Here is a 57671-nt window from a genome sequence, read left to right as displayed (position 1 = left end):
AGGTTACATAATCATCTCCTGCAACAACATTGGTAGAGGTAGTTGATTTTTCGTTCCCAGAATCCATTTTTGCTTTTGGATTTGCGGTCTCAGCAACACTATCAGTATGTGTGTTATTATTGGATGTTTTTATTTTAATGGTTTCACCAGGTTTAAGTCCTTTTTCTTCCAATCCTGGATTTAAAGCAAAAAGATCCTGCTGGCTGATTCCAAATTGTTTTGTAATTCTGTAATAATTATCTTTAGACTGAATCAAATAGGATTCTCCCTCTACAGAAGTAGTAACAACTGTAGGTGTAATCGTTGTTATTGTTTTTTCTACAGGAGCTTCAGCATGTTTTTCTACTGTCACAGCTTGTTGAGTACCACCATACTTTTTAATGCTTGCAAGAGGTAAGGTGATTTCATCTCCGATTTTCATGTGGGAATCCAGGTCAGGATTCAGTTTTCTCAAATCAGTTTCAGAAATTCTGTATTGTTTTGTGATGCCATAGATCGTTTGCTTTGGCTGCAAAACAATTTTACCCATGGAAGAAGTACTTGTATTTGAAGTTACTTTTTCTACTGGAGCTGTTTTTGTGACAACCGGAGTGGCTGCTTTCTCTGATTTTATAGTTAAAACATCTCCGATAGCCAGCTTGCCATCTTTATGTTTTGGGTTTAGCTTCAGCAATTCATCTACAGTCATTCCATACTTTTTGGCAATGTTGTAAGGATTATCACCTTGCACAACCGTATGTGATTTCTGGGCTGAAACTCCCAAAACCATACATAAACTGGATAGAATAAAAAACCTCTTTATCATATTCGATAATTATAATTTACAAAAATACTTCTTTAAAATTAAATGGCAACAATTATTAATTTGGAATCTTGAACCACCATTTCTTCCAAACAATTTTCAAGCCACGAATAACCATAATCTGAAAAGAATACACTAAAATTATAGACTCTCTCTTGCCATGTTTTAGCTGGATGAACATCTAAAAACAGATTTTCAAGTCTTTCCAGTAACTCATTTTGTTTTATTTTCTCAGCATGGAGCAGACGTTTTTTCATTCTTTTGAAAGACTTCAATTGTCTCACTTCTTCTGCCTTCACCATATTTCCAAATGACTTCTCAGTGGTTTCTGCCGAAGTTCTCAACGCTGAAAAACTGCTGATCAGCAACTCCTCTTTCTCGTTGAGTAATTGTAAAATCGGATTGTCTTTTAAAATTTTATGATTGGTGAGTACGGTAAAATTCTGGAAAAAGTCTTCTATTTTAAGATCCAGTTTCTCAATTTTCCCTAATGTTTTTTCTTTCAGGAAGAGCATCGAGTTTCTTGGAATAAGTATAGGGAACGGAATATTAATTTTTGAAAAATAATCTTTAAGTTCAAGCCAGTACATAATTTCAGCATTTCCTCCAATATAAGCCAGATTCGGTAATACATTTTCCTGATACACGGGACGCATTAAAGCATTGGGACTGAATTTTTCCGGATGATTTTCCAATTCAGCAAGTATTTCTTCTTCTGTAAACTGAATCGTTTTATCTACGATAATGTATTTCTGTCCGTTAAATTCAATTCTGTCTCTGGTTTCAGAAAAATAGAAAAGGTTTATTTCACGGGGATTTACCTGAACTTTCCCATATTTTTCCGTCAGAACATCTACTTTACTCTTAGATGTTTTCTGTAAACTGAAATGAAGAAGTTCATCTTTAAAGATCTCCTTCATCTGATTTTTAAGTTCTTTAGAATCTCCATCCAGAATCAAAAGTCCGAATTCTGAAAAAAGACGGTTGACAAGAATCTTAATCGCGTCCGTTAAAGTGTTTCCTGTTTTATAAGCTTCCTTCATCATTAAGATCAGCTCGGTTCCAAAAATGGAATCTTTGAATTCTTTTTCAAATTCAGAAATAAAATAGGTATCACTGATCTCAATTCTTCCTACCGGACCACCGGATTTCTCATTGGTCTCATAATAATTATTATCGGTTTTAAAATGATTGATCTCAGCAAAATCATGATCTTCTGAAGCCATCCAATATACCGGAACAAAATTAAAATCCGGAAAATTTTCTTTCAGATAGGTACATGTCTTTATGGTCTGCAGAATTTTATAAACAAAGAAAACAGGTCCCGAAAACAGGTTCAGCTGATGTCCCGTTGTAATAGTAAATGTATTGGGCAGTTTAAGATTCTCAAGATTTTCCTTCTGTTTTGAAGAAAGGGAAAGACTTGAAAGCTGGCCTTCAAATACCTCTGATAAAATTTCTCTCTTCCTTAATGAAAAAAAGTCTTTTTTCAAATGAATCTGTTGTTTAAAATGATCTAAAGAAAATGTATTATTTTCAAAACCCTCAATTTTCTGATTTAAAAAATCTTTTACCAATTGAGGAATGCTTTCTATATCGTTGAATGATATTTTATTTATTGTTTTCAACCTGTACAGTTTTTAGTTGAACAAATACCACACAATTCCGATGTTCAATCTGAAATCATATACCGGATAATGTGGAAATGCATATGCTTTGTTATTGGAAATAACAGTTCCTATCTGCTGACCTTCTATGAAAAAGAACATTTTTTTCACCTTCATATTGATATAGATATCGGCGATAGGCTGCCCTCCAATTGAAAATGAATCTGCTCTGGGAAGGATATATTCATTAAGAACAGGGAAATAATCTCTTGAAGCAAATTTAGAGAAGTAATAAACTTTAATACCTGCCTGAATTTCCGCTGCTTTTTTGAATGCCTGTGTCTGATAGAAGAAGTTGGCTCTACCAATAAAGCTTGGCATAGGAAGCAATTCTTTATTCGTTAAAGTATTTTGGAAATGCACTCTGGTATTCAGATGGAATTTGTTGAAACTGAATGTAGCATCACCTCCGATCTGAGAGATATTCACAGAATTATCACTTTGTTTCGGGCTTCCATTGCTGTCAAAATAAGTATAGTTATCTATTCTGAAATAATTGGCAAAAATCTCTGTTTTAAACCATTTCAAATTGATACTTCCCCCCACTTCCATTACAGACTGGTTCTTTGCATTTTCAAGATAATAATTGAAATTATTGTAAACAGAAGTATTCAATAAGTAATTGAATGATGGATAGGCACTTTGGAAATTTACTTTAGCATTAACGAAATAATCTTTAATAGGTTCGAACTTCAGATTATTGGTTGTTTTCAGGTAGCTTTTAAACTGGTTTCCGTTTGAAAATTCCAGGAATGAGTTCAATTGAATTTTATCCCAAAGTTTTACCTGTAGATTTCCTACAGCTCCGATTCTGTTTTCTTTAAGCTCACCAGGAAAAGGAACGCCATTAAGGGCAACAACATCTCTTATTCCCAATTTGATCATCTGATAACGCACACCAGCATCCAGTTTGAATTTTTCATTATTAAAAATCAAGCTAACTGTATTGCTGAAGTTTTCAGAATATTTTTTTGTGGTGAGTGGAAAGCCGTTAACCAACTCAGTAGGAGCATCATACCAATAAGGCTCCAAAGCTGTTTGATTATAGTAATATTTATTCCCCTGATGAGAAATAATATGTCTTATACTGAATGGAAATTTCCCGGAATTGAATGGGCTGAACTGATGACTCAGGTAGTATCTTCTGTAAGAAAACTGTGAGCTGCTTGATGCCAGGTTTACCTGAGCATTTTGTCTGTTGCTGTAATTACTGTCACCATTCATAAACAGATTATCTTCTGTAATACCTCCACTTTCCTGATTGTTTACATTCTGGTGAAGATAGTGAGCGAAAATTTCATAGTTTCCACTTTTTGAAGTATAATGACCTGAAAATAAGGTATTGTTATTTGCCGCTAATGAGTTTCTGTAAAGTCCCTGAGAGCGAAGTCCCATATATTCAAGAGCAAAATTGAATCTTTTCCCAATATTTTGAGTGTAAGTAGAGGTTAGCGCCGCCCCGTTTCGCATTGCATTATGGTATAAAAATGTAGCGGTAGGTGTTTTTACATCATAGTATTTCACATCATTTGCTCCAATAATCATATAAGATTTATTGGATGGCAGTAAGGAAAGATTCTGTTCATCATTCACCTCAAATACCAGAGGATTGAATCCCGATCCTATATTGGCAGTCTGTACTCTACCGAAGTTATCTTTATTATTTTGTTGTGAAAAGATGTAGGTTTTATCAAAAGTCATTACGGTATCAAAAACTTTCTTTTCAGAAAACTGAGTCTGATACTGGTAATCATTAATAGTAGGCTTAAAGATTTTCAGGGAATCTTTCTTCCCGGAATCTATCACAAGAGTGTCTTCTTTTTTGGGTTGAGGCTTGGTCTCAGCTTTATTAACGACCTGAGCCCTTGCTACAAAACTTAAAGAGAAGAGTATGAAAAGGATGTACTTCATTATTCATTATTGTACAGCAAAAATAAGAAATAAAAGGAAAGTAATAAGTAAAAGCAACTTACACTTTATTTGGAACTCGACTAATTTTTTCTAAAAACCCAGTAAACTAATTCACTTAACTCTTTATTTAGTTAATTTTAAACTTGCAATTGTTTTTATAAAATGACTTTAAATCAAGTCAAAAATACTCATTTTCTTAAAATTATTTTGTACATTCACAAACAAAACTAACCATTATTTTATGAAGACCGTTCCAATTTTGTTATTTTTATTCATCTGTTCAAATTATAATTCACAGACATTACTATCCCTATATGGTACTGGGCTTGTACCCAGTAATAACTCAGTAATAGGTAGTAAAAAATCTGACAAATTGACTTACGATGAAATAGAAGGAAGCGCCTATTTTGATAAGCAATTTTCAATGGCATCAGTATCTACGAGTTATGAAGATGTTTTAGTAAGATATAATATCTATAAGGACGAAGTAGAATTCAAGAAAAATGAAGAGATAATGGTCTTACCTAAAACGGATACCTTTTCAAAAATTGTATTTAAAAATTCAAAAAATGTACTCGTTTTGTTAGACTCAACAGGATATTATTTTGAGATTGTAAAAGGTAAATATGCTCTTTACAAAAAACTTAAAACAAAGTTTATAGATTTTGTTCCTGCACCTACACCTTATCAAGCAGATCAACCAGCGAAGTTTAGAAACATGGAACCGGCATATTATATTAAAACCAATGATCGGCTTATTGGAAATTTTAAATCAACAAAAGATTTAGCGTCTCAACTTCCAGATAAAAAAGATGTTTTGAACAGCTTTCTAAAATCAAATAAAATAAAAGTTGATAAAGAAGAAGATTTAATAAAATTAGTTAATTTTCTGAACCAACAGTAATATTATTTCCTACTTCTAAAAAAGAACTTTATAAATAGTTATACTAAAACAAAGACCAGCTGTTAAACAGCATGGTCTTTTTATTTTTTAATTTTGTAAAATCACACATCAAAAAATGAAGTAGATCATAAACAAATTCTCTATATCATCAGTTGTCTAATTTTGAGTCTTTAACTTTTTCTTCTATAGCATGTAAATACATCTTTTAAAAGCTATAAAAAAACAACCACTCCTAAGGAATGGTTGTTTTTTTTATTTCAGATGACTATAATATTTCTATAATCAAATATAAATATTAGTGGGGTTTAAAAATACATCTTGCAGTAAATGGATTACTAAATAATGATTGCCCTACTACAATATCTATAATTCCTGTATTTGGATCATATGTACCTGTACCACCTTTACCATATGACACATCACTTTTAAATGTAGCAGTCCTACAGTTGATAGTAATTACCCCTGGGTGAAGATATTGGTTATTGTAACTTGGATCTTCAGTAGCCCAAGCAACAAATGTTGGACCCCATGATGAATTAACTTTAAACTGATTATCTGTGCCTGCTACAGGAGTGAACACCTGCTGATGAGAAGGAGCATTATCTCCAAATGCGATAACATCTACATCATAAGTCAAAGGGAAGTTTGTTAATGGACAAGACATTTTAAAATTAACGACTACCTCCTGATTGAATATAGCATTACCAAGAGTACCCGATTTAAGTTTAAAAACAGCAACTTTTCCAGCCTCAGCTGCAGTTTCTGTTACTTTAATTTTAAAATCACCCAATATGCTTCCTGATTTTAGAACGTCAGTTCCCTCAACAATCGTGAAGTCAGTTCCTAAAACAGCAGTAGATTTACTAGCATCAAATACTAGCTCAACATTGTGATCTCCATCTACAGCTTTAAGAACACCATAAGTAACCAAATAATCAGCACTATTTTTATTCAGAACAACAAATGCCGTTTGTTCTGTTTTGTCAAACTCCAATAAAGAGTTTCCTTCATATGTCGGCTCATCGTCGTATTTACATGCCACTACTGTAAGGCCAAAAACAATTAAAACCGAAAGAAATTTAAATATATTTTTCATTTTCTATAACTTTGATAAAATTAATAACCAGGATTTTGAACAATAGACGGGTTACCTAATACTTCAGATTGTGGGATAGGAAATGTCCATCTGTAATCCGTAATACTTAAAGTAAGAGGTGTGCTTACAATATCATCTGTATGACTTCTATCAATGCTTATATCTGCTTTATTAGCTTTACCTAATCTTCTTAAGTCAACATACCTAAAGCCTTCAAAACAAAACTCAACTCGTCTCTCTTTTAATATATCACGGTAAGCTTCTTTTTGAGAGGAATAAGATAATGCAGGTGCTGTACCAGCAAATCTTCTTGCATCCCTTACTTTCTTAACATTCAGAGCTGCATCAGTTAAATTATTTTCTGCAACTGCAGCCTCAGCAAGGATTAAGTACATTTCAGAAAGTCTGAATATTTTCAAATCATTTCTAAGCGGTGTATTACCTTTACCCGGGTATTTATCGATAACCAAGACATCCGTAAATCTGTAGTCTGCATCTGTATCATATGTTGCACTAACTAAAGAAGTAGGATCAATAAATGCCCATCTTCTAACATCATAAGCAGGATCCATTAAATTAAATAAGTTCCGTCCCATATCTAATAAAGGAGAACCATTAAGATCCGTGGTATTAGTAGTAAAAAGATTTGCCACATTGCTCCAAGAGCCTGCTGAAGGTCTACTAAGTGCAAAAATAGTTTCTCCTTGAGCTGCATCTACCCACATTTTTCTATATGGGTTTGCAGTTGAAGCTGAATAGAAAGCTGAATTGAATGCAGTACTTCCCGGATTTGCAGGCATAGGGGTTGCTATAGTTAATGCTCCACCTGCATTAATAACAGCTTGTGCATACTGTTTTGCTAGTGTATACTTTTCTCTGTATGAATACATTCTAGCTCTAATAGCATTAATTAGATTATTTGTTACAAAAAAGTATGAATTTCCAGGTTTAAGATTCGTTTCAGCAAAATTTAGATCACTCTCAATCTTAGCATAAATTTCTCCATTAGTTACTCTTGGAAGTTGAGAATCAATTTCAGGAACTCCTTCTACCCAAATTACACCTAATGCACTATCATCAGCCATATTTGTAGTAAAATAAGATTCTAATCTTAAATACGCGAGTGCTCTCATAGTCCTTGCTTCAGCTAAAATAGAGTTATACTCTGCTTCTTCACCTGATTTTGGAGTTATCGTAGTGGCAGCTCTCAACAGCCTGTTAACACGGTTAATTGTAAGATAGCTGTTTACCCAAACGCCTGTTACCTGTGCAGTAGCACTATTTAAAATATATCTGTGCTCAGCAAAATACCAACCTGAGTTTCCTGGTGTAATACCTACTTCATCAGTAAATGCCGATGTTAATTGTATTTCATTGCCAGTGTCATATGAAGTATATATATTTCCATTTAAAAAAGATCTTAAATCGGAAACCCTTTGAAGTGCTACCTGTTCCGTCAATTCTCCATCTTGTACGATATCAATTGCATCCTTACAAGATGACAGAGAGAAAGCTATCGCAACACCATATATTAAATATTTGATTTTTTTCATTTTATAACTTTTTTTTAAAATTCAATATTTGCACCTAAACTCACTGTTTTCATATTTGGATAAACCGATAAAGAATATGCAAAATTTGGTTCTGGATCATATCCTCTCCATTTTGTCCATGTAAGTAAGTTTTCAGCTTGAACAAATACCTTCATACCTCTAACAAAGGTATTTTGAAGAACTGATTTTGGTAAACTATATCCAACGGAAAGATTCTTTAATCTTACGAATGATGCGTCTTTTAAAAATCTATCTGAATAATCAGCTAACTGAAGATTGGTTGCTGTTAAAGAAGGAATATCTCCGTTCAAGTTAGTAGGAGACCAGGCATTAAGCATATCTGCTGACTGGTTCCAAGTACCAATACTTGATGGATCATATAACCATGCCATCGCATTATCATATTTCCAAACATCTGCTTGATAGGTAAAGTGAGCATCAACAAAAACACCTTTATACTCAAAGTTGAAACCAAATCCTCCACTCCACACAGGGAACATATTCTTACCTGTAGCTCTTGCATCTGTTGTGTTATTAATAGTTTCAGTTGGATTACCATTAATATCTTCATAAAGAGCCTGCCCATTCGCGGGATTAACTCCTAAATAAGGGGCAAGAAACCACTGATCAATAGGCCCACCAACAACATTTCTATTTGTTCCGGCATTATCATCCTTAACTAAAGATAAAATCTTGTTCTTATTATAGGCAGTATTACCATATATTGAAAGTTTTGTACTCTCACTCTGAATAATGTTATATCTTAATAAGACTTCAATACCTCTGTTTTGAAGCTTACCATTATTACCTTTAATAGAAGTTGTTCCTGTAACCGCAGATAAGTTAATATCATTGTATAGATCTTTTGTTGTTTTATCATAAACATCAATATTACCTTCCAGTTTCCTATTCAGCATTCTGAAATCTAAACCAATGTTAGTCTGTGCAAGCCTTTCCCATTTTACATCAGGATTAGCAAATACTCCTACTCCTAAGGCCCCTGCGATATTATTATAACCAGTACCTGCTAAGTAAGTATCTCTAACAAGGTTAGTCCCCACTAGCATTGGGTTACTACCTGCAGATACAGCAATAATGTTTTGGTTACCTTGCTCACCATAAGAAACTCTTAATTTCAACATATCGAATATAGATCCTTGCATAAAGTTTTCTTTATCGATGTTCCATCTACCTGCAACTGACCAAAATGTAGCCCACTTGTTATCAGAAACAAATCTGTATGATCCATCTCTTCTCACCAATGCACTTACCCCATATTTACTATCATAGTCATAATCTACAGTTGCAAAATAAGCTAAAGCGCCTGCTTTAATTTTATTTGCTGAAGCAGTTGGTACATAATAAACAATAGGTGAACCACCACTTGGGTTAGCATAGTATACAGGGTCAACATAACCTGTCCCTGCTCCAAAGACCCAGTTTATAGGGTTCAAACCTGTTCTTCTTTGAGATGTACCGTTATAAATAATTTTAAGATAATCTAAATAAACACCTCCATTAATAGTATGTTTATCTCCAAAAGTTTTGTTAAAGTTTAAACTAGTAATAGCGTTATAGTTAAACTCTCTTGTTTTTGCAAAATCTTCAATACCACCAAATGGATTCGGATTTACAGTAGTATTCGCTGTAGATGCAGCTGTTGCTATCGCTAAATAGTTCCAAGGAGCTCTCGCAAAATTAGTTTCTTGATATTTATAATCTACCCCTGATTTATGGTTAAGTGTTAAATAATCAGTTAATTTATATCCTAAATTAATATTCGCAATAATACCTGTTTCGGTTCTTTCATTTGGCATTGAACCTTTTCTTAGTACATCTTCAAGAGAATAAATATTTTTTCCTCCATCAAAATTAGTCCCTATAGCATTATATAGTTGCTGTCCATTTTGATAAAGTCCGGATTGCAAATATGGTAATCCTGCATTAGCACCATGCAATGGGTTTTGAATAGAGTTGTTGCTTATATTAGCATTAGTTTCTTCATCAAGCTGATGTCTTTTTGAAAATGATAATGCAACTTGGGCTCCATAAGTAAATTTACCATTATCTGACTTACCATTTAAATTATTTCTAAAAGTAAATCTCTTAAAATCAGAAACATTAGATACAATACCTGTTTGATCAAAATATCCTAGGGATGAATATAAATTTACATTTTGTCCCCCTACTGTCATTGCTACGTCATGCTTTTGTGTAAAACCTGCATTAAAGAAAACTTTTCTCCAATCAGTATTCACTGCATAGCTGTTTATCTGTGCATCGGTAAGTGTAGCCCCTAATCCAGCACCTGCTCTTTTCTCTAATGTCAGCGCTTGCTGGGTATTAGACATGTTATAGTCTGTCTTTGGTAAAAAGCTCACTCCTGTAAATCCATTATATGAGAATCTCATTGGTGAGTTATACTTACCTCTTTTAGTATTAATAACAATCACCCCATTTGCAGCTCTGTTACCATAGATAGAAGTTGCAGCAGCATCTTTAAGAATAGAAGCAGATTCTATGTCACTATCATTTAAGTTTCTGTATTGGGTCGCATTAGAAATAATACCATCAATAACATATAATGGTTCAGATCCTGCGCTTAAAGACCCTACCCCTCTAATGATTACATCAATTTTCCCAGATCCAGGTTGACCTGATGTTGAGTTAATTGTCAAACCAGGCGCTTCACCTTGCAAAGAGTTCAAAAATGACGTTGTAGGACGATTTTCAAATTTTTCTGCAGTAACAGTTGTAGAAGCTGTTACGTCTTTTGCTTTTGTAGATACTTTACTATATCCAAGTACAACTACCTCTTCAATTTTTGTTTCTTTTGCCGCTTTTGGCTTAATAGTGTCGCTTGCCTTTTTTTGAGCAAACGCAGCCTGGCCTGTAAAAAACAGCACACCAGCTGTCAATACACGTAATTTAACATTCATATTAACAAATTTTAATATATTTAATGGGCAAATATGTTAATAAATATTAACATCCACAAATTAAACCACTGTTTAAACAGTGGTTTTTTTTAATATTTTATTTGAAAATAACGCAAATTAAATAGGATTCAATAATAATAGATGGTTTTTATTCAATAAAAAATAATTTTTTTACAGACCAAATTCATTTTAACAAATTATTAATAATTCAAAAAAAATTATTTAGAATCATTATAAATTAATTGAGTATAAAAAATAAAAAAACCACTTTATAAAAAAGTGGTTTTCACATATTTAGGATATATTTATTTCAGTTTCTTCTTAACAGCTACTTCTTCGTAAACTTCAAGAATATCTCCGATTTCGATATCATTATAACCTTTCAGGTTCAGACCACATTCGTAGCCTTTTGTGACTTCTTTAACATCGTCTTTGAAACGCTTCAAGCTTTCAAGTTCACCGTCAAATTTAACAATACCATCTCTTAACAGACGTACTTTCGATTGTCTTGTAACTTTTCCGGTAAGAACCATACATCCGGCAATTGAACCAACCTTAGAAATCTTGAATACCTCACGGATTTCAACATTACCAATTACCTGCTCCTGAATTTCCGGAGAAAGCATTCCTTCCATTGCTTCTTTTACCTCATCTATTGCTTTATAGATTACAGAGTATGTTCTGATTTCAATTTCCTCACGGTCTGCAAGCTCTTTGGCATTAGCACCTGCTCTTACATTAAATCCAATGATAATCGCATCTGATGCTGCTGCTAAATTGATATCAGATTCCGTAATCTGTCCTACACCTGAGTGAAGGATTTTTACGCTGATCTCCTCTGTTGACAATCTTTGTAACTGATCAGAAAGTGCTTCCACAGAACCATCCACGTCACCTTTAAGAATAATATTCAATTCTTTGAATTCTCCTAAAGCAATACGTCTACCTAATTCTTCAAGCGTTGTATGTTTTTTCGTTCTGATAGAAAGTTCTCTCTGAAGCTGTTCTCTCTTGTTGGCAATAGCCTTACCTTCACTTTCGTCAGCATATACACGGAATTTATCACCAGCAGTTGGCGCTCCATCTAAACCTAAGATTGTTGCAGGAATTGAAGGTCCAGCTTCATTAAGGTTTTTACCTCTTTCATCAAGTAACGCTTTTACTTTACCATGATTTTTACCAGCTACTACATAGTCTCCTACTCTTAATGTTCCGGTTTGTACTAACATGGTAGCAACATATCCTCTACCTTTATCTAAAGATGCTTCAATAACAACACCATTTGCAGAACGATCAGGATTCGCTTTTAGTTCAAGCATTTCAGCCTGTAATAAAACTTTTTCCAATAATACGTCTACATTATTACCAAACTTAGCTGAAATTTCCTGCGCCTGAACATTTCCACCCCATTCTTCAACTAAAACCGGAGGGTTTAAGCCTGAAAGCTGTTGACGAATGTTATCAGGGTTTGCATTTGGCTTATCAACTTTATTGATTGCAATAATCATTGGTACCTGTGCAGCCTGGGCGTGAGCAATTGCTTCTTTCGTTTGTGGCATTACATCATCATCAGCAGCAATTACAATAATTGCAATATCCGTGATTTGTGCACCTCTCGCTCTCATTGCTGTAAAGGCTTCGTGACCAGGAGTATCTAAGAATGTAATTCTCTGACCGTTTTCCAGTTTCACGTTATAAGCACCGATGTGCTGAGTAATACCTCCAGATTCACCTGCAATTACGTTAGTTTTTCTAACATAATCCAATAATGAAGTTTTACCGTGGTCAACGTGTCCCATTACAGTAACTACTGGCGCTCTTGATACTAAGCTTTCTTCACTGTCGATTTCATCTTCGCTGTCACTTTCTTCAAGGTCAGCATCCGAGAATTCAATTTTATAACCAAACTCATCTGCTACCAATAATAAAGTATCAGCTTCAAGTCTTTGGTTCATGGTAACCATTACACCTAGTGAGAAACAAGCAGAAATTACTTCAGTTGGAGAAACATTCATCAAACTTGCCAATTCACCTACAGTGATGAATTCTGTTACTTTAAGAGTTCTGTCTTGTGCCTCAAGCTCCTGCTGACGCTCATCCTGCTCTCTACGGAAAGTTCTTTTGTCTTTTCTGTGTTTTGCAGATTTAGATTTACCTCCTTTATTAGTAAGTTTTTCTAGTGTTTCTTTGATCTGGTTCTTAACTTGCTCGTCAGTCAGCTCAACTGGCATAACTCTTTGTCCAGGTCTATTGTTCTGGCCTCCTTTCTTGAAGCCACCACCACCTTGACCTTGAGGACGGTTTCCTCCACCTTGGTTGTTTCCAAAACGGTTTCCTCCTTGACCACCTTGACCTTGTGGACGGTTTCCTTGGCCACCTTGACCCTGACGGTTTCCACCTTGGCCACCCTGTCCACCATTGTTGTTATGCGGACGGTTTCCACCTTGGCCTTGACCACCTTGGTTGTTGTTATTATTTCCTGAGTTTTGATTATTCCCCTGACCTTGTTGGTTGTTTTGGCCACCAGGTTTTTCAATTCTCTTTCTTTTCTTTTTTGCTCCAGAACCTGGTTTTGGTGCAAATTGAGTCAAGTCGATCTTTTCTCCAACGATCTTAGGACCGTCAAGTTTCTGATATACTGTCTCAATTTTCTGAGGCTCCTGAGATTCAGGTTCAGCCTCAGCCGCTTTTGGAGTTTCCACTTTTTTCTCCTCCACAACAGCTGGTTTTGGAGTTTCTTTTACTGTTTCCACAGGTTTCACTTCTTCTTTTTTCTCCTCCATTTTTGGCTTGTCTTTTTTCACAGGTCTGTTTCTAGATTCTATTTGAGACAAATCAATCTTATCCAAAACTTTGAATTCCTGTTTTTCAGGAGCTGCTTTTACTTCCGGCTGTTCTTCTTTCACGATTTCTTCTTTCTTTTCTTCAACCGGTGTTGCAACAGGAGCCACAGGAGCTGCAGGAGCTTCCTCAACTTCAGGCTTCTTAGGTTCTAGATCTATTTTACCTAAAATTCTAGTTTCTGGTTTATTTGCTTTAGCTCTTATCACTTCAGGGGTTTTCTTCTCTTCAATTTCCAGTTTTTCTTCCGGAACTTTAGTGATCACCACCTCATGGGAAGCCTTTCGTTGTTCGCCGTCTTTAGCAAACTCAGCCTCCAATGCAGAATATGCCGATTCTTCCAATTGAGCGTTAGGATTGCTTTCAACTTCAATACCCTTTGATTGTAAAAACTCTACTAATCTGGACATCGAAATGTTGAATTCCTTAACCGCTTTATTTAATCTAATTTTTGGCATCTATATTATTTACTGTTTTTTAATTTTTAAAATTAAAGTATTTCCTTTTTACTGTTTATTAAAATTTATTTAAATCTTAATCTTCAAATTCTTCTCTCAAAATACGTTTTACCTCTTCGATTGTTTCTTCTTCAAGGTCTACCATATTTAAAAGACTTTCAGTTTCTTTATCTAATACTGATTTTGCAGTTGTAAGTCCTACTTTCTTAAACTCATCCAAAATCCACTGCTCGATATCGTCATTAAATTCTCTCAATTCAACATCGTCATCCTCGCTGGACTCTCTGTATACATCAATTTCATATCCTGACAACCAAGAAGCCAGTCTAATATTCTGTCCTTGTTTTCCAATTACTTTAGAAATCTCTTCAACAGGAGTATATACTAATGCATAGTTTTGATCCTCATTGATGTCAATTTTATTGACAGTAACATTTCCTAAAGCTCTCTTCACCAAAATTTCAGGGTTTTTAGACCACTGAATAACATCGATGTTCTCATTTCTCAACTCTCTTACAACCCCATGAATTCTGGATCCTTTAACACCTACACAGGCACCTACCGGATCAATTCTGTCATCATAAGCATCTACTGCAATCTTCGCCTTTTCACCAGGAATTCTTACTACCTTTTTCAGCATAATTGTTCCGTCCTGGATCTCAGGAATTTCCAGCTCTAATAATTTCTCAAGGAATTTAGGTGCAGTTCTGGAAATAATAATCTGTGGTTTAGAACCTTTAAAGTCTACTGTTTCAACAATAGCTCTGATATTCTCACCCTTTTTAAAGAAATCGGATGGGATCTGGTTTTCTTTTGGTAAAATAAATTCATTTCCTTCATCATCCAGCAAAATCACGTGCTTATGACGGATATGGTGGATTTCTCCTACAACTATTTCCCCAATTTTATCTCTAAACTGCTCGTACAGCATTGCATTATTGTGCTCCTGAAGTTTTGTAGCCAGAATCTGCTTAAGGGTAAGAATATTTCTTCTTCCCAACTGTGCAACAGGAATTTCCATTGTAAAGTCCTCACCTACTTCAAAGGTAGGATCAATCTTCTTTGCTTCAGAAATTTCAATTTCCAAATCATCATCTTCAGACATTTCGTCCTCTACAATTGTTTTATTTAAAAATATCTGAAAATCTCCTTTATCTGGGTTTACAATCACATCAAAATGATCATCCGAATCAAATCTTTTTCTCAAAAGAGTCTTCAGTGAATCTTCAATAATTGCCATAAGATCAATTTTACTGATCCCCTTTTCGTCTTTAAAATCACCAAAGGATTCAATCAACGCTATATTATCCATCTATTCTTTTTTCTTTTTAAAATTTAATTACTACTAATGCTTTCTTGATTTCGGAGTAAGGAATCTCCTTCTCCTCTTCTACATCTACTTTTCCTTTTCCGATATCTTTCGGCTTACGATAACGCAAAGTAAGCGTGATCTTTTCATCATCTACTTTTGACAATTCTCCTTCTATTTTGGAAGAATCTTCCAGCATTACCTCAATCTCTCTTCCAATGTTTTTACCGAACTGTCTTGGTGTGGATAATGGTTCGCTCAATCCCGCAGACATCACCTGAAGACTGAAGTCATGCTCTTCACGATCCATATTGAATTCTATTGCACGGCTTGCATCAAGGCAGTCCTGCAGCGAAACTCCGTTATCACCATCTAAAATCACTGTAATATCATCCCCTGCAGAAATTTTAAGATCAATAAGAAACAGATCTTTTCTGGTCTCAAGGAATTCATTTAACAATTCGTCAATTCTTTTTCTAAACTCCATATAATTTTATCTTGATTTACAGTACGAAAAAAGGCTTTCTTCCGAAGCCTTCCCATTTTTTCCCGTAAATCCATTGCAAATATACGCATTTTTTCCAAAAACACAAAATTATCTTAAGTATCAAGCAAATAGCGCCAGATCCATTTACAATAAATTAAAAGAATATGTCACAGGATTTTTATTACTTTTGTCTTTAGAATTTAAAAACAAACATTTTGAATATAACGATTGTAGGAACAGGTTATGTGGGGCTAGTTACAGGAACTACTCTGGCAGAACTTGGCAATTCAGTATACTGTGTTGATATTGATGAAAAAAAAGTAGAAGGTTTGAAAAACGGCATTGTTCCCATCTATGAGCCTAACCTTGAAGAGATGTTTTTAAGAAACATTCAGTCTGAAAGATTATTTTTCACCACCGATCTTAAAGAAGCCTTAGATAAAAGCGAAGTCATATATCTGGCATTACCAACTCCTCCGGGAGAAGACGGTTCTGCAGATTTATCTTATGTACTTCAGGTAGCCAACAACATTGGTGAGATGATGACAGAATACAAAGTTGTTGTCAATAAAAGTACTGTTCCCGTAGGAACAGCGGACAGGGTAAGAGAAACAATCGCTTCCAAAACAAACCTCCCTTTTGATGTAGTTTCAAATCCTGAATTTTTAAGAGAAGGTTTTGCCGTTGAAGACTCTATGAATCCCTCAAGAGTAGTTGTAGGTGCCAGCTCAGAAAAAGCAAAAGACATCATGTCTAAAATCTACCAGCCTTTTACCAATACGGGAATTCCAATCATCTTTATGGATGAGAAATCATCGGAGCTTACAAAATATGCTGCGAACTCATTTTTAGCCGTAAAGATTACCTTTATGAACGAAATTGCAAACTACTGCGAAAAAGTAGGTGCAGATGTAGATAAGGTAAGACTGGGAATGGGTAGTGATGACAGAATTGGGCATAGATTCTTATTCCCGGGAATCGGATATGGAGGAAGCTGTTTTCCTAAAGATGTAAAAGCTCTTATCAAATCCGGGAAACAGGAAGATTTTAATTTCCAGATCCTGGAAGCTACTGAAAATGTAAACACCACACAAAAAGTAATTTTAGTGTCTGAAATCGAAAAGTATTTCGGTGGTACTATAAAAGGAAAGAAAATTGCCATGTGGGGACTTGCCTTCAAAGCAAATACAGATGATATCAGAGAGGCTTCATCTTTAGACAACATTGCTCTTTTATTAGAAAAGGGCGCAGAGATTATAGCCTATGATGCTGTTGCTGAAAGCAATGTTCAGAAACTCCTTGGCAGCAAAATACAATATGCCAAAGGAATGTATGACGCATTGGAAGATGTTGATGCATTATTTATCGCCACAGAATGGCCAGAGTTTAAAAATCCTAATTTTGAGCTTATGGCTAAAAAAATGAAAAACAAAGTCATTTTCGACGGCAGAAATATGTACCCATTGGAAATCCCTGAACAAAACGGATTTCATTATAAAAGTATAGGAAGAAAGACCATCTCAAAATAAATAAATGAAAAACATTATCATTACAGGAGGTGCCGGATTCATCGGCTCCCATGTTGTAAGAGAATTTGTAAAAAACAATCCGGATACAAAGATCATCAATCTTGATGCCCTCACCTACGCCGGAAATCTTGAAAACTTAAAGGACATTGAAAATGAACCCAATTACGTTTTCGAAAAAGCAGACATCACAAACCCGGAAGAACTCAGAAAGGTTTTTGAAAAATATAATCCCGATGCTGTAGTACATTTGGCGGCAGAAAGTCATGTAGACAGAAGTATTACAGATCCAATGGCGTTTATTAACACCAATGTAAACGGAACAGCCAATCTTCTGAATCTTTGTAAAGAGTTCTGGACATTAAACCCTGACCACACCCATGGCAGATTCCCGGATGAAAAAAGAACCAACCTTTTCTACCATATTTCCACTGATGAAGTATATGGAAGTTTGGGTGAAACCGGATTCTTTTTAGAAACAACTTCATATGACCCTCAATCTCCATATTCTGCTTCAAAAGCAGCTTCTGATCATTTGGTAAGAGCTTATGGAAATACTTACGGAATGCCGTTCATCGTTTCTAATTGTTCAAACAATTATGGACCCAATCATTTTCCGGAAAAACTTATTCCTCTTTGCATCTCAAATATTATCAACGAAAGACCTCTTCCTATTTATGGTGATGGGAAATATACGAGAGACTGGTTATTTGTAATTGATCACGCCAAAGCAATTCATCAGATTTTCAATGAAGCAAAAACTGGTGAGACTTACAATATCGGAGGATTCAATGAGTGGCAGAATATTGATCTTGTAAAAGAACTGATCAAGCAAATGGATGCTAAACTAGAAAAACCGGAAGGCTATTCTGAAAAACTGATCACTTTTGTAAAGGACAGACCTGGCCATGACAAGCGCTATGCTATTGATGCCACGAAACTAAATAAGGACTTAGGCTGGAAACCTTCGGTAACTTTTGAAGAAGGGCTGGGAAAAACGATTGACTGGTATCTTGAAAATAAAGAATGGCTTGAAAATGTAACTTCAGGAAATTATCAGGATTACTACAACAAACAATACAGCTAAAGGTCTTAGCTATTGAAAGGACAATCCAGAAATAGCAAAATAAAATCAATTTATAACACAAAAGAAATAAGCGTAATACGCACCACCAAATGAAAGGAATAATATTAGCCGGAGGTTCCGGAACAAGACTTTACCCTCTAACCATTGCCGTAAGCAAGCAGCTGATGCCTGTTTATGACAAACCAATGATCTATTATCCGCTTTCCACACTTCTTTTAGCCGGAATCAAGGATATCCTAATCATTACTACCCCACACGACCAGGCCGGGTTTATCAAACTTTTGGGAGATGGTTCTCAAATTGGCTGTAATATAGAATATGTTGTACAGCCAAGCCCTGATGGTTTAGCGCAGGCATTTATTTTGGGAGACCAGTTTATCGGCAATGATTCTGCTGCACTGGTATTAGGTGATAATATTTTCTACGGTTCCGAAATGGGAACTTTACTGAAAAATAAAACCAACCCGAATGGAGGAGTTGTTTTTGCCTATCACGTTGCTGACCCCGAAAGATATGGGGTTGTAGAATTTGATAAAGATTTAAAGGCAGTTTCTATTGAAGAAAAACCTATAAATCCTAAGTCAAATTATGCAGTACCGGGTCTTTATTTTTATGATAACGATGTGGTAGAAATTGCTAAAAACATCAAGCCTTCTGCAAGAGGCGAGTTGGAAATTACTGATATCAACAACGTCTATTTAAAAAATGAAAAGCTTGAGGTTGCAGTTCTTGACAGAGGTACTGCATGGCTGGACACCGGAACTTTTGACTCTCTTCATGACGCTTCAGAATTTGTAAGTGTTATAGAAAAAAGACAAGGGTTTAAAATCGGCTGTATTGAAGAAATAGCGTTCAGGAATAAATTCATTAATGAAGAAAAACTGCTTGAAACTGCGGTAAAATATGGCAAAAGCGGCTATGGTGAATATCTGAAACAACTTATCGGGAAATAACAAAAATAATTTATAAAAATCATAGACTATTGGCTTTATGGCCAATAGTTTTTGTTCATACCATCAATTATCAATATATTAGTTGTTGATTTTTAGTTTTATTTATCATGAAAATTTATAAACGAAAAGATACGGTAAGAATTAATTATTATAAATTTGCAAAAACTTACACAGATGAATGAACCACAACAGAAGTGGACTGAGACGATTGGTGCAAATCATTCGTTATTTGACTTGAAGCTAAAAGAAGTCTGGAAATACAAAGATCTTGTCTATATGTTTGTAAAGAGAGATTTTATATCCAGTTTTAAGCAGACTATTTTAGGACCTATATGGTTTTTTATCAATCCCATTCTAACAACCATCGTATATCTGGTTATTTTTGGAAGAATTGCGAAACTCCCAACAGATGGAGCACCACCTCTTCTTTTTTATCTGGCCGGCGTTACTCTTTGGAATTATTTTTCTGCCTCTTTACTGGCTACATCCTCCACTTTTACAGGAAATGCCGGAATTTTCGGAAAAGTATATTTTCCAAGACTGGTTACCCCATTGTCAATCGTCATCTCTAACCTTATGAGGTTTGGAGTACAGTTTATTCTATTCATCCTTGCGTGGGCTTATTATTACTATAAAGGAGAAGCCCATCCTAACATCTGGATTCTTGCAACCCCTTTTCTTATATTCCTGATGGCTCTTTTTGCATTAGGTGTTGGAATGATATTTTCTTCACTCACTACGAAATATAAAGATTTGGCAATGCTATTAGGTTTTGGGGTAAGCTTGTATATGTATGCAACTCCAGTAATATATCCTGCCTCCTCATTACCAGGATTCTTCAAAAAATTAGCATATTACAACCCCTTAACCGGTATTTTTGAATGTTTTAAATACGCTTGGATCGGTGTTGGAGACTTTTCTCCCGCTATGCTGGGAATTAGTACTATTATTATTCTTATCCTTTTGATGATAGGAATTGTTGTATTCAATAAAGTTGAAAAAACCTTTATGGATACGGTGTAATTATTTCCTGTTTAAAAATTTAAATTAAAAAAACATGCTAGCTTTAAAAGCAGAAAACATATCTAAACAATACCGTCTGGGACAAGTCGGTACAGGAACATTGTCTCATGATCTCAACAGGTTCTGGTATAAAATAAGAGGAAAGGAAGATCCTTATTTGAAAATTGGAGAAACCAATGACAGAACAACCAAGGGAGACTCTGAATATGTATGGTCTCTCCGTGATATCGATTTTGAAATCGAAAAGGGAGATGCTGTAGGAATTATCGGAAGAAACGGTGCAGGAAAATCAACACTGTTAAAGGTTTTAAGTAAAGTTACAAAACCTACGACAGGTAAGATTTATACCAATGGAAGAATTGCTTCTCTATTGGAAGTAGGAACAGGATTTCATCCTGAAATGACAGGACGGGAAAATGTTTTTCTCAATGGTGCTATTTTAGGAATGACAAGGAAAGAAATCAAGAGAAAATTTGATGAAATTGTAGATTTTTCTGGTGTTGAGAGATATATTGATACTCCTGTTAAAAGATATTCTTCGGGAATGTATGTTCGCCTTGCGTTTGCTGTAGCAGCTCACTTAGAATCTGAGATTTTAATCGTTGACGAGGTTTTAGCAGTGGGTGATGCAGACTTTCAGAAAAAATGCCTTGGAAAGATGAATGATGTCACCAAAGGAGAAGGAAGAACCATCTTATTTGTAAGCCATAATATGACTGCAATAAAAGAGCTTTGTTCATCCGGAATTTTACTTCACCAAGGGCAGTTAACATATAGCGGAGGTATTTTAGATACCATTGCAGAATATCAGAAAAGCTCTGAGAAGCAATCAATTTACCTTCATGAAGGGCCGTTGGAAACAGCTTTAGGAAATGAAAATATCAAAATATTAGAATTTTCTGTTAAACCTACAAAAGGACAGTTTTTAGATATAGAATCAGGGATTAAAATCCTGCTTAGATTTTATAATTTCAAAGAAAATATCAATATTGATACAACTTTTGAGCTGAGAACATATGAAGAAGCGGTAGTTTTCCATACAGGGGCTCCCATTACTACTCAAAATGATTCTCAGAAAAAAGAATATGTTGTAGAATTCGAAATCCCACCACACTTACTCAATACGGGTAATTATTATTTCAAACTCATGTTTGGAGAAGATCAAAGAATCCCTCTTTTTGTAGCCAACGAAATAATAGGTTTTGAAGTTGAAAATGTAAAAATGGGTAAAAATATCAATGTATTACCCGGAATTATCAGACCTGATTTTAATTACATCGTAAAATAAATTATTTAATGGAAAAAGTTCAATATTTTGATTTAGAAAAAATAGGTGATTCTTCATTAGGCTTCATTACAGTCGCTGAAAATTTAAAAAATATACCTTTTGAAATTAAGCGTGTATACTGGACTTATTATACACCTCAGGATGTAATAAGAGGAGGTCATGCTCATAAAAATCTTGAACAATTAATATTCGCTGTTTCAGGTATTATAGAATTTAACACAGAAAATAAAGATGGACATAAAGAAAGTTTTGTTCTGAATAACCCATCTAAAGGTATATACATCCCCAAATTGGTATGGAGAGATATCAAGTTTTCACATAATGCAGTGCTTTTATGTTTAGCATCTCTGCCATATACTGAAGACGATTATATAAGGGATTACCACGAATTTCAAAAACTCATAGAATGATTAAAATATTAATTGCCGGTGCAGGCGGCGCTCCCTCTGAAGGAGTCATCAACTCACTTCTTCTAAGCTCGAAAAAGGAGAGAATAATTGGGATGGGCAGTGAGCCTACAGATCTGATACTCTCCAATGCACATGAAGTATCCTATATACCTTATGCCAATCAGCCAGATTATAAAGCGTCATTATTACAAATACTGAATCAGGAAAAACCTGATTTAATACATTTTCAAAATGATCTGGAGATTTATCATGCCTCCATAATCAGAGAAGACATTCATTCTACCGGCACTAAAACGTTTATGCCATCGCATGAAGTAATAGACACCTGTGTTCATAAATATAAAACCTATTTAAAATGCAGGGAAGCCGGTGTAACAGTTCCAGAAAACATCATGATCAATAATGAAGAAGATCTAAAAAAAGCGTTTTCAGATTTAGGAGATAAGGATGGAAACATATGGCTAAGAGCTTCATCTATTGGAGGAGGAGGTAAAGGCGCCCTGCCTACTAATGATTTTTCGTTTGCCAAAGGGTGGATTGACCGATATAACGGATGGGAAGACTTTGTCGCAGCAGAAATGCTTACTCCAGACACGGTAACATGGCTCTCCATTTGGCATGAAGGCGAATTGGTAGTCGCTCAGACAAGATTAAGAAAAGGATGGACTCATGGAAACAGAACTGTTTCCGGGGTTACAGGTGTTACAAAAGTAGGCCAAACCTACTCAGATCCTGAAATAGACAGAATATCAATAGCTACCATAAAGGCAGTTTCGGATAAGCCTCATGGCATTTTCGGGGTAGATATGGCTTATGACAAAAATGGAGTGCCTAATCCTACAGAAATCAATATTTCAAGATTCTTTACAACGGTATTATTTTTTACCGAAGCAGGATTAAACATGCCTGAGATATTTAAAGACATTGCTTTATATAATGAATTTCCCCAATTAAGTAAAAAAATAAATCCATTACAGGATGGGCTAATGTGGCTAAGGGGGATGGACACTCAACCCAAATTAATGACCGATATTCAGATACAGCAACGAATAAAAAATTTATAAATGTTACTTTTAACGGGAGCTTCGGGATTTATAGGAAAACATTTACTTCCGCTATTGATTGAAAAATACGGTAGGGATAATGTTGTGTGTCTAACTTCTCAACCTATATCAGAATGTAGATATTTGTTACACAACAACTATCAGTTCGAAAGCGATTTTTTTTTGAAAAATGGGTTTCAGTATATTGAAACAATAATTCATGCAGGAGCTTTCACCCCCAAAAAAGGAAGTGAAGCCAATAATATTCAATTATCCAATTCAAATATATTTAACACAGATAAACTATTAAGTGCTACTTTACCTCATATAAAAAAATTCATTTACCTTAGTACACTTGATGTCTATGATAATGAGAACATTATTTCTGAGAGTACTTTAGAAAAACCGGCTTCATTGTACGGCCATTCTAAGCTATATTCAGAAAAGATGGTGGAAAGTTGGGGAAAAGAGCATAATAAATCCGTTCAAATTTTAAGGATAGGCCATGTGTACGGTCCGGGAGAAGAGGCTTATCAGAAAATAATTCCTGCAACAATACATAATATTTTAGCAGAAAAGCCAATTCAGATCTGGGGCACAGGAGAAGAATTGCGCTCTTTTATTTATATTAAAGATATCGTTAAAGCTATTGTAGATTCTATTCAACTAAAAGATATAGGAGTTATAAACTTAGTCGGAAATCGTTCTATTTCTATCAATGATTTGGTAAATACAATAAAACTCATTTCTAACAAAGACGTAACAATAGAAAAAATACCTGCTGAAAAAAAAGGAAGAGACTTTGTATTCGACAGTTCAAAAATGAATGAATTTTTGCTACAAAAAGAAACCTCTCTTGAAGAAGGGCTAAAAGAAGAGTTTGAGTACATGAAAAAAAATAAAAAATAATATGAATATTTTTTTTGACCTTGATGGTACTTTAATTGATTCCCGGCCTAGGCTATACCACTTGTTTCAGTCATTAGTTCCCACTTCGGAATTGTCTTTTGATGAATATTGGACTTTAAAGCGGGGTAAAAAAAGTCATAAAGAAATTCTACTTTCTAAATTTAATTATTCCAGCGAGCAATACAGCGATTTTGAGAAAAAATGGATGTCGGAAATTGAATTAGAAAAATGGTTGAAATTAGATACTCCTTTTGAAGGAATAGTAGACTTACTCATAAACCTGTCTAAAAACTATACCCTGTTTGTTGTTACAGCCCGTCAGTCTGAAAGCATTGCTCTGGAACAGGTAAAATCATTCGGTTGGGAAAATATTTTCACGAAAGTTTTAGTAACCCAACAGCAACAGGAAAAACATGATTTAATTAAAAATGCAGTTCAGATAACTCCTGAAGACTGGTTTATTGGAGATACAGGAAAAGATATTCAAACAGGCAAATTATTAGGGATGAAAACAGCCGCCGTACTTTCCGGTTTTCTAAGTAAAGAAAGTTTACTCCCCTATCAGCCAGACATAATTATAAATACTGTTCTCGATTTAAAAATAGATAAAATTACAAATGGAAAATTATAAAAATAAAGTGCAGGATTCTGCACAATTCTATAACAGCTCTTTTCTTGATTTTGATTTTAAGTTAACAGAATTGAATTACTTAAGTTTAAAACCTTATTTTAAAGGAGAATCTGCTTTGGAATTAGGACCTGCCTTAGGACATATGACCAAATATCTGATTAATGACTTTTCATCTTTGGATTTGGTTGAAGGCTCTCAAGATTTATTAAATCAAATTCCTGATTATCCAAATATTACAAAACATAACTCCTATTTTGAAGAGTTTAAAACAGATAAAAAGTTTGATACTATAATAATGAGCCATGTCCTCGAACATATTGAAAATCCTGTTGAAGTTTTAAAAATTATATCTTCCTGGTTATCCGATAGTGGTGTATTTTTAATTTCAGTGCCTAACGCAAAGTCTATCCACAGATTAGCCGCAGTAGAGATGGGATTATTAAACAGCGAATATGAATTGAATCAAAGAGACCATGAATTAGGACACTATAGAGTATATGATTTGGATACTTTAAAAGATGACATTACAAAGGCCGGTTATAAAATAGTGGATGAGGGCGGCATTTTCTTTAAACCTGTTTCAAATGGGCAAATTGAAAATAATTGGAATGAAGCTATGATAGACGGATTTTATAAATTAGGAAAAAAATTTCCTCACCATTGCGCTGAAATATATGTGGCATGTTCAAAATAAAAAGAAATGATTAAGTTTTTAGATCTTCAAAAAGTAAATTTGAAATACCAACAGGAAATAGAAAACAAACTTCTGGAAGTGTTCAGAAGCGGATGGTATTTATTAGGAAACGAAATTAAAAATTTTGAAACCAATTTAGCCGGTTATATTGGTTCAGAATATGCAATAGGGGTAGCAAACGGACTGGATGCGCTTCGTCTTATTTTTCGGGCTTATATCGAACTGGGTTATATGAAACCCGGTGACGAAGTAATTGTCCCTTCCAATACCTATATTGCTTCCATTCTGGCTTTGTCAGACAATGGATTAGTTCCCGTTTTAGTAGAACCCGAGCTTAATACTTACAATATTGATATTTCAAAAATAGAAGAAAAGATTACTGATAAGACAAAAGCCATTTTAATAGTTCATCTTCAGGGCAGAATTGTTTTCTCAGAAAAACTGAAAAGTATTGCTGAAAAATATAAATTAAAAATTGTAGAAGACAATGCCCAGGCTATAGGTGCCGAATGGAATAACATTAAATCAGGAAATCTTGGAGACGCCGCAGGGTTCAGTTTTTATCCCGGAAAAAATCTGGGAGCTCTGGGAGACGCAGGAGCAGTCACAACAAATGACAAACAATTATCCGAAACGATCCGTGCTTTAGGAAATTATGGCTCAAACCAAAAATATATTAATATTTACAAAGGATTAAATTCCAGATTAGATGAACTTCAGGCAGCTGTTTTAGATGTTAAACTGAAATATATTGAAGATGAAAATGAAGCAAGAAGAAGAATTGCAAAATTATTTATCGAAGGAATAAAAAATTCCAAAATCATCCTTCCTGAAAACCCTTCAGATGAAAAAGAGCATGTATGGCATGTTTTTGTCATAAGAACAGAAAACCGTGATCTACTTCAAACCTATTTAACAGAAAAAGGTATTCAGACTATCATTCACTACCCTATTCCTCCCCATCAACAGGAAGCTTACAAAGAAATGAATGAACTTTCTTTTCCTATCAGTGAACTGATACATGAGGAAGTACTGAGCTTACCTATATCTTCTGTGTTAGAAGAGCATGAAGTGATAAACATCATTAATGCCTTAAATGAGTATTAATATGGAACAGCCTTTAGTTACAGTTATTGTCACAGCCTATAATCATTCCCAATATATCAAGGAGAATTTAGATAGCGTAAAAAAACAAACCTATAAAAACATTCAGCTTATTCTGGGTGATGATGTCTCGCCTGATAATTCCGTTGAAGTTTTTGAGCGTTGGCTAAATGATAATAGTTATTCTGCAGAAAAAAACTTCCATACCAAAAACACAGGTCTGGCAACAATGTTGAATGAATGTATTAAGCTTGCAAAAGGAAAATATATAAAAATCATTTCAGCAGATGATTACCTGCATCCTGAGTTCTTAGAAAAGACTGTTGCTAAAATTGAATCTTTAGGAAAAGAATATGCCATGATTCATACCAATACCAATATAATAGATGAAAACAGCCGTATTGGAGAAGATATAGCAGATTATGATGCATTAGGAGAAGTTGATCCCTATATTTTCAGAAAAGAACTGATAAAAAATAACAGAATTGCAGGTCTGACTACATTGATAAGAACAGAAGCAATTATTGAAACCGGCGAATATGATTCAATGTTTATTGCTGAAGATTATTATCGCTGGTTAAAAATAAATGAAAAGTATTTAATTGGTTACATCCCTGAAAAACTGGCATATTACAGATTACACCAGGAAAATATTTCAAAAATAAAAGCAGACAGAATTGAAATTGAAAACGTGATGCTTCAAATGATGTTTGATAAAGAAGGTGATCTAAAAAATAAAATAAATGGTATCACACAGAAATATTATTTTTCTGGAGAAAAACTGCCTTCACAATACACTGAAGCCTACAAGAAATACCCTTTCAATGTAAAAAGATTAAGTATTGCAATACAGTATAAAATTCCGGTTCCGTTGTATAAATTTTTAAATAAAATGATTTAAAAATGAATCCAAAAATTTCAATAATCGTCCCATGTTATAATCAGGCTCATTTTCTTGATGAATGCCTACAATCTGTGTTAGAACAGACGTTTCAGGATTGGGAATGCATCATTGTGAATGATGGATCACCGGATAACACAGAAAATATTGCAAAAAAATGGCTGGAAACAGACAGCCGTTTTCACTATCTCTATAAAGATAATGGTGGTTTATCGTCTGCCAGAAATGCAGGAATAAAAACGGCCAATGGAGAATGGCTGCTTCTCCTTGATTGCGATGATATAATAGAAAATAAAAAATTAGAAGCTCATTCTAGGTTTTTTAATCAAAATATTGATATCATTATTTCCGGATACCGATATTTTGAAAGCTCAGAAGGAGTCAACTATAAAAGGATTTTTGGAAGAAATAATTTTCTTCCGGAAGTATACTTAAATTTTGATGATACTACTGATATTAAGCAGCTTTTTAAGATTAAAAACCCTTTTGTAATATCTGCTCCGTTATATCATAAAGATATTTTCAAAACAATTGGTTTCTTTGATGAGCGTTTAAAGTCTTTAGAAGATTGGGAATTTAATCTCAGATGTGTTTTGAATGATTTTAAATTTCAGCATATTGGCTATGAAGGCAATACAAAAACGCTTATAAGACTTCATGACAGCAGTATGATGAGAGATACTGCAAAAATGAATCAAAACTATGAATTATTTCTTTCCATCTGTTATTCCAGTCCAAAATACGTGGAAACTTATGGCAAACCTGCCCCAAAAACAGAAAAACCTCAAGAAAAAAAAGGAAGAAAGCTGCTCAAATTATTGATTCCTCCTATTTTTATTGTATTAAAAAATAAGATCCTCTATCGAACGAAATAAGTTAATGATGAAAAAAATAAAGCCCCTTGCATTCTACCTCCCTCAATACCATCCTGTCCCTGAAAATGACGAATGGTGGGGAAAAGGTTTTACAGAATGGACGAATGTAGGAAAAGCCCAACCTTTATTTGAAGGACATGAACAGCCTATATACCCTGGAGATTTGGGATATTATGATCTGCGGGTTCCAGAAGTAAGAGAACAGCAGGCTCAGATGGCTAAAGACTATGGTGTACACGGATTTATCTACTATCATTACTGGTTTGGTAATGGCAAACAATTGTTGGAACGTGTTGCCAACGATGTGCTGAAATCAGGAAAACCAGATTTCCCTTTCTGCTTCTGCTGGGCCAATGAAACATGGTCAGGCATATGGCACGGATTATCAGAAAAAATTCTGGCTCAACAGGTTTACCCTAATGAACAGGACTTAATTGCCCATTTCGAATACCTTCTTCCTTTCTTCAAGGACGAGAGGTATATAAAAGTGGACAATAAACCTCTTTTGATTATCTACGATCCCAACCATTTGAATGATGGAGATCCTCATTATATTTCCAGATTCAGAGAGCTTGCAAAAGAAAACGGATTTGATGGCTTATATGTCATGGCATCCAATAAACTTCGTGATGATCTTGATTTTAAATCTATGGGATATGACAGTAAGATTTCCAATGCCTTTCAGAAAGCATGGGTACCTCATATTGACAAAAAAGAATACATCTCCCATTCTCAATATTATAAAAACAGAATAAAAGGATTAATCGGAATTAAGAAAAAAGAACAGCCTAAAGTCAGAATTCAGGACGCCCAGGCGGTAGTCAATGACTTAAAGTTTGAAGAAAGCAACGTTCCTACCTATCCATGTATCCTGCCTAATTGGGACAATACTCCAAGAAGTGGATACAGAGGCATTATACTTGCTAATAATTCTCCGGAAATATTTGAACAGCAGGTTGAAAAAGCCGCAACATATCTTGAGGATAAAAAAGATTATCCTGAACAGTTTTTAATTGTTAAATCCTGGAACGAATGGGCAGAAGGAAATATTCTGGAACCGGACAGAAAATATGGTTTCGGATATCTGAATGCATTAAAAAAAATCTTGAATAAACACAGTCGAAATGAGTAAATTCAGTATACTTATTGCCAATTATAACAATGGCCATTTTTTTGAAAAATGCTGCCAAAGCTTAGTTGCGCAGACTGAAACGGATTGGGAAGCTGTAATTCTGGATGACGGCTCTACCGATAACTCTCTAGAAGTTATAAAAAAAATCACAGGTGACGATTCCCGGTTTAAAATACACCAGAATGACCAAAACAGAGGAATTGGCTATACAAAAAAGAGATTAATAGGTCTTGCTGAAGCAGAAATATGCGGTTTTTTAGACCCAGATGACGCTTTGGCTCTTCATGCTCTGGAAATTGTTTTAAAAACACATTCCGAATATCCGGAAGCAGGCCTGGTATATTCAAATTTTGTACGATGTGATGAAAATCTTAATCCTCTGTCTGTTCATAAAGCCAAACAAATCACAGAACTGGATCAGTCTTACTTTAACTTCAATGCAGAGATTTCACATTTCGTCACATTCAAAAAGAAGATTTACGAGCAGACGTCTGGCATTGATTCTTTCTTAAAAATTGCTGAAGATAAAGACTGGTACATGAAAATGTGCGAAACAGCCCCTGTTAAATATATTGATGAGGATTTATACTTATACAGAATCCATGACAGTGGGATCTCTACGACCAAAAATGCAGAAAAAGCATTATTCTGGCACTGGGTTGCTATGATCAAAATGGCAGAAAGAAGAAACATAAGTATTGAAGATCTTTTTATTCAGAGCTATGTTCCGAAAAAGAAATATGACCAGGCCCTCAACCAATTGAATCATGTAAAAAATTCAAGATGGGCAAAATTGGGGAATACACTTGGACTTTTTAAAATCTTTAAAAAACTTTAAATCTATTGATGTTCTTAAAAGATTTAAAACTAACATCTTAATTAGAAAAGAAGCATATGATTATTGGTAGTGGAATTCTGGCAAATGCCGTAAAACTTTATGATAAAGAGGATGTTATTTTTTTTGCATCAGGGGTTTCCAATTCACTGGAAAAGAATCCTGCTGAATTTGAAAGAGAAATATCCCTTCTGAAATCAGTTATTAGCCAAAATCCGGATAAAAAGCTGATCTATTTTTCCACATGCAGTATTTATGATCCCAGTAAAACCGACAGCCCTTATGTAGTGCATAAACTTGCTATTGAAAAAATAATTGCAGAGCATTGCTTCAGCTTTATTATTTTCAGGGTAGGGAATGCTGTAGGCCGTGGAGGAAATCCCAATACGCTGATCAACTTTCTTAAAAATTCAATCTTATCTGAAAATAAGCTAACCATTTACAGCAATGCAAGAAGAATTCTGATTGGTACGGATGATATTGCATCATTTGTCGGGAAGTATATGCAGGACCTCAACAATGAGATCGTCAATCTTGCTTACCCTTACCAGTACTCATTACCGGAGATTTTATCTCAGCTGGAGAATCATCTTGCAAAAAATGCAGATTATGAAACTGTGAACGAAGGTTCCTTTTATAATATAGAGTTCAACAGCCTTACAGAAGATTTTTTCGAGGGTCTGTCTCCTGATGAATACCTTAAGAAACTCTATTCATCTTATTTATAAAAGACAATACATGGCCGCTCCCGAAAGATCCCATTCTGTACCGGAAAAAATAATTTTTGTACCTTCGACCAGAAAGCTTCAGATATTATTCAGGCCAAGAAAAAGCAATTAAAAAGTAGTGGTTTTTATGACCAACTGAAGAATAAAAAAACACATTAAACCTATTGAATAAAAAATGAAAATGAATCCCAAAATATCCGTAATTGTCCCCTGCTACAAACAGGCTCAGTTTTTAGATGAATGTCTGCAGTCTATAATGGATCAGACTTATGAAAATTGGGAATGTATCATTGTCAATGACGGATCGCCTGATAATACTGATGAAGTAGCTGATAAATGGGTAAAAAAGGACAGCCGTTTTAAGTATCTTTATAAAGAAAACGGAGGTCTGTCTTCTGCAAGAAATGCAGCACTGGAAATTGTTACCGGAGATTACATACAGTTTTTGGATTCGGATGATCTGATACACCGTGAAAAGTTTTCCAAAAGCCTTTCCGGAGACAAAGAATATCCGTTGATTGTAAGTCAGTACACCATCTACAGAAACCAAACCCATCTTCCTGGCTATAAAAATGTTGAGCAGAGTTTCCTGACCTTTGATGGAATTGTATACGATTGGGATCTTAAATTTTCCATCCCGATACACTGTGCCATGATAGGCAAAAAACTTCTGGAAGGTTTTCTTTTTGACACTACCCTTACCAGCTGTGAAGACTGGGTAATGTGGATTTATATCACCAAGGATCATCCTGATGCCCTTTTGATCAATGAAGCTCTTGCCCATTACCGAAAAGACGTCAACGATAATATGTCTGCCGATCCGATCAAAATCATGAAGCAGCGCCTTAAAATTCTACCAACCTTAAAAAAACTTTATGGTGAAGAGGTACACGACAAACTGGCCTACCATATCATAGAAGTTCGTACCACCCAGCTTATACAGCAAAGACGCGAATTTCAAAAAATGATTCCCCTGGCCGTAGTCGCAAAATATCTTTCTTTCAAAAGATTTTATTACAAGCTTTTCAGAAAAAAAGTAGATGGCTAAATTTGAAGTATAATAAACTTCGGACAACTATATTTCCATAAAAACTACACAAATGAGTGGGTACTGCCAAACAGATATACAGCAGAAACCCTTGTAAATTATATAACTTTAAATAAATTTATTTAGATGAGTCAATTTGTACACGTAATAATGACAAGATTCAATGTTCCTACAAAAGGCTGGAACGAAACACGTTCAGGATATAAACCGCTTACCGAAGAATGGCTAGATGACCGGTTCAAGTTATTCAGAACTTACGTGCTTCCTTCTTATAAAAATCAGACCAACCAAAACTACGTCTGGCTTACCTTTTTCGACACCAATACATCTGATAAGTTTAGAAAAATCATTAAAGAAATTGAAACAGAATACCCAACTTTCAAAGCGGTATTTGTAGAAGATTTTGATGTTATGAAAACGAAAGCTGTAGAAATAATTCCTCAGTTTTTCACTCCTGATACAAAATTTGTGATCACCAGCGAGCTGGATAATGATGACATGCTTCATCAGGATTATATAAAAACAGTTCAGGAACATTTCAAACCGGTTCATGACCTGGTAATAGATTTAAGAAGAGGATATCAGCTTACCATGCTGCCAGACCGTAAGGCGGTAGTAAATGTTTATAACGCTGTAGTAAACCCATTTGTAAGCTTAGCAGAAAGTGTAGACAACTTCAAAACGATGCTAAAGGAAAGAGCTCACAACAGCTATCGCCATTACCCGAATTTTTCTGTAGAAGACAGTAAAGAGATGTACATCCAGGTTATCCATCAGTACAACTTGATGAATGTAACCTTTAAACATAAGGCTGTTCCTGAAGTAGATTTTTCAGAATACGGAATGACAGAAGATACCAAATTTACCATAGACGGATTCAAGACGCTTCAGCATAATATTGCCAGAGTACCGTTTGTGATGGGCCTTATTTTGAAAAAGATATTTAAAAAATAAGATTCTTCCAGTCATGAAGCTTCACAACCTCCAGATATTAAGAGGGATTTCAGCCTTATTGGTATGCTGCTTTCATTTCCGTGAAACAATAAACCTGCCCGGGCTGAATCTTGGCGATATTCTCTTTAAAAAAGGAAGTATCGGTGTTCCCGTATTTTTTATTATCAGTGGGTTTATCATGGCTTTCACCACTCAAAAAATAAATTTCAGTAAAGATTCTTTTCAGCAGATCACTTTATTTTATAAAAGAAGGGTGATCAGAATTGTTCCGCTGTATTATCTTTTGACCTTTGCTGCAATGATACCCGGAGGCAGTTTTTTCCTCTATTTTCACGGAGCAGGACTTTATGAGCTTATCCATTCATTATTATTTCTTCCCACAAAGAAAGAATTTCCGGTCCTTTTCTTGGGCTGGTCTTTAAATTTTGAAATGTTCTTTTATCTCATATTTGGACTTTCATTATTCTTTAAAGAAAAAAGATATTACTTCATTGCAGGTTTTTTTATCCTTACTTCAATCCTGGGATATTTTATCCATTTTGAAAATCCGTATTTACGAATGGTAACCCATTCCCTGAACCTATATTTTGTTGTAGGAATTCTTTTTTCGCTTCTACTGAACAGATTTACAATTTCAAAGATCTGGGCAGCATTACTTTCTGTAACAGGAATCGTATTATTTATATTGGTGCTGCTTAGCATTATCCCTACAGATAATGATATGATAAAGCTGGCCATTATCTCCCTGTTCGTCTTTTCTTTCTTAACTTTTGATTATGTATTTCAGTTTAAAGGAAACAAAGCCTTTATTTTTCTGGGAGACATTTCCTATTCACTGTATCTGTCGCATCCTTTTGTAGAAATTGCTTTAAAAAGATTTAAAGTTGAAGGCTACCTCAGCTATCCTTTTTTTCTATTTAAGATTGCTATGGTCATTATAGTGGCATCACTTCTGTATTATTTTGTTGAGAAAAGAGTAACCAATTATTTAAAAATTAAATTAAAAGCATAATCCGATACAAATGAAAATTTCAGTAATTATTCCCGTTTACAATGCCGAAAAATATGTTTCACAGGCTGTAGATTCTGCGCTTCAGTTCGAAGAGGTATATGAAGTGGTATTGGTAGAGGACAAGTCTCCGGACAATGCATTGCAGGTATGTAAGGAACTCGCTGAAAAACATGATAGAGTAAAGCTTTTTCAGCATCCTGACAAAGGCAATCATGGAGCCGGTGCCAGCAGAAATTTAGGACTGGAAAAAGCGGAAGGAGATTTCATTGCTTTTCTGGATGCGGATGATTACTACCTTCCCAACCGTTTTGATGCAGAAAAAGAACTGTTTTCCAACAAAGATGTTGACGGAGTTTATGGTGCAATCGGGGTTCACTATTATTCGGAGAAAGCAAAAGAACAATATTACAAGGTCTTTGGGGACCGCCTTACTACAGTTTACAAGAAACATCCTCCAAGAGATGTATTTCCGGGACAGCTTAACATGATAGGAACTTTCGGGCTTTTCAGCATTGATGCATTGACTATCCGTAAAAGTTCTTTGAAAAACATGGAGTATTTCTTCAAAACACATTTAAAGCTTCATCAGGATACTGAATTTCTATTCAGACTCTCCTACTATCTGAGTTTATATCCGGGAATTCTTGATAAGGCAGTAGCGGTAAGAGGGGTTCACGAAAACAACAGAATTACCAAAATAGATTCCAGACAAGTTAAACCGGCCTCAACAAGAGTTATCTTGTGGAAGGAAGTCAACCATTGGGCAGAAAATGAAAATACCATTCCCAATGATATGAAGCTTCATATCAAAAGAGTCTACAGAAGTTTCCAAATTGCCAATGCTCCTCTTTTCAAAAAATGGGGAATGATAACGAAGTATCTGCTTACGGATTATAAAAGTATACGTTCAGGGCTCTATAATATTAATTTCAGGAACGATTTGTTCTAATAGTATAATTAAACTAAGTGTCTAGTTTAAAAACAGTGCTTTAATTTTATTGTTTGGAAAAATGTATCTTCCTTAAAAGATCACGCATTGGTTTTTCAATACACTGATAAAAAACTGCAGAACTGAACAGCATAACAATAATGTAAATCACAAATACAAGATCAATACTAAACGTGTATTCCTGCCATTTTAAAAACTCCCGGACAAGATAAAGAACAGGAATATGTGTGATATATATACCATAACTTATTTCTCCAAGATATTCCAGAGGCTTTAATGAAAAGAGCTTACTTATTCTTCCGTTATTCGCCGAAATAAGGAGAATTGCAGGCACAAAAAGTAAAGCCATCAAACCGTTGTGATAAAAAAGCGGAACAAACATCAGCGACACAAGGATCAGTAAAAAGACGGCAATCACCTGACGATCGTAATTTTTTTGCTTATAATTTCTCACGAAAAATATTCCCGCAAGATTTCCGATCAGAAATTCATTAAGATGCCAGAAAGGGAAATAATAAAGGAATTCATGACTTTTCGTATGTGGCCCCTCATACGCTCCATATACCGGATAAAGGTTTGAAAACACCTGAGTAATCAGCCACAGTCCAATAGCAAATACCCAGATCATTTTATTTTTTTTCGCGTAAAAATAATTATATAAAAACGGGAAAATCAGGTAAAAGAAAAACTCTACAGAGATAGACCATCCCGGAAAATTCAAAATCATGGCTTCTCCGGGTATCCAGCTCTGAATGCCTAATCCGTATAAAACCAGCTTATACCAATCAAACATTTCATATCTCGTCATGAAATACAGCAGAAGTCCCAGCATATAAAGCGGATAGATCCTGGCAAATCTGTTTTTATAAAACTCCAGATAATCAATCTTATCCTTTTTATGATAAGCAATGATCATAATAAACCCTGAAAGGATAAAGAAATAGCTTACCCCGACATTCGCTCTCAAAAAAAGATTGGAAATGTAATCTATCTTATATAAAAACAGATCTTTATTGAAATGGGAAATGACAATTGCCATAGCGGCAATAAACCTGGTAAATGTAATCTGACTTATCTTCACAGAACCGCAAAATGCTTTACTTTATCAAAATACAGCAAACTCAACACGGAGTACTGTTTTTATTACTATAAAGTGTTAATTTTAAGGCACAAAAATAAGATTTATTATTATAATTATGTAAAACAAATTATATTTGTAGGCTACAAATGTGAAAATAAATTTAGGTATGCTTTATGAAATTTTAGCAAAACTTCAACGGAAAAGCCAGATTTCTCTTCTCAAAAAACATCCTCATGTTTCTTTCAAGGGGATAAAGCTTGGGATCAGTGATCATTTTATTCTGCATGAAAATGTAAAGAAAGTGACAATTGGTAATGGGGTCAGTTTCAGAAATTATGTACATGTTCTTGTGCAGCAGAATGCCACTTTAGAAATCGGAAACAATTTTTTCATGAATAACTTCTGTTCCATCAACTGTCTGGACAGTATTTCAATAGGGGATAATACATTATTCGGAGAAAATGTAAAACTGTATGACCACAACCATGCCTATCAGACTCATCCGGATTTTAAACTGTCTCACGCTGAGTTCACCACAGCTCCCATCAAAATCGGAAGCAACTGCTGGCTCGGAAGCAATGTTACCATCCTAAAAGGGGTAACTATCGGAGACAACTGTATTATTGGAGCAGGATGTACAATTTACAAAGATGTTCCTCCCAATACAACCGTAATCAATCATCAGGAATTAATATTTAAGGAACATTAATGAAGTTTTCTATCCTTATAGCCCATTATAATAACGCTCATTTTTTCAAAGACTGTTTTGAAAGCATCCTTCAGCAGACGTATACAGACTGGGAAGCCATCATTCTGGATGACGCCTCCTCTGAAAGCGAGAAGAAAATGATCCGGGAAATGATTTCAAGTGATAAAAGGTTTAAATTTTTCGAAAATGAAAAAAATTCCGGTGTAGGTGTAACAAAAAGTAAACTGATTGAGCTGGCAGAAGGGGAAATCTGTGGATTTTTAGATCCTGATGATGCTATAAACCCAACAGCCATTCAAAAATGTATAGAGATCTTTCAGGCTAAAAAAAACACAGTCCTTACCTATTCCAGGTTTATGACCTGTGATCAGAATCTGAAACCAATTTCTCCGTTCAGATCTGCAATGCAGGTACCGAACGGTGATCCTTATTTTTTTAATTTCCCTATTCAGATCGCTCATTTTGTAACCTTCAGAAAGGCAGTATATGAACAGACAGAAAAAATGAATCCGGATTTGAAAATCGGGGAAGATCAGGATCTCTACCTTAAAATGTATGAAAAAGGAAAAGTTCAGTTCATTAATGACACCAACTACCTTTACAGAACTCATCAAGGGGGAATTTCCCAGAATGACAATAAAAAGAAATCCCATGAGTATTTTGCGCAGGTGATTTTCAATACCATGAAACGCAGAGGACTTACCACCATCAATGGCCAGAAAATTCCTGATCATTATCCAGGTGTAGATGAAATATTCAGTCTGCTGCAATATCAGCATAAACTTCCTTTCCGTATCAAGAAAAAAATAACAATTACTTTACAATCAATCTTCGGATAATGTTAGAAAAAAAAATAAAAATTTTGTTCAGACACCGCTCCATGGAAATGGGAGGTGTAGAAAAAGTACTGTTGGGACTTCTCAACAACCTGGATCCTGACAAATTTGAAATGACGGTATGCCTTACCCTTAACCAGGGCAAGTTGCGTGATGAACTTCCGAAACATATCAGAAAAATATATCTTACCGATGGAAAAGAGGATTTTTCCGACAACACTCTCTTACAGAAAGTTCAGCTTGTCAAAAGAAGGTTAAAGCTTCGTAAACTGAAAAACAACCCAGCGATTGCAGACCGGCTTATCAATGATACTTTTGATATAGAAATAGGGATGGATTACAGGGATTATGATGCTATTCTCAGTTCTACCCATACGAATTCAAAAAAAATCGGATGGTTTCACTCTGAAATCAATGTTCCTAAATTTCAACCTTTGGTTCCTGATATTTTAAAGAGTTTTCCTCAGTTTGATCATATGGTGTATTGCTCTCACAAAATAAAGGATATGATGCATCAGTATTATCCGGATCTCAGTTATCCGGCTGAGAGTGTTATTATCAATCCTATTCCTATCGAAGAAATAAAACGTAAGGCCGAAGAAAAGCTTGATACGTTCCCTGAAGGACCTGTTTTCGCTTCTATTGGAAGGCTTCATTCAAGAAAAGGATATCATAAGCTTATAGAAGCACATACAAGGCTTATCAACGAAGGATTTCATCACAGCATCATTGTCATTGGTGATGGTGACGAAATGAAGAACCTTAAGGCTCAGGTCGCAAAAAACAATGTTGAAAAGACATTTATTTTAGCCGGAAATCAGATGAATCCTTATCCATACATTAAAAAGGCGGACTACTTTATCCTTCCTTCAGAATCTGAAGCATGGCCTTTGGTAATTGCTGAAGCATTAATCCTTCAGAAGCCTATTATTGCAACAAATGTAGGTGATGTAGGGCTGATGATCAAAGACCGGGAAACCGGGTATCTCATCAGCTATGAGGTTGATGAAATGTATTCGGCAATGAAGACATTCTTTACAGATCCCGGCATTGTTCTCCATATCAGAGAAAATCTTAAAAATATTGAAAGTCAGTTCGACAATAAGAAAATATTTGACAGTGTAGAAAATATTATAGAAACGCTGTACAAAAAATAAGTTACTGTGCGGAATATCCTCCGTCAATAACAAGGTTGGTCCCTGTGACCCATCTTGAAGCATCGGACAATAGAAAAATACAAGCATTCGCTACATCTTTAGGATCACCTATTCCCAGCGGATGCTTTTTTATGATTTCTAATGAAGCTTCTTCACCAATATCCTCAAACATTTTTTCCAGAATCGGGGTATTCACCATCGCAGGGCTGATGCTGTTGACACGGATATTACTTCTGGAAAGTTCCATTGCCAACGAACGGGCTCCGGAAATCACAGCTCCCTTACTTGCAGAATAAGCAGCTTTCCCAGCCTCTCCTACCATTCCCGCAACGGAAGAAATAAATACAAAACTGGAAGTCTCGTCTTTATACTTTTTTAAAGACAGGATTTTAGCAATTTCAAGTCCGGCAATCACATTTACTGCAAATATATCGTGGTACAGCTGAGGATTGTGCTTTTTTAACGGCAGTGTTTTTTCTATACCGGCACAGTGTATAAATCCTGAAATTTTGCCTAAAGCTGAAACTTTATCTGCAATGATTCCTTCAAGGTTATCAGATTGGGTAATGTCTTCGGCAATGATCTCAACTTTTGTTTCAGAATTAAGCAGAGAAACGGTTTTCATCAGTTCGTTCTGGTTTCTTCCCACAAGAATCAGATCTGCACCGCTTTTACTACATTCTACAGAACAGCTTCTCCCGATCCCGGAAGAAGCGCCTGTAATGAGGATAATTTTATTTTTTAATGAGAAAGCATCCATTAATCTTCAAAATTTTCTTTTCCTATAACATTCATCAGATCTGAAACAGTTTCGATATCTTTAAAATGCTTGGTATCAATTTTCTTACTGAAATTTTCGTCTACAAAAGCAATAACAGAAAGTAAACTGATAGAATCATAGCTTTCCAAAGATTTTAAATTCGTTTCAGTGGTCAATGTTTCATCTTCCTCCAATTCTTCCTGTAGTTTTTCTAAAAAAACGGATGTTTTCATATTCTATAATTTTAAATGTTTGTTTTCTTAAATTTCCATAATGGTGGCTCCCCATGAATATCCTACGCCAAATCCTGCCATTAAAACTTTATCTCCTTCCTTCAGCATTCCTTTATCCATCATATTTTTAAGGGCAATAGGAATGGTTGCAGAAACGGTGTTTCCGGTTTTTTCCATATCAATATAGAACTTTTCAGCCGGTATTTTTGTTTTCTTTCTTAAATAATTCAGCATAAAAGAATTGGCCTGGTGAAAAACAAAATGGTCAATATCATCCATTGTCATTCCGTTTACTTCAAGGGTTTCTTTTACCAATCCCGGAATATTTTCAATGGTAAAATTAAAAATCTCAGGACCATTCATATAAATATTTTCAGGGCTGAATTCATGCTCGGGATTCAGTTCAAAGTCTTTTTTGAAAGCCCCTTTCTTCACGATAAGATTTTCAGCACCACTCCCGTCTGTTCCCAGACAGAACTGATAATCATTGCCCTCTGCTTTTTCAACAATTACGGAAGCGGAAGCGTCCCCGAATATACTTCGGTTTCCTTTATCATCAGCATGAATATGTTTGGTGTAGGTTTCTGAAGTAACCAAAAGAATGCTCTTTGCAATTCCTGCAGCAATCAATCCTTTCGCAAAAGCCAGCCCATACACAAACCCTGAACAGCCAAGATTAAAGTCTATCGCTCCGATATTTTTTCTAAGACCCAATCTGTCCTGCAAAATACAGGCCGTTGTAGGTAGAAAATACTCCGGACTTTGGGTACAGAACAAAATAAAATCTACTTTGTTCCGGTCATAATTTTCGAAGATTTTCTCTGAAGATTGTACAGCCATATCCAGCACCGTTTCGTTGTCTGAAGAAATATGACGTTGAGAAATACCTACTTTCTCCTTGATGCGTTCGGAACTCCATTCGGGGAACAATTTTTCAAGACCCTCGTTAGTTAACACCTGCTGAGGCAGATAATATTCTATTTTTGAAATTTTCATCATATTAATAAATTCTCTTTCTTTGCAAAAGTAACGAAAACAACTTTACACTTGTGATGATTTTTATATTCAGAATCCTATTAAAAATAGACGCTCTCTATCATTCTTTTTTGAATAGAGGCAGTCTTGAAGTGGCTAAATATAGAGGTATGAAGGTAGGAAAAAACTTTAATATGCCTGATAAAGTGTATTTTGGAACCGAACCTTACCTTATCGAAATTGGCGACAATGTGAATATTGCCGGAGACGTAAGATTTGTAAACCACGGCGGAACTACTACCCTGCTGAGAAGACTTCCCGGATATGAAGATGCAAGGATTCTTGGAAGAATAAAGATTGGAAACAACTGTACAATTGGTCTCAATGCTGTAATCATGCAGGATGTACAGATTGGCAACAACTGTATTCTGGGAGCCAACTCTGTATTGTCACAGTCTATGCCAGACAACACTGTTTTTATCGGAAACCCGGCACAGTTTCTGTGTACCATTGAAGATTATGGTGATATTGTCCTTAAAAACAATCCGGAATATCCCCGTGAATTGGAGAAGGACAGAAAAAAACTGGATGCCTATATCAAAGAAAATCTTCCTCACAAGTATAAAAAAGCAAGAAAAATTAAATAAATTTAATCTTGTAAAATCATAAAAGAAACAAATTGAAAAAGAAAAAACTCCTCATTCGTATAGGTTCATTACGTCATGGCGGTGCAGAAAAAGTATTAATCAACTTTTTGAAAAATCTTCCTTCCGATAAATATGAAGTAGATCTTCTGGTCAACCTCTATTCAGGGTTATATATTAAAGAGGTTCCGTCATGGGTGACTTTATACTATTTAACAAAAGGAGAAATGATAACGACTAACAGGCCGCAGGATATTCCTGTGAAAGCGTACAGGGTTCTTTATCAGAAAATGTTTCTTTGGTTTCCTTCTCTTCTTTATAAATTTATTTTAAAAAATAAAAAATACGATGTAGAGATTGCTGCCATCCATGCAATGCATCAGGAAATACTGTCAAGTCCTCAAAAGGATTCCAAAAAAATCATCTGGGTACAAAATGACATTTTCAATTTGAAAGAATACACTCCTGAAGTCATCAGACAGTTTTTTAAGTTTGACAGAATCCTTGTGATTTCCAACAAGCTGCAGGAAGGAATGCATAATTTGGCCAAAAATGAGGCTGAAAAGGCTTCTGTGATCAAGATTTTTAATCCAATTGATAAGAATGATACCTTAAGAAAGGCAGATATTGAGATCAATGATTATCCTTTCAACAGTGATCTTCCTACTTTTGTGACAGTGGGAACCGTATATCCTCAGAAAGGGTATGACAGATTGCTGAATGTTCATAAAAAACTGATCGATGAAGGATTAAAGCATCAGCTTTTGATCATTGGTGACGGCTATGATTTTGAAAAAACCCAGGATCAGCTCAATACACTGGGACTTCAGGATACTGCAAAAATGCTGGGCTTCAGCAGTAATCCGTACCCATATATGAAAAAGGCGGATTTCTATATTATGTCGTCAAGGCATGAAGGATTTCCAACCATCATAGCAGAAGCACTTATTCTCAACAAACCTATTTCTGCAACGGATATTTCCGGTATCAGAGATCTTCTGCAGGACGGAAAACTGGGCAATATTACTGCAAATTCCGAAGAGGGAATTTATGAAGGAATGAAAAAGTTTCTTACCGATAAAAATATAACTGAAGAATACAAAAAACAGATCTCAGCAACAGAGCTGCCGTTTGTACTGGAAAAATCTGTGGAACATCTTCAGAAAATAATTGATGAAGTATAAAAACATTAACAATGGCTGATTATTCTATCATTCAAAAAGACTTTTACCGGGAAAGCGGAAAGTGGCTTTCAACATTTCAGATCTGGAAAAAATGCATCAATCCCAATCTTCATTTTGTTTACATTTTGAGAAAGGCTCAGAAGTATCAGAAGAATCCTCTTTTGAATACTTTCTGGAGAATTGTATTAAGACATTATCAGATCAAATACGGATTTCAGATTTATCCTGAAACCCAGATCGGGGAAGGTTTTTATCTGGGGCACTGGGGAAGTCTTGTTATCAATCCGAAAACAGTCATTGGAAAGAACTGTAATATCGCACAGGGAGTCACCATCGGCCAGCAAAACCGTGGAAAAAATGAAGGTTCTCCAATCATTGGTGATGAAGTATGGATAGGTACCAATGCCGTTATTGTAGGAGCTGTTACTATTGGAAATAATGTATTGATTGTTCCTAATTCTTATGTCAACTTTGACGTTCCGTCCAATTCTGTTGTCATAGGAAACCCGGCAAAAATCATCCCAACTCCTAATGCCACAATGGACTATATCAACCGTAAAGTGTAGTAATCCCAGCCACTTATAGTAAAAATTCTACTTGCATTTATCGGTAATTTCGTGTACATTTGTAAAAAAGGCATTGTTTAGTTATGAAATAACGATATGATTATTCGGTTTGAAAATCCCGATGGCATCAATTCTTCAATGCTCCTTGTTCTGAAAAAATCGCTTAATATTAAAAACACAACCTAGGCTTATTATTAATTAAAAAAATATATTTTTTGATGAAAGAAACACACCCTCATTATTCCCATTCTTTATCTGCAATATCAGCTCTATAGTTACGTTTTCTACAATCATTGAAAATCTAAACGGACAGAAACAACGCTCCGTACAACTGTAGCAATTTATCTTTCAAAAGATTCTTTTTTGACTTGATATAATATCTGTAATCCCTAAGAATTATTAACTGATATTAATTCTTCTCAAGCAACACACGATTCTGATATTCAGCAGGCTCTCACCCGGAAGACTCTTAAGAAAGATTATAAAAAATGATCTTAACAGCCCCGAAAACATATATACAACCATGCTCAAAAAAATAATTCCGATTTTTCTTATTTTAATCTATCTCACAGGTTTTCTTCTTTCTTTCCCTTATATTTTTGATAATTTATTCGGGTCAGAGAAGCTGGAAAGCATCCGGAGTATTTTTGAATATGGAATTATGTTTTGTTCTTTCCTTGTATTCAATGCGCTTCTTTTAAAAAATAAATATACTTCAGTCGTTGCTGTTATTCTGTGCTTATTATTAAGCATTAATTTTCTAATATCAGCATCGTGCTTCCTTATCTATCATTCCGGATTTAATGTAGGAATGGCCATCAGTATTCTTGAATCTAATCCAGATGAAGCAATGAGCATGTCTTACATGTTTATACTTCCGGGTATTTTGTTTTTGATTTTTCTGGGAATGTTACTATATTCTGTGAACTACCTTAAAAAAAATGTTGTCCGTTTTGATGCTAAGTTTATCATCATTGCATTACTGTGGCTTATTCTACCGTTTGGATATCATCTTAAACACACATATGTAAGCAATAAAGGGGGAGGAAAAATGATAAAGAATGTATACTACCATTTATCCGATTTCAATACAGCATTGAATATCCAGAGAGATATCAATGAAATAAAAAAGAATGTTCCTGTTTTCAATATTAAAAAAATACAGCCAGGGATTGAAAATGTAATTTTTATTATTGGAGAATCCGAAAGAAAGCAAAACATGTCATTGTATGGCTATCATAAAAAAACAACACCCTATACAGATCAGCAGGCTGAAAACATGATGATTTTTGACAATGCAGTTTCTCCTGCAGGAATTACCAACCTGAGTGTGCCTTTAATGCTGTCCAGCATTCATCCTGATGAATTCAGGTACCGTTATGACAAGCTATCCTACAATATCATCAATCTGGCTAACCAAACCGGATACAATTCTTTCTGGCTCAGCACACAGGCAAGCGCAAGAGGAATAACAGCCATTGCTTCAATGTCTAAAAATAAAAAATGGGTAAACGGCTACGATGAAGTGATTGTCCCTGAACTGGAGAAGGTCATTCAGAAAAAAGAGGATAAATTTGTAGTTCTCCACATCATGGGAAGCCACCCCAATCCATGCAACAGACTTCCTCCCAACTGGAATTCTGAGAATCTAAACTGCTATGACAACTCCATAAAATATACAGATTATGTCTTCAATAATATTTTCCGTACGTTGAAAAACACCAATTCCGTAGTGATCTATGCTTCAGATCATGGACTTAAAATACAGGGTGACAAATTACTGCATATAGACTCTAAAGAATCTACTCAGGTGCCATTTTTTGTATGGTTTGGTGATAAAGTTCCTGCAGCATATAGAATTACCGGACATGAAACTAAACAGACCCAAACGACTTATATCTATCCTCTGATTATGAAATACATGGGTCTTCAGCCTCCTCAGCATTATAAAAATGAAGGAAATAAATATTTAAACTTAGAGATGAAAAGTATGGAGTATGGAAAGCTGCCGGAGTAGAATATAATCTCTTTTGTGAAGGGAAATCTATATCACAGCTATTCTTTTATTGATAAAATAGGCAGTCAATAAATTAGGAACCCAGCACAGCCAGGCAACAGCAGTATAAGAGTTTTCAGGATCACCGGTAATATTGGTTAGCAAAGGATACCACAATCTCAGTGTCACGGCAGCAAAAGTACAGGCATAACTGTAAATCATGAACTGTTGATGCATCACAACATTCCCTTTTCTTATCTGCCCAACCGCCATAAGAGTTGTCATCAGCCAGACACATCCTAAGCTGATAAATCCTATTGCGGAGATCAGTCCCCCATTGGCATAAAAGCCCATATAAACAGCTGAAACAGAACTTATGACCACTGCAATGACATAGATACTTCCAAGTTTCCTATGAATCTTGATATATTTATTCCTGAATGAGCTGCCAAACTGACGCCAACCCATAAAAAGCGCCAGCCCTCCGAAAATAATATGGGCAAAAAATGCTGTTTTCCAAATGATATTATGAAGCACTTCAGGAGATTTGGAACCTAAAAAAGTATGTTTCTGCTCCACAAAAGCATACATAAGAGGATAAGCGCCAATAAGCAATGCCAGCACACACATGATTACAAATAGTAATTTTTTCATAAAAGTCTGATTCAATTTTTTTGTAAAAATGAGGATTATAAACGCTTCATCTGTTCCAAAATGAAAGGTGGAACAAACATTTAAACAACTCAAAAAGAATAACTTATACTAAAACAAATTAATAAATAAGTTATTCCATAGTAATACTCTGGCTTTTTAGAAACTCTCTTGGTGAGCAGTTCATATATTTCTTAAAATTCCGGTTAAAAGAGGTTTTTGAATTAAATCCACTCTCAAATGCCAGTGAAAGAATCGTAAACTTTCCATTTTCAGGTAACACTGCTATTCTCTTAAATTCTTCAATCCGCTGACGGTTGATATAGTCATAAAAGTTTCTGTTTTCAACAAAATTAATGGTTTGGGAAAGTGTATTCGGATGAACATCCAAAAGTTTTGCAACATAGTTCAGGTTCAATTCAGGATCTGTATACAATTTTTCCTTCTCCATCTGAATCACCAGCTTATTATAGATATCCTGTATTGCTTCTTTTCCGGCAAAGGTTTTCTCATATTTTGGAACTTCAGGACTGTTTTCAACTGTACTATTTTCCGTATCGCCTTCAGTTTTTACCACTGAATAATCCAGAATGCCCACCCGGCTGATCCCGAAATAAGCAGCAACCATAATAAACAAAACAACCATTGAAAAAATAAGAATATTATTCCTGATCATAACGGCAATCCAAATCAGCGCAATACCGGTAATCAGATAATATGCCCAGTTCAGATTGATTTTCTCAGTATTTGAATATTGATTGGAAATTGCTTTCTTATATTTTCTTACTGCAAGAAAACTTAATCCTACATACAGAATTCCCGAGAGAATCATAAGAAATTTAATCACCTGGCTCAATGTTTCATACCCTTTTCCTTTATTCTGATATACCTCTACTCTCTCTTGCGGAGGGAGCAGCAAAAACTGAAACAAAGAGATATAGATCATTAAAACCGGAATCCAATGCAGCAGCCAGATCTTTTTGCCTGAATTTTGGCTGGTGACATACAAAATGTACAAATACAGCATTGGCCCATGCATAAAAGGAAAGGGAATCTCGAAACCAATGAGAGAAGGGAAACGCAAATATCCTTCTGCATGAAATAAAACAAAGAAAATAAGATGAATTCCTATGATCATAAACCATATTGCCAACACATAATCTGCGGTCACCTTCTTGGATTTTCCCAAGATCAGAAAAGATGAAAAAAAGGCAATAAAAATTCCTGCCCAATAAAATAGTGGTGATAAAGATTGCAGACCAAGATCAGACATCAAATGGATAGATTAATCAAGGTGTTAAATTATTCATTTTTTGACACATATGACAGCTTTTTAATGAACTCTTGTGAAGCAACATGTGATGAGACAAATAAATTAAGAATATTTTAATTCACAAATCTCAATTTTTAATTTATACTTCGTAATTTTATCCTGGTTTTAAACGTTTGGATTACCCTATAGAGCCTGATGGCTGTAAAGCAAAGTATATCGGAATATTAGACATGATTTTAAGCATATTTTAATATTAAACTTTGTTAAAAGTGATTTACTTTTTAACAAAAAGTATATTTTTGCATAATTATTGATTTAGTCTATTGATTTTGGAAATAATTTAAACGAAATAAATAATTATAAACTTTTAAAAATTTAAAATTATGTCACAATCGTACGAGGTTATTTTCGAAAACAACAAAAAATGGGTAGAATCCAAAGTAGCTGAAGACCCAAATTTCTTTAAGGAACTTGCAAAAACTCAGCATCCTGAATTTCTTTATATCGGATGTTCAGACAGCAGAGCCACCGCAGAAGAATTGATGGGAGCAAAGCCGGGCGAAGTATTTGTTCACAGAAACATTGCTAATGTAGTCAATACTTTAGATATGAGTTCTACAGCCGTTATTCAATATGCTGTAGAACATCTGAAAGTGAAACACATTATTGTGTGCGGACATTACAACTGTGGTGGTGTAAAAGCCGCGATGACTCCTCAGGATCTGGGATTATTGAATCCCTGGCTGAGAAACATCCGTGATGTTTACAGATTACATCAGGTAGAGCTGGATTCTATTGAAGACGAAAACAAGCGTTATGACAGACTCGTAGAACTTAATGTTCAGGAGCAGTGCATCAACGTGATCAAAATGGCCTGCGTACAGGAAAGGTATATTTTAGAGGAACAACCTATTGTACACGGCTGGGTATTTGACCTTAGAACAGGTAAGATCATTGATCTGGAGATTGATTTTGAGAAAACCTTAAAAGACATCCAAAAGATCTACAATCTTACAAGTTCAGATTGGGTAATGAGCAGAAAGACTAAGTAGTTTTTCTAAAAAGAATGTAAAATGAAATTCTGGAGTATTATTGTATTAACGTTTTTTCTGAATTTTACGGCGCTGCCAGGCATTGCTGCGGTAGCGGGCTGGGATATTGCAAGAACGAATATAATAATCAACGAAGAAGAACCACATTCTCATCCGTCCTCATTTATTGTTTATGAAAAGACCATTCCGAAACCTTTGGACGTTTTCGACTATCTGAAGTTTTCCGAACCTGATTTTCAGGGCGTTTCTTTTGTACTGATAGATGATTCTTTTCATCTTTCACCTTTACTTACTATATTTTCTCCCCCTCCGGAAGCGTAACTCTTATAGTTAGATTTTTTTGATACTATTTCCATATCATTTTTTGATATCGGATACACATGTACTTTAAAAATTATTTTTTCTCAACTTTTTGTAATTGACTTATTTAAAAAAAAATAAGCCGGTTATACTTTACAGCTTCACATTATGAAAAAGACATCATTAATAGGAGGAATCAAGGAGAATTTTCCTTCAGGACTCGTGGTATTTTTAGTAGCACTTCCGTTGTGTTTAGGAATTGCTTTAGCATCAGGTGCTCCCCCATTATCCGGTATTATTTCCGGTATTATAGGCGGCCTGGTAGTAGGAACAATCAGTAATTCTAATATTTCAGTTTCCGGGCCTGCAGCAGGTTTAACGGCAATTGTTTTAACAGCTATAACAGATCTTGGCGCATTTGAGCTTTTCCTTTGTGCAGGGATTATTGCAGGACTTATTCAATTGATTTTAGGGTTTGTAAGAGCCGGAAGTATTTCCAACTACTTTCCCAACAACGTTATTGAAGGAATGCTTGCTGCCATAGGAATCATTATTATTTTAAAACAGATTCCGCATGCTTTAGGATTTGATAAAGATTATGAAGGTCATGAATCTATTTTTGATAATGGTTTAAACTTCGGATATTTTACAGAATTATTTGGGGCTATCCACCCTGGGGCTATTGTTATTACTTTGGTTTCAGTAGCAGTTCTTATCGCATGGGATAAAATCCACGTTCTGAAGAGGCTGAAAATGCTTCCTGGAGCTTTGGTTGCAGTAATTGTAAGTATTCTTCTGAATCAACTCTTCAAGATGTCCGGAAGTTCTCTGGCTATCGAAACCCAGCATTTGGTTTCTTTGCCTGTTCCTCAGTCTTTTGATGATTTCAAGAACCTGATTACCACTCCGGATTTTAATGGTTTCACAAATCCTAAAGTATGGATTGTAGGTGCAACAATTGCTATTGTAGCCTCAATTGAGACGTTACTTTGTATTGAAGCATCAGACCGATTAGACCGACAGAGAAGAATTACGGATACCAATCTTGAGCTTAAGGCTCAGGGAATCGGAAATCTTATCAGCTCATTTATCGGTGGTCTTCCAATGACGTCTGTTGTCGTAAGAAGTTCTGCCAATGCTAACGCCGGAGCAACTTCTAAAATCTCAGCCATTATTCACGGAATATTCTTATTGATCTGTGTACTTTCTATTCCTGTTATTTTAAATTTAATTCCATTAGCTACATTGGCTGCGGTATTAATTTTAGTGGGATATAAATTGGCAAAGCCGGCTACATTCAAGCATTTCTGGCATTTAGGAAAATTCCAGTTTATTCCGTTTGTAGCAACGGTGGTAGCTGTTGTAGCAACAGATTTATTAAAAGGAGTCGGAATTGGTCTTACTATCTCTGTTTTCTATATCCTTCAGGGGAATATGAAAAGAGCTTATTATTTGAGCAGAGAAAGGCTGGATGATGCAGATGGAATCAACATAAAACTAGCTGAAGAAGTTTCATTTTTAAATAAAGCTGCTATCAAAAAAACACTTAAAAATATAAAACCAAGTTCAACGGTCATCATTGATGCCAGAAGCACTTCATACATCGCAACAGATGTACTGGAAATGATTCAGGATTTTGCCAATATCCGTGCAAAGGAACAGGACATCAACGTAGAACTTTTAGGCTTTAAAACTTCATACAGAGATTACGAAAGAAGTGAGGATTCCCATATTCTGGTTACTCACAAAAGAGCCATGTAATCTCCATTTATAATTAATTTTTTAACTTTAAATTCGAAAACAATAAAAATATGAAAGCACATACATACGAAACACAGTCTACTATCACTCCAGAGAAAGCATTAGAATTCTTAAAAGAAGGAAATCAAAGATTTGTAAACAATCTTAAAGCAAACAGAGACCTTCTTGAGCAAGTGAATGCTACCCGTGAAGGACAGTGGCCTTTTGCTGTAGTTCTAAGCTGTATAGACAGCCGTACTTCTGCGGAGCTTATCTTTGACCAGGGATTGGGAGACGTTTTCAGTATCAGAATTGCCGGTAATTTTATTAATCAGGACATTCTTGGATCGATGGAATTTGGCTGCAACGTTGCCGGTTCTAAACTTATTGTAGTTTTAGGCCACACAAAATGCGGTGCTTTGAAAGGAGGTCTTGATGCTGCACAGATTGAAGGATTGGGAATGGATAATCTTAACCACCTGATCAACCATTTCAACCCTATCATCAATGACATCATTGAAGAAAATGAAGAGCGTTCATCAAAAAACAGTTCTCTTTTGGAAAGGCTTAATCAGCAAAACGTAAAAAGCGCTATTGAAGACATCCGTAAGCAAAGCTCAACACTTAAAAAACTTGAAGAAGAAGGAAAAATTAAAATTGTTGGTGCCAATTATGATGTTGAAACTGGTGCAGTAAGTTGGTTATAAAAGATAAACTCATTAAATTTCAATTATAATTTACAGAAAATGCCATCGGAATCCGGTGGCATTTATTTTTTGTCATGCAATAAAAGTCTACTCCTTATTACCTGCTCCTATACTCTCTTACTTTCTGTCTTTCTATTATTTCCCGTTAAATGTAGACATCGTATTATTCAATCCTGCAAATACGAAAGAAAGGCTCGCTTTTGAAAAAGTTTCAATTCTCTCAGTAAGCTTTGCTGTCTCTTCTTCATTCCAGGTTCCTAATACATAATCTACCTGTCGTCCTGCAGAGAAATCAGCAGAGATTCCGAAACGAAGCCTTGCGTAATTTTGGGTCTGCAATACTTCATTAATATTTTTGAGTCCGTTGTGGCCAGCATCAGAGCCTTTCCCTTTCAACCTTAATGTTCCGAAAGGTAAAGCAAGATCATCAGTAACAATCAGTACATTTTCCAAAGGAATATTTTCTTTCTGCATCCAGTATTTCACCGCATTTCCGGAAAGATTCATATACGTATCTGGTTTAAGGATAAAAACTTTTCTGCCCTTATGTTTTCCTTCTGCCATCCAGCCAAAATTGGAGGTATTGAATGATACCTCAAGAGTTTCAGCTATTTTTTCAGCTACTTTAAAGCCTATATTGTGTCGTGTATTTTCATATTCTGAGCCTTTGTTACCAAGCCCGACAATTAAATATTTCATCAGAAATTTTTTGCAAAATTAAGGGATAAAAAATAAAAAACTCAATCTTAGGAAAGATTGAGTTTCAATATTATTAAAAAAGTCTTCTATTGTGGTTTGTAGATATAATTAACGCCGTATCCTTTTGTCATATAAGTCTGAGGATCATAAACGTAATTGGTACTCTTTACAATTGGAGTTGGAATAGGTGGCGAAAGATCTGTCACCGACCATCTCTTAGGGTTGTTTGGAGATAGAATAAGACTTTCTTTATCATTGATTACTGTAGATAATAGTCTTGAAATCTTATATACGTGTGGCAATAATGTGAACGGGCTCACCTGATCATCATATGCATAGTATTCATAGCTATATTTTCCTGTAACAGCACCGAATGCTCCTCCTGTCATTGTTCCATAGTTTCTTGTTACTTTAGATACGTTATCGCCTACATATGTGTAAGCCGTTTTAGAGTAATCTGTGAAAGCAAGCGGCACTCCTACTACATCCGGACCATTCCTCATAATGATAGAATCCAGCTTCCCTGTAGCAGTACTATATTTAATATTGTAAAGGCTCTTCTCTTTTTTCAGTAATGTCTGTGGACCTGGAGTAGTTGCCGGTGGTACAGGCGGAGGTCTTCTGAAAATAGAACGGTTTTCAGAAATCGTCTGCAGCTTATTGTTATTTGCGTAAGTGAATAATTGAGTGTATGATACACTATCCTTATCTAGTTTTCCGTTTCCGTCAAGATCCAAAAAGCCATTGAAATTAATCTGGCTGATTTTATCACCACTATACATAATATTAGTCACTGAAGCACTATCTGTAAGTACTTTAGTCACAAGAAGTCCGCTGTACTGATATTCTGCGATAGTATCTTTATCTGTAATTTCTCTGTATAATGCTCTGGGACCGCTTAATCCTCCTGTATTGTTAAGATCCAGCAATGGATTTCCATCCTCATCCAGCATGTCCTTGCAGGAATGTATTGAAGAAAAACCTGCGATTAGTAAAATAAAATAGAAAATTTGCTTCATTTCCTTGTAATTGATTATTTTTTTGACAAATATAATTTTTTTTACCTAAAAATTATATGATTATTTTATATTCTGGTAAGATTAATAACTATCTCTCTCTCCTATAAATTTTTATAGGTAAAAGTAACATTCTGGTTTTTCTCTACAACCACATACCCTTGATTATCATAAGAATAGCTCTGAGCTGTATTTACCGGAGCCGCTGGTGAAGGCAATTCTATAAACATTGAAGTAGGATTATTCGGAGAAATTTTATAGAATTGAGCTGGATTTATCAGACTTCGTGTTATAAAATAAACCGGTGAAAGTGTAGAGTAAGGGCTTTTCTGAGCATCATAGTTCTGAAAGCTGTACTTGCTTACTACTGCAGTACCCATATTCGGGTTTCCATTGATATCTAATAATCCTTTAGAAGAAACTACCTGAATAACATTATCTCCGGTATATACAAAACTATAATCTATAAATTTGTTATAAGCGCTGATTCCCCCTTCTTTTCTCTTCTCAAGAATCTTAGTAAGTTTATTCGTCGTTGGATTATAAGTAAAAGTATAGTCACTTATAACAGAAACTGATGGAGTGGCACCCGTTGTAGTAGAAGTGGCGTTGTAAATCTTTTTACCTGTAGCATCAGGAACAATATTAAATTCATAAACAAGACTGGATGCTGCTGAACTTACATATTTAATTTTTGTGATATTCTTGTTGGTATACGTTACCGTTCCCGTATAAAAAGCACCCGGAGCAGATTCATCCTTAGAAACTGCAGTCTGTAAATCTCCGGTTACTGCTGCCGTAACATATTCTTCCTGGGAAATATTATTAGCACTCACCTTTGCTAAAACCTTTTTAGGCGGCGGTCCATCATCCGGATTCGGGATAGATTCTATGGGATCTGAGGTAGTAGTACATGCTGCCAGCAGCCCAAGAAAAGCAATACCGGCAAATATTTTTAAAAAATAGTTTTTTACCATATAGAATTTTTTTAGCTTGCCCAAATATAATTCAATTTTCGATAATACACTTCAATTTATATGGACAAATTCACAAGAAATAGAGTTAATAAACAAAAAAAATCTAAAAACATAACGTTTTTAGATTTCTAATTATTGTATTATCATAAAAATTAATAAGGTTGCAATATAGATGTCGTCAAAACAGATTGTGACATATCGCTATTAAGATAAGTAGCATCAACAGCTTTTCCTATTCCCAGATTTGTTCCTGAGATTGCTCTTTTGATGCAGGCTACTTTAACGCTATATTGGTTTTTAGGAGTAAGATTCGCAAGAGTAGCATTAAGATTAAAAATCTTGTAGGCCCCGCTATCTCCTAATAAAACATCTGTTCTTACCGCTCTAAGTTTGTCATCTATAAAAATACCACAGGCAAAACTCGCTGAGCTTGTTCCTGTTTTTTGAACAGTCGTCTGAAAAGAGAATGTAGCTTTATTCACCATATTGGTTACAGAGAATGTATCCACTGCCCCGGGAAGCACAGTCCAGTTCCCAGCTAAAGCATCTCCATCGTTATAAGGAGTAGTAGCTCCGTTTGGCGCAACAAAAGTAACTCCTGTTTTATCAGCAACCGTATTGATTGAAAAAACTGACATACTTCCTTGTCCGTCTGCAATTTTTATTGCCTTCCAGTCGTTTGTAGTCAGGTCTGCGTTATTGTGAAATATATCACCTGCTGCTCCGGCAGATCCTCTCAGTACATCTGTACCTCCTGTTCTTAATTCTTTTCCAACATTCAGGTCTCCGTTTACATCCAGCATATTAGTCGGATTAGGAGTATTAATACCCACTTGGGCAGTAGCTGCAACAGTTAACAGAAGTGATGTTACAAATAATATTTTTTTCATAATCCGCTTTAGTTTATAATGGTGTTAAACACTTCTGGAACTTCATATACATCTACTTTAAGGGATGACTGTGAAATAAAGCCATTAATATTAGAGTATACATTGGTTCCTATCGTAAGGGTATTGCTCCCCGCTCCATAAGAACCCAATCTTGTACAGGCAACATCTACTGTATGATCTCCTTTCGCAAGATTATCTACAATACCAATCTGAGTATGGGTAAGGAAAGGATATGAAGTACTGATTGCTTTTAAGTTTCTCTGTCTCAGATTCACCAGTTTATTGTCTACAAAAATCCCACAGGCATAATCTATTGAGGTATCTGTAGTCCCAGCACCTCCGAAGTCTGCCTGTACAACCGTTTCAAACTGGAAGTAAGCTTTACTCTGAGTACTGAATACACTGATTACCTGTGAAAGGTTGTTGATTTTTTTAAAATTAGTAAGACTGCTGATCTCTTTTCCTTTGGTAAAAGTTCCCCCTCTTGAGGCCAAACCTACCGAAGAATCATCAGAAGAAGTAAATGAAATCCCTACTTTATCTGAAAAAGAGTTGTTGTAGATCAGATAAAATTTATTAGGCTCATATTCAGGAATACGAAGTGATTTCCAGATTGGGGCATAGCCTTCTCCCTGAGAAACCAGTAATTGGTCGTTATTTCCCTGAGAAATTGAATTATCAGTAGCATTAAGGACTGCAATTTTATTTCTGAAGTTCAAATCTCCGTTTACATCAAGAGTTGCTTTTGGAGTATCTGTTTTTATTCCTACCTGAGCCGACACCAAAAGTCCTATGGTCAGAAATAGGGTTGATAATAGTTTTTTCATCATTAGTTCGTTTTATAGCTCACGTATTCAATAACGTCCATTTTCATTGTAGACTCCAAAGTAAATGCACTGGAAGCTCCATTTGAAGCCTGTACATTGCGTCCGATGGCAAATTGTGAGGTAGAATTTGAAGTATCAATCTTTCTGCATGCAATCTCAATCGTATGAGCTCCAACGGGAACATTCTGTTCGGTATAATTAAGGGTAAAGATATAGTCCTGAAGACCATTTTTTCCGCTGTTGTTATTAGACGCAACTCTATCCGGACGTACCGCTACCAAAGTTCCGTTTCTGAAAACACCACAGGTAAATCTTACACTTTCTATCGTCGTAGATGTAGGTGCTTTTATTTCGATTCCTGTCTGGAACTGATAGGTAAGCCTATTTTTTCCATTTTTGATTGTAAAGGTATTTGTAAGTCCATCAATCTTTTTCCATGTTCCTTTTGCAGCATCAGTAATATTATCTCCAACACTGTTTTTGTAAATACCATCACCAGCAATACCATTGGTAAGTGAGATAATACCCGTTTGATCTGACGACAGATAAGAGTTGATCAACTTATACTGTCCCTCTTCCATAAAGGAAATGTTCAAAGACTTCCACACGGGAGGCAAACCCTCACCCTGAGAAACCAAAACCTGGCCGTTTAACCCGGCATCTCCAGCCTGAGTTGAAGTTCCGCCTACTCTAAGTTCTTTTCTTAAGGTGGTTTTTCCATTCACATCAAGAACAGATTTAGGTTTTGTAGTACCTATTCCCACCTGCGCATTAGCGCAGAGTGATAGAAGTCCAGCTGCGCAGCAATATATAATTTTTTTCATAATAAGGACTGCAAAGGTACACAATGAAGTCCTAAAAATTCCAGTTATACATCCATAAACCTATAGAAATAAACACATTACAACATAGAATTAATCACACATAAAAGTAGAATTATTTCTACATAACTCCACTTTTTATGTTTAAAAAAAATCTAGTAAGGTCTCAAACCCTTACTGTACGGGAATCTACAGGATATTTTTAGTCATAACAAAGTGATATCAGACCCTTCAAAACAGGCTTAATTCTCCTCTCAAGGAATATTACTCAGAAAAAACATGATAACAATCACAAAAAAGCGTATAAAATTTAAGATTTTATACGCTTTTCACATTTTTTACAAATTTGTTTACAAAAAACAAAACCTATAATTTAATTATGTTCAATAATAGCTTTTAATAATATATTAACCTCATCCACATTTTTCACCTTTTCCTTCCTCATCATCAGCTGATTACCTTCTTTTCCGGATTTCTCTTTAAGCTGGGCTTCGGCAGGATTTCGGGTTAAATAATTAATAATATGTCTGAATCTATCTGTCTGGTAGAATTTATCCTGAGGATTCCCTGGGAAGTATCCTAAGAATACTCCATTTTTCATAACAATCTTCTCAAAACCTATATCTGCGGCTAACCATTTCAGAGAAACGCTTTTCAATAGATTGACGGCTTCTTTCGGCAATGCTCCAAAACGGTCAATCAGCTCAAGTTCAAACTGATGAAGATCAACTTCATTATTAATTTCTGCAATTTTCTGGTACAGCAGTAATCTTTCTTCGGTATTGGAAATATAGAAATCAGGTAACATCAATTCCAGGTCAGTATCGATATTGACATCTTTTACAGATTTGAAGAGCTTTTGTCTGTCTTCCTCGTTTTCAAACAGACTTTCAAAGTCAGCATCATCTTTCAGTTCTTCCAGCGCTTCCTGCATTAGTTTCTGATATGTTTCAAACCCCATTTCATTGATGAACCCGCTTTGTTCAGCACCCAAAAGGTCACCGGCACCACGGATTTCAAGGTCTTTCATTGCAATCTGGAAACCACTTCCCAGATCAGAAAACTGCTCAATGGCTTCCAGACGTTTTCTGGCATCGGAAGTCATCATATCATAAGGTGGTGTAATCAGATAGCAGAATGCCTTTCTGTTACTACGTCCTACCCTTCCTCTCATCTGATGCAGATCTGCCATTCCAAACCGCTGTGCATCATTGATGAAAATGGTATTGGCATTCGGGACATCCACACCACTTTCTACAATTGTCGTGGACACTAGAACATCATATTTTCCTTCCATAAAATCCAGAACATTCTTCTCCAGCTGCTTTCCTTCCATCTGACCATGTCCTGTGATCACTCTTGCATCCGGAACCAGTCTCTGAATAAGTCCGGCAATATCTTTAAGGTTTTCTATTCTGTTATTAATGAAATAAACCTGACCATCCCTCTGAAGCTCATAAGAAACGGCATCACGAAGAATCTCTTCATTGAATCCGATCAATTGCGTA

At 35.3% G+C, this 57671-nt stretch carries 54 protein-coding genes (2 of these 54 cut by a window edge); 32 read left to right on the top strand and 22 right to left on the bottom strand.

The window, feature by feature from the left end; all coding sequences use genetic code 11:
- The 3 genes in view from CHRYMOREF3P_RS15820 to CHRYMOREF3P_RS15810 are tightly spaced (at most 38 nt apart) and all read right to left on the bottom strand, a layout consistent with a single transcriptional unit that may run on beyond the window.
- Positions 1–805, bottom strand: partial view of a LysM peptidoglycan-binding domain-containing protein gene (locus tag CHRYMOREF3P_RS15820; protein WP_228408611.1) — the 5' end (the start) only. Its footprint begins 1163 nt before the window's first position; 805 of the gene's 1968 nt are visible here — the first part of the coding sequence; it begins with the start codon at positions 803–805; its stop codon lies beyond the left edge, outside the window.
- 38 nt (positions 806–843) lie between these two features.
- A complete protein-coding gene (gene bshC / locus CHRYMOREF3P_RS15815; protein WP_180565018.1) occupies positions 844–2430 on the bottom strand; it encodes a bacillithiol biosynthesis cysteine-adding enzyme BshC in 1587 nt (528 codons plus the stop codon).
- 12 nt (positions 2431–2442) lie between these two features.
- Positions 2443–4380 carry a putative porin gene (locus tag CHRYMOREF3P_RS15810; protein ID WP_180565017.1) on the bottom strand — a complete coding sequence of 646 codons (1938 nt, stop codon included), beginning with the start codon at positions 4378–4380 and terminating at the stop codon, positions 2443–2445.
- Between the two features lie 241 nt (positions 4381–4621).
- On the opposite strand from CHRYMOREF3P_RS15810, the gene CHRYMOREF3P_RS15805 reads away from it, so the two are divergent.
- Entirely contained in the window at positions 4622–5284 is a 663-nt protein-coding gene (locus CHRYMOREF3P_RS15805; protein ID WP_180565016.1) for a hypothetical protein, read from the top strand.
- A gap of 295 nt (positions 5285–5579) precedes the next feature.
- Here CHRYMOREF3P_RS15805 and CHRYMOREF3P_RS15800 read toward each other — a convergent pair whose 3' ends face one another.
- The 6 genes from CHRYMOREF3P_RS15800 to rimP all read right to left on the bottom strand — a co-directional run bounded on the left by CHRYMOREF3P_RS15800 (position 5580) and on the right by rimP (position 15967).
- On the bottom strand, positions 5580–6380 hold the full coding sequence (locus CHRYMOREF3P_RS15800; protein WP_180565015.1) for a hypothetical protein: 801 nt from the start codon (positions 6378–6380) through the stop codon (positions 5580–5582).
- A gap of 20 nt (positions 6381–6400) precedes the next feature.
- On the bottom strand, positions 6401–7933 hold the full coding sequence (locus tag CHRYMOREF3P_RS15795; protein WP_180565014.1) for a RagB/SusD family nutrient uptake outer membrane protein: 1533 nt from the start codon (positions 7931–7933) through the stop codon (positions 6401–6403).
- 14 nt (positions 7934–7947) lie between these two features.
- Positions 7948–10872, bottom strand: coding sequence for a SusC/RagA family TonB-linked outer membrane protein (locus tag CHRYMOREF3P_RS15790; RefSeq protein ID WP_180565013.1), 2925 nt, complete (start codon positions 10870–10872; stop codon positions 7948–7950).
- Positions 10873–11177: 305 nt separating this feature from the next.
- A complete protein-coding gene (gene infB, locus CHRYMOREF3P_RS15785; protein ID WP_180565012.1) occupies positions 11178–14171 on the bottom strand; it encodes a translation initiation factor IF-2 in 2994 nt (997 codons plus the stop codon).
- Positions 14172–14247: 76 nt separating this feature from the next.
- A complete protein-coding gene (gene nusA / locus CHRYMOREF3P_RS15780; protein ID WP_047097519.1) occupies positions 14248–15483 on the bottom strand; it encodes a transcription termination factor NusA in 1236 nt (411 codons plus the stop codon).
- A 16-nt stretch (positions 15484–15499) separates the two neighbouring features.
- Positions 15500–15967 (bottom strand): ribosome assembly cofactor RimP, encoded by a 468-nt coding sequence (gene rimP / locus CHRYMOREF3P_RS15775; protein WP_077413525.1) that lies wholly within the window; start codon positions 15965–15967, stop codon positions 15500–15502.
- Between the two features lie 215 nt (positions 15968–16182).
- Here rimP and CHRYMOREF3P_RS15770 point away from each other — a divergent pair, with 215 nt between their 5' ends.
- From CHRYMOREF3P_RS15770 to CHRYMOREF3P_RS15675, 20 genes are all read left to right on the top strand, one after another.
- The gene (locus CHRYMOREF3P_RS15770) at positions 16183–17496 is read left to right on the top strand and encodes a UDP-glucose dehydrogenase family protein (protein WP_077413524.1); all 1314 of its coding nucleotides are present in this window, start codon (positions 16183–16185) and stop codon (positions 17494–17496) included.
- Positions 17497–17500: 4 nt separating this feature from the next.
- Positions 17501–18580 (top strand): dTDP-glucose 4,6-dehydratase, encoded by a 1080-nt coding sequence (rfbB, locus tag CHRYMOREF3P_RS15765; RefSeq protein ID WP_180565011.1) that lies wholly within the window; start codon positions 17501–17503, stop codon positions 18578–18580.
- Positions 18581–18669: 89 nt separating this feature from the next.
- A complete protein-coding gene (gene rfbA, locus CHRYMOREF3P_RS15760) occupies positions 18670–19533 on the top strand; it encodes a glucose-1-phosphate thymidylyltransferase RfbA (RefSeq protein ID WP_077413522.1) in 864 nt (287 codons plus the stop codon).
- Positions 19534–19707: 174 nt separating this feature from the next.
- Positions 19708–20556 carry an ABC transporter permease gene (locus CHRYMOREF3P_RS15755; RefSeq protein ID WP_077413521.1) on the top strand — a complete coding sequence of 283 codons (849 nt, stop codon included), beginning with the start codon at positions 19708–19710 and terminating at the stop codon, positions 20554–20556.
- Positions 20557–20590: 34 nt separating this feature from the next.
- Positions 20591–21844: a polysaccharide ABC transporter ATP-binding protein gene (locus tag CHRYMOREF3P_RS15750; RefSeq protein ID WP_077413520.1), complete on the top strand. Its 1254-nt coding sequence runs from the start codon at positions 20591–20593 to the stop codon at positions 21842–21844.
- A gap of 8 nt (positions 21845–21852) precedes the next feature.
- Positions 21853–22254, top strand: a complete 402-nt coding sequence (locus CHRYMOREF3P_RS15745; RefSeq protein ID WP_077413519.1) for a sugar 3,4-ketoisomerase — start codon at positions 21853–21855, stop codon at positions 22252–22254.
- A complete protein-coding gene (locus tag CHRYMOREF3P_RS15740) occupies positions 22251–23318 on the top strand; it encodes a carboxylate--amine ligase (RefSeq protein ID WP_180565010.1) in 1068 nt (355 codons plus the stop codon). Before CHRYMOREF3P_RS15745 ends, CHRYMOREF3P_RS15740 begins: the two co-directional genes overlap by 4 nt.
- The gene (locus CHRYMOREF3P_RS15735) at positions 23319–24206 is read left to right on the top strand and encodes an NAD-dependent epimerase/dehydratase family protein (RefSeq protein ID WP_077413517.1); all 888 of its coding nucleotides are present in this window, start codon (positions 23319–23321) and stop codon (positions 24204–24206) included.
- Between the two features lies 1 nt (position 24207).
- Positions 24208–24837: an HAD family hydrolase gene (locus CHRYMOREF3P_RS15730; RefSeq protein WP_077413516.1), complete on the top strand. Its 630-nt coding sequence runs from the start codon at positions 24208–24210 to the stop codon at positions 24835–24837.
- On the top strand, positions 24824–25531 hold the full coding sequence (locus CHRYMOREF3P_RS15725) for a class I SAM-dependent methyltransferase (protein WP_180565009.1): 708 nt from the start codon (positions 24824–24826) through the stop codon (positions 25529–25531). The genes CHRYMOREF3P_RS15730 and CHRYMOREF3P_RS15725 overlap by 14 nt, the downstream gene beginning before the upstream one ends.
- Before the next feature lie 6 nt (positions 25532–25537).
- Positions 25538–26638, top strand: a complete 1101-nt coding sequence (locus tag CHRYMOREF3P_RS15720) for a DegT/DnrJ/EryC1/StrS family aminotransferase (RefSeq protein ID WP_180565008.1) — start codon at positions 25538–25540, stop codon at positions 26636–26638.
- A 1-nt stretch (position 26639) separates the two neighbouring features.
- Entirely contained in the window at positions 26640–27536 is an 897-nt protein-coding gene (locus CHRYMOREF3P_RS15715) for a glycosyltransferase family 2 protein (RefSeq protein ID WP_180565007.1), read from the top strand.
- A gap of 2 nt (positions 27537–27538) precedes the next feature.
- Positions 27539–28411, top strand: coding sequence for a glycosyltransferase family 2 protein (locus CHRYMOREF3P_RS15710; protein ID WP_180565006.1), 873 nt, complete (start codon positions 27539–27541; stop codon positions 28409–28411).
- A gap of 7 nt (positions 28412–28418) precedes the next feature.
- Positions 28419–29543, top strand: a complete 1125-nt coding sequence (locus CHRYMOREF3P_RS15705; RefSeq protein WP_077413685.1) for a glycoside hydrolase family 99-like domain-containing protein — start codon at positions 28419–28421, stop codon at positions 29541–29543.
- Positions 29536–30381 carry a glycosyltransferase family 2 protein gene (locus tag CHRYMOREF3P_RS15700; protein ID WP_180565005.1) on the top strand — a complete coding sequence of 282 codons (846 nt, stop codon included), beginning with the start codon at positions 29536–29538 and terminating at the stop codon, positions 30379–30381. The genes CHRYMOREF3P_RS15705 and CHRYMOREF3P_RS15700 overlap by 8 nt, the downstream gene beginning before the upstream one ends.
- Positions 30382–30437: 56 nt before the next feature.
- Positions 30438–31106 (top strand): NAD-dependent epimerase/dehydratase family protein, encoded by a 669-nt coding sequence (locus tag CHRYMOREF3P_RS15695; protein ID WP_077413510.1) that lies wholly within the window; start codon positions 30438–30440, stop codon positions 31104–31106.
- 181 nt (positions 31107–31287) lie between these two features.
- Positions 31288–32154: a glycosyltransferase family 2 protein gene (locus CHRYMOREF3P_RS15690; protein ID WP_232539044.1), complete on the top strand. Its 867-nt coding sequence runs from the start codon at positions 31288–31290 to the stop codon at positions 32152–32154.
- Positions 32155–32280: 126 nt separating this feature from the next.
- Positions 32281–33108 (top strand): glycosyltransferase, encoded by an 828-nt coding sequence (locus CHRYMOREF3P_RS15685; protein ID WP_180565003.1) that lies wholly within the window; start codon positions 32281–32283, stop codon positions 33106–33108.
- Positions 33109–33121: 13 nt separating this feature from the next.
- Positions 33122–34120: an acyltransferase family protein gene (locus tag CHRYMOREF3P_RS15680; protein ID WP_180565002.1), complete on the top strand. Its 999-nt coding sequence runs from the start codon at positions 33122–33124 to the stop codon at positions 34118–34120.
- 10 nt (positions 34121–34130) lie between these two features.
- Entirely contained in the window at positions 34131–35069 is a 939-nt protein-coding gene (locus CHRYMOREF3P_RS15675) for a glycosyltransferase family 2 protein (protein ID WP_077413507.1), read from the top strand.
- Positions 35070–35115: 46 nt separating this feature from the next.
- On the opposite strand, the gene CHRYMOREF3P_RS15670 is transcribed toward CHRYMOREF3P_RS15675, so the two are convergent.
- Positions 35116–36150 (bottom strand): acyltransferase family protein, encoded by a 1035-nt coding sequence (locus CHRYMOREF3P_RS15670; RefSeq protein ID WP_139348454.1) that lies wholly within the window; start codon positions 36148–36150, stop codon positions 35116–35118.
- Between the two features lie 166 nt (positions 36151–36316).
- Here CHRYMOREF3P_RS15670 and CHRYMOREF3P_RS15665 point away from each other — a divergent pair, with 166 nt between their 5' ends.
- From CHRYMOREF3P_RS15665 to CHRYMOREF3P_RS15655, 3 genes are read left to right on the top strand one after another with little or no spacing between them, the layout of a single operon-like run.
- Entirely contained in the window at positions 36317–36859 is a 543-nt protein-coding gene (locus CHRYMOREF3P_RS15665) for an acyltransferase (protein ID WP_077413506.1), read from the top strand.
- A complete protein-coding gene (locus tag CHRYMOREF3P_RS15660) occupies positions 36859–37698 on the top strand; it encodes a glycosyltransferase family 2 protein (RefSeq protein WP_077413505.1) in 840 nt (279 codons plus the stop codon). The genes CHRYMOREF3P_RS15665 and CHRYMOREF3P_RS15660 overlap by 1 nt, the downstream gene beginning before the upstream one ends.
- On the top strand, positions 37698–38852 hold the full coding sequence (locus tag CHRYMOREF3P_RS15655) for a glycosyltransferase (RefSeq protein ID WP_180565001.1): 1155 nt from the start codon (positions 37698–37700) through the stop codon (positions 38850–38852). The genes CHRYMOREF3P_RS15660 and CHRYMOREF3P_RS15655 overlap by 1 nt, the downstream gene beginning before the upstream one ends.
- A 1-nt stretch (position 38853) precedes the next feature.
- Here the strand turns inward: CHRYMOREF3P_RS15655 and CHRYMOREF3P_RS15650 are convergent, their stop codons facing one another.
- The 3 genes from CHRYMOREF3P_RS15650 to CHRYMOREF3P_RS15640 are packed head-to-tail and all read right to left on the bottom strand — an operon-like array spanning position 38854 to position 40844.
- Positions 38854–39612 carry an SDR family NAD(P)-dependent oxidoreductase gene (locus tag CHRYMOREF3P_RS15650; RefSeq protein ID WP_180565000.1) on the bottom strand — a complete coding sequence of 253 codons (759 nt, stop codon included), beginning with the start codon at positions 39610–39612 and terminating at the stop codon, positions 38854–38856.
- On the bottom strand, positions 39612–39845 hold the full coding sequence (locus CHRYMOREF3P_RS15645) for a phosphopantetheine-binding protein (RefSeq protein ID WP_047380387.1): 234 nt from the start codon (positions 39843–39845) through the stop codon (positions 39612–39614). The genes CHRYMOREF3P_RS15650 and CHRYMOREF3P_RS15645 overlap by 1 nt, the downstream gene beginning before the upstream one ends.
- A gap of 27 nt (positions 39846–39872) precedes the next feature.
- On the bottom strand, positions 39873–40844 hold the full coding sequence (locus CHRYMOREF3P_RS15640; RefSeq protein WP_198424134.1) for a 3-oxoacyl-ACP synthase III family protein: 972 nt from the start codon (positions 40842–40844) through the stop codon (positions 39873–39875).
- Between the two features lie 146 nt (positions 40845–40990).
- Here CHRYMOREF3P_RS15640 and CHRYMOREF3P_RS15635 point away from each other — a divergent pair, with 146 nt between their 5' ends.
- The 4 genes from CHRYMOREF3P_RS15635 (at position 40991) to CHRYMOREF3P_RS15620 (ending at position 45231) form a co-directional block, all read left to right on the top strand.
- Complete coding sequence (locus CHRYMOREF3P_RS15635) at positions 40991–41467, top strand: acyltransferase (RefSeq protein ID WP_228408609.1); 477 nt, start codon at positions 40991–40993, stop codon at positions 41465–41467.
- A gap of 32 nt (positions 41468–41499) precedes the next feature.
- Positions 41500–42648, top strand: a complete 1149-nt coding sequence (locus CHRYMOREF3P_RS15630; protein ID WP_077413500.1) for a glycosyltransferase — start codon at positions 41500–41502, stop codon at positions 42646–42648.
- Positions 42649–42659: 11 nt separating this feature from the next.
- A complete protein-coding gene (locus tag CHRYMOREF3P_RS15625; RefSeq protein ID WP_047380379.1) occupies positions 42660–43214 on the top strand; it encodes a serine O-acetyltransferase in 555 nt (184 codons plus the stop codon).
- Between the two features lie 523 nt (positions 43215–43737).
- Positions 43738–45231, top strand: a complete 1494-nt coding sequence (locus CHRYMOREF3P_RS15620) for a phosphoethanolamine transferase (RefSeq protein WP_180564999.1) — start codon at positions 43738–43740, stop codon at positions 45229–45231.
- 27 nt (positions 45232–45258) lie between these two features.
- Here CHRYMOREF3P_RS15620 and CHRYMOREF3P_RS15615 read toward each other — a convergent pair whose 3' ends face one another.
- Both CHRYMOREF3P_RS15615 and CHRYMOREF3P_RS15610 read right to left on the bottom strand, forming a co-directional pair.
- On the bottom strand, positions 45259–45864 hold the full coding sequence (locus CHRYMOREF3P_RS15615; protein WP_077413498.1) for a DUF2306 domain-containing protein: 606 nt from the start codon (positions 45862–45864) through the stop codon (positions 45259–45261).
- 130 nt (positions 45865–45994) lie between these two features.
- Positions 45995–47134: a helix-turn-helix domain-containing protein gene (locus CHRYMOREF3P_RS15610; protein WP_077413497.1), complete on the bottom strand. Its 1140-nt coding sequence runs from the start codon at positions 47132–47134 to the stop codon at positions 45995–45997.
- A 383-nt stretch (positions 47135–47517) separates the two neighbouring features.
- On the opposite strand from CHRYMOREF3P_RS15610, the gene CHRYMOREF3P_RS15605 reads away from it, so the two are divergent.
- The 4 genes from CHRYMOREF3P_RS15605 to CHRYMOREF3P_RS15590 all read left to right on the top strand — a co-directional run bounded on the left by CHRYMOREF3P_RS15605 (position 47518) and on the right by CHRYMOREF3P_RS15590 (position 50933).
- Complete coding sequence (locus tag CHRYMOREF3P_RS15605; protein ID WP_077413496.1) at positions 47518–48186, top strand: carbonic anhydrase; 669 nt, start codon at positions 47518–47520, stop codon at positions 48184–48186.
- A gap of 21 nt (positions 48187–48207) precedes the next feature.
- Positions 48208–48507: a hypothetical protein gene (locus tag CHRYMOREF3P_RS15600; protein WP_047380370.1), complete on the top strand. Its 300-nt coding sequence runs from the start codon at positions 48208–48210 to the stop codon at positions 48505–48507.
- Positions 48508–48654: 147 nt separating this feature from the next.
- Positions 48655–50247, top strand: coding sequence for a SulP family inorganic anion transporter (locus CHRYMOREF3P_RS15595; RefSeq protein ID WP_180564998.1), 1593 nt, complete (start codon positions 48655–48657; stop codon positions 50245–50247).
- A 50-nt stretch (positions 50248–50297) separates the two neighbouring features.
- Positions 50298–50933, top strand: coding sequence for a carbonic anhydrase (locus tag CHRYMOREF3P_RS15590; RefSeq protein ID WP_180564997.1), 636 nt, complete (start codon positions 50298–50300; stop codon positions 50931–50933).
- 135 nt (positions 50934–51068) lie between these two features.
- Here the strand turns inward: CHRYMOREF3P_RS15590 and pth are convergent, their stop codons facing one another.
- The 7 genes from pth to mfd form a co-directional block, all read right to left on the bottom strand.
- Positions 51069–51632, bottom strand: a complete 564-nt coding sequence (gene pth / locus CHRYMOREF3P_RS15585) for an aminoacyl-tRNA hydrolase (protein WP_180564996.1) — start codon at positions 51630–51632, stop codon at positions 51069–51071.
- A gap of 86 nt (positions 51633–51718) precedes the next feature.
- A complete protein-coding gene (locus CHRYMOREF3P_RS15580) occupies positions 51719–52651 on the bottom strand; it encodes a hypothetical protein (protein WP_180564995.1) in 933 nt (310 codons plus the stop codon).
- 101 nt (positions 52652–52752) lie between these two features.
- A complete protein-coding gene (locus tag CHRYMOREF3P_RS15575) occupies positions 52753–53625 on the bottom strand; it encodes a hypothetical protein (RefSeq protein ID WP_180564994.1) in 873 nt (290 codons plus the stop codon).
- A gap of 152 nt (positions 53626–53777) precedes the next feature.
- Positions 53778–54515, bottom strand: coding sequence for a hypothetical protein (locus CHRYMOREF3P_RS15570; RefSeq protein WP_077413491.1), 738 nt, complete (start codon positions 54513–54515; stop codon positions 53778–53780).
- Positions 54516–54523: 8 nt separating this feature from the next.
- Entirely contained in the window at positions 54524–55342 is an 819-nt protein-coding gene (locus CHRYMOREF3P_RS15565) for a hypothetical protein (RefSeq protein ID WP_232539043.1), read from the bottom strand.
- Positions 55343–55344: 2 nt separating this feature from the next.
- Complete coding sequence (locus CHRYMOREF3P_RS15560; protein ID WP_077413489.1) at positions 55345–56166, bottom strand: hypothetical protein; 822 nt, start codon at positions 56164–56166, stop codon at positions 55345–55347.
- A gap of 370 nt (positions 56167–56536) precedes the next feature.
- A protein-coding gene (mfd, locus tag CHRYMOREF3P_RS15555) for a transcription-repair coupling factor (protein WP_180564993.1) crosses the window boundary here: on the bottom strand, positions 56537–57671 show its final stretch. The gene runs 2234 nt beyond the window's last position; 1135 of the gene's 3369 nt are visible here — the last part of the coding sequence; the start codon falls outside the window, past its right edge; it ends in the stop codon at positions 56537–56539.

This window comes from Chryseobacterium sp. JV274 (genome assembly GCF_903969135.1).
Taxonomy (GTDB): domain Bacteria; phylum Bacteroidota; class Bacteroidia; order Flavobacteriales; family Weeksellaceae; genus Chryseobacterium.
This window is presented reverse-complemented; position numbering and strand designations above follow the sequence as displayed.

Coding starts and splice junctions, on each gene's coding strand:
- CHRYMOREF3P_RS15810 (WP_180565017.1), bottom strand. CDS start 4,380: ATGAAGTACATCCTTTTCATACTCTTCTCTTTAAGTTTTGTAGCAAGG.
- CHRYMOREF3P_RS15805 (WP_180565016.1), top strand. CDS start 4,622: ATGAAGACCGTTCCAATTTTGTTATTTTTATTCATCTGTTCAAATTAT.
- CHRYMOREF3P_RS15800 (WP_180565015.1), bottom strand. CDS start 6,380: ATGAAAAATATATTTAAATTTCTTTCGGTTTTAATTGTTTTTGGCCTT.
- CHRYMOREF3P_RS15795 (WP_180565014.1), bottom strand. CDS start 7,933: ATGAAAAAAATCAAATATTTAATATATGGTGTTGCGATAGCTTTCTCT.
- CHRYMOREF3P_RS15790 (WP_180565013.1), bottom strand. CDS start 10,872: ATGAATGTTAAATTACGTGTATTGACAGCTGGTGTGCTGTTTTTTACA.
- infB (WP_180565012.1), bottom strand. CDS start 14,171: ATGCCAAAAATTAGATTAAATAAAGCGGTTAAGGAATTCAACATTTCG.
- nusA (WP_047097519.1), bottom strand. CDS start 15,483: ATGGATAATATAGCGTTGATTGAATCCTTTGGTGATTTTAAAGACGAA.
- rimP (WP_077413525.1), bottom strand. CDS start 15,967: ATGGAGTTTAGAAAAAGAATTGACGAATTGTTAAATGAATTCCTTGAG.
- rfbB (WP_180565011.1), top strand. CDS start 17,501: ATGAAAAACATTATCATTACAGGAGGTGCCGGATTCATCGGCTCCCAT.
- rfbA (WP_077413522.1), top strand. CDS start 18,670: ATGAAAGGAATAATATTAGCCGGAGGTTCCGGAACAAGACTTTACCCT.
- CHRYMOREF3P_RS15755 (WP_077413521.1), top strand. CDS start 19,708: ATGAATGAACCACAACAGAAGTGGACTGAGACGATTGGTGCAAATCAT.
- CHRYMOREF3P_RS15750 (WP_077413520.1), top strand. CDS start 20,591: ATGCTAGCTTTAAAAGCAGAAAACATATCTAAACAATACCGTCTGGGA.
- CHRYMOREF3P_RS15745 (WP_077413519.1), top strand. CDS start 21,853: ATGGAAAAAGTTCAATATTTTGATTTAGAAAAAATAGGTGATTCTTCA.
- CHRYMOREF3P_RS15740 (WP_180565010.1), top strand. CDS start 22,251: ATGATTAAAATATTAATTGCCGGTGCAGGCGGCGCTCCCTCTGAAGGA.
- CHRYMOREF3P_RS15735 (WP_077413517.1), top strand. CDS start 23,319: ATGTTACTTTTAACGGGAGCTTCGGGATTTATAGGAAAACATTTACTT.
- CHRYMOREF3P_RS15730 (WP_077413516.1), top strand. CDS start 24,208: ATGAATATTTTTTTTGACCTTGATGGTACTTTAATTGATTCCCGGCCT.
- CHRYMOREF3P_RS15725 (WP_180565009.1), top strand. CDS start 24,824: ATGGAAAATTATAAAAATAAAGTGCAGGATTCTGCACAATTCTATAAC.
- CHRYMOREF3P_RS15720 (WP_180565008.1), top strand. CDS start 25,538: ATGATTAAGTTTTTAGATCTTCAAAAAGTAAATTTGAAATACCAACAG.
- CHRYMOREF3P_RS15715 (WP_180565007.1), top strand. CDS start 26,640: ATGGAACAGCCTTTAGTTACAGTTATTGTCACAGCCTATAATCATTCC.
- CHRYMOREF3P_RS15710 (WP_180565006.1), top strand. CDS start 27,539: ATGAATCCAAAAATTTCAATAATCGTCCCATGTTATAATCAGGCTCAT.
- CHRYMOREF3P_RS15705 (WP_077413685.1), top strand. CDS start 28,419: ATGAAAAAAATAAAGCCCCTTGCATTCTACCTCCCTCAATACCATCCT.
- CHRYMOREF3P_RS15700 (WP_180565005.1), top strand. CDS start 29,536: ATGAGTAAATTCAGTATACTTATTGCCAATTATAACAATGGCCATTTT.
- CHRYMOREF3P_RS15695 (WP_077413510.1), top strand. CDS start 30,438: ATGATTATTGGTAGTGGAATTCTGGCAAATGCCGTAAAACTTTATGAT.
- CHRYMOREF3P_RS15690 (WP_232539044.1), top strand. CDS start 31,288: ATGAATCCCAAAATATCCGTAATTGTCCCCTGCTACAAACAGGCTCAG.
- CHRYMOREF3P_RS15685 (WP_180565003.1), top strand. CDS start 32,281: ATGAGTCAATTTGTACACGTAATAATGACAAGATTCAATGTTCCTACA.
- CHRYMOREF3P_RS15680 (WP_180565002.1), top strand. CDS start 33,122: ATGAAGCTTCACAACCTCCAGATATTAAGAGGGATTTCAGCCTTATTG.
- CHRYMOREF3P_RS15675 (WP_077413507.1), top strand. CDS start 34,131: ATGAAAATTTCAGTAATTATTCCCGTTTACAATGCCGAAAAATATGTT.
- CHRYMOREF3P_RS15665 (WP_077413506.1), top strand. CDS start 36,317: ATGCTTTATGAAATTTTAGCAAAACTTCAACGGAAAAGCCAGATTTCT.
- CHRYMOREF3P_RS15660 (WP_077413505.1), top strand. CDS start 36,859: ATGAAGTTTTCTATCCTTATAGCCCATTATAATAACGCTCATTTTTTC.
- CHRYMOREF3P_RS15655 (WP_180565001.1), top strand. CDS start 37,698: ATGTTAGAAAAAAAAATAAAAATTTTGTTCAGACACCGCTCCATGGAA.
- CHRYMOREF3P_RS15650 (WP_180565000.1), bottom strand. CDS start 39,612: ATGGATGCTTTCTCATTAAAAAATAAAATTATCCTCATTACAGGCGCT.
- CHRYMOREF3P_RS15645 (WP_047380387.1), bottom strand. CDS start 39,845: ATGAAAACATCCGTTTTTTTAGAAAAACTACAGGAAGAATTGGAGGAA.
- CHRYMOREF3P_RS15640 (WP_198424134.1), bottom strand. CDS start 40,844: ATGATGAAAATTTCAAAAATAGAATATTATCTGCCTCAGCAGGTGTTA.
- CHRYMOREF3P_RS15635 (WP_228408609.1), top strand. CDS start 40,991: ATGAAGGTAGGAAAAAACTTTAATATGCCTGATAAAGTGTATTTTGGA.
- CHRYMOREF3P_RS15625 (WP_047380379.1), top strand. CDS start 42,660: ATGGCTGATTATTCTATCATTCAAAAAGACTTTTACCGGGAAAGCGGA.
- CHRYMOREF3P_RS15620 (WP_180564999.1), top strand. CDS start 43,738: ATGCTCAAAAAAATAATTCCGATTTTTCTTATTTTAATCTATCTCACA.
- CHRYMOREF3P_RS15615 (WP_077413498.1), bottom strand. CDS start 45,864: ATGAAAAAATTACTATTTGTAATCATGTGTGTGCTGGCATTGCTTATT.
- CHRYMOREF3P_RS15610 (WP_077413497.1), bottom strand. CDS start 47,134: ATGTCTGATCTTGGTCTGCAATCTTTATCACCACTATTTTATTGGGCA.
- CHRYMOREF3P_RS15605 (WP_077413496.1), top strand. CDS start 47,518: ATGTCACAATCGTACGAGGTTATTTTCGAAAACAACAAAAAATGGGTA.
- CHRYMOREF3P_RS15600 (WP_047380370.1), top strand. CDS start 48,208: ATGAAATTCTGGAGTATTATTGTATTAACGTTTTTTCTGAATTTTACG.
- CHRYMOREF3P_RS15595 (WP_180564998.1), top strand. CDS start 48,655: ATGAAAAAGACATCATTAATAGGAGGAATCAAGGAGAATTTTCCTTCA.
- CHRYMOREF3P_RS15590 (WP_180564997.1), top strand. CDS start 50,298: ATGAAAGCACATACATACGAAACACAGTCTACTATCACTCCAGAGAAA.
- pth (WP_180564996.1), bottom strand. CDS start 51,632: ATGAAATATTTAATTGTCGGGCTTGGTAACAAAGGCTCAGAATATGAA.
- CHRYMOREF3P_RS15580 (WP_180564995.1), bottom strand. CDS start 52,651: ATGAAGCAAATTTTCTATTTTATTTTACTAATCGCAGGTTTTTCTTCA.
- CHRYMOREF3P_RS15575 (WP_180564994.1), bottom strand. CDS start 53,625: ATGGTAAAAAACTATTTTTTAAAAATATTTGCCGGTATTGCTTTTCTT.
- CHRYMOREF3P_RS15570 (WP_077413491.1), bottom strand. CDS start 54,515: ATGAAAAAAATATTATTTGTAACATCACTTCTGTTAACTGTTGCAGCT.
- CHRYMOREF3P_RS15565 (WP_232539043.1), bottom strand. CDS start 55,342: ATGAAAAAACTATTATCAACCCTATTTCTGACCATAGGACTTTTGGTG.
- CHRYMOREF3P_RS15560 (WP_077413489.1), bottom strand. CDS start 56,166: ATGAAAAAAATTATATATTGCTGCGCAGCTGGACTTCTATCACTCTGC.